This is a genomic window from Candidatus Thorarchaeota archaeon, from assembly GCA_021498125.1.
In the GTDB taxonomy this organism is placed as follows: Archaea; Asgardarchaeota; Thorarchaeia; order Thorarchaeales; family Thorarchaeaceae; genus B65-G9.
The window spans coordinates 1-57,671 of record JAIZWL010000008.1 but is presented as its reverse complement, the minus strand read 5'-3'; the positions used below and the strand labels follow the sequence as shown (position 1 = coordinate 57,671).

Annotated in this window: 58 protein-coding genes (1 of these 58 running past the window's edge); 28 read left to right on the top strand and 30 right to left on the bottom strand. The window is 47.1% G+C overall.

The features are described from left to right. Nucleotides 1-505: the final stretch of a metallophosphoesterase family protein gene (locus K9W43_13025; GenBank protein ID MCF2138147.1), read on the top strand. It extends 1,112 nt beyond the left edge of the window; the window shows 505 of its 1,617 coding nt (coding positions 1,113-1,617); its start codon lies beyond the left edge, outside the window; the stop codon is at nucleotides 503-505. A gap of 67 nt (nucleotides 506-572) precedes the next feature. Here K9W43_13025 and K9W43_13020 read toward each other — a convergent pair whose 3' ends face one another. Together K9W43_13020 and K9W43_13015 are read right to left on the bottom strand one after the other, a co-directional pair. Next, nucleotides 573-2,153: a hypothetical protein gene (locus K9W43_13020; protein MCF2138146.1), complete on the bottom strand. Its 1,581-nt coding sequence runs from the start codon at nucleotides 2,151-2,153 to the stop codon at nucleotides 573-575. Nucleotides 2,154-2,339: 186 nt separating this feature from the next. Beyond that, nucleotides 2,340-2,687 carry a hypothetical protein gene (locus K9W43_13015; protein ID MCF2138145.1) on the bottom strand — a complete coding sequence of 116 codons (348 nt, stop codon included), beginning with the start codon at nucleotides 2,685-2,687 and terminating at the stop codon, nucleotides 2,340-2,342. A 380-nt stretch (nucleotides 2,688-3,067) separates the two neighbouring features. Between K9W43_13015 and K9W43_13010 the strand changes: the two genes are divergently transcribed. Beyond that, nucleotides 3,068-5,434, top strand: a complete 2,367-nt coding sequence (locus K9W43_13010) for a hypothetical protein (GenBank protein MCF2138144.1) — start codon at nucleotides 3,068-3,070, stop codon at nucleotides 5,432-5,434. Between the two features lie 312 nt (nucleotides 5,435-5,746). Continuing rightward, complete coding sequence (locus K9W43_13005) at nucleotides 5,747-8,071, top strand: hypothetical protein (GenBank protein MCF2138143.1); 2,325 nt, start codon at nucleotides 5,747-5,749, stop codon at nucleotides 8,069-8,071. Between the two features lie 88 nt (nucleotides 8,072-8,159). Here K9W43_13005 and K9W43_13000 read toward each other — a convergent pair whose 3' ends face one another. After that, nucleotides 8,160-9,149: a hypothetical protein gene (locus K9W43_13000; protein MCF2138142.1), complete on the bottom strand. Its 990-nt coding sequence runs from the start codon at nucleotides 9,147-9,149 to the stop codon at nucleotides 8,160-8,162. A 224-nt stretch (nucleotides 9,150-9,373) separates the two neighbouring features. Here K9W43_13000 and K9W43_12995 point away from each other — a divergent pair, with 224 nt between their 5' ends. From K9W43_12995 to K9W43_12985, 3 genes are read left to right on the top strand one after another with little or no spacing between them, the layout of a single operon-like run. Then, nucleotides 9,374-10,198, top strand: coding sequence for a CPBP family intramembrane metalloprotease (locus K9W43_12995; GenBank protein ID MCF2138141.1), 825 nt, complete (start codon nucleotides 9,374-9,376; stop codon nucleotides 10,196-10,198). Nucleotides 10,199-10,220: 22 nt separating this feature from the next. Continuing rightward, nucleotides 10,221-13,991, top strand: coding sequence for a WD40 repeat domain-containing protein (locus tag K9W43_12990; GenBank protein ID MCF2138140.1), 3,771 nt, complete (start codon nucleotides 10,221-10,223; stop codon nucleotides 13,989-13,991). After that, the gene (locus K9W43_12985; protein ID MCF2138139.1) at nucleotides 13,982-14,209 is read left to right on the top strand and encodes a hypothetical protein; all 228 of its coding nucleotides are present in this window, start codon (nucleotides 13,982-13,984) and stop codon (nucleotides 14,207-14,209) included. The genes K9W43_12990 and K9W43_12985 overlap by 10 nt, the downstream gene beginning before the upstream one ends. Before the next feature lie 13 nt (nucleotides 14,210-14,222). Here K9W43_12985 and K9W43_12980 read toward each other — a convergent pair whose 3' ends face one another. The 8 genes from K9W43_12980 to K9W43_12945 form a co-directional block, all read right to left on the bottom strand. Next, nucleotides 14,223-14,702: a hypothetical protein gene (locus K9W43_12980; protein ID MCF2138138.1), complete on the bottom strand. Its 480-nt coding sequence runs from the start codon at nucleotides 14,700-14,702 to the stop codon at nucleotides 14,223-14,225. A 74-nt stretch (nucleotides 14,703-14,776) separates the two neighbouring features. Further along, a complete protein-coding gene (locus K9W43_12975; GenBank protein MCF2138137.1) occupies nucleotides 14,777-15,073 on the bottom strand; it encodes a hypothetical protein in 297 nt (98 codons plus the stop codon). Between the two features lies 1 nt (nucleotide 15,074). After that, nucleotides 15,075-15,866 (bottom strand): lipoate--protein ligase family protein, encoded by a 792-nt coding sequence (locus tag K9W43_12970; protein ID MCF2138136.1) that lies wholly within the window; start codon nucleotides 15,864-15,866, stop codon nucleotides 15,075-15,077. After that, nucleotides 15,844-16,827 carry a radical SAM protein gene (locus K9W43_12965; GenBank protein ID MCF2138135.1) on the bottom strand — a complete coding sequence of 328 codons (984 nt, stop codon included), beginning with the start codon at nucleotides 16,825-16,827 and terminating at the stop codon, nucleotides 15,844-15,846. The genes K9W43_12970 and K9W43_12965 overlap by 23 nt, the downstream gene beginning before the upstream one ends. Nucleotides 16,828-16,901: 74 nt before the next feature. Further along, nucleotides 16,902-18,275 carry an NAD(P)/FAD-dependent oxidoreductase gene (locus K9W43_12960; GenBank protein MCF2138134.1) on the bottom strand — a complete coding sequence of 458 codons (1,374 nt, stop codon included), beginning with the start codon at nucleotides 18,273-18,275 and terminating at the stop codon, nucleotides 16,902-16,904. Between the two features lie 80 nt (nucleotides 18,276-18,355). After that, nucleotides 18,356-19,291: an arginase family protein gene (locus tag K9W43_12955; GenBank protein MCF2138133.1), complete on the bottom strand. Its 936-nt coding sequence runs from the start codon at nucleotides 19,289-19,291 to the stop codon at nucleotides 18,356-18,358. A gap of 95 nt (nucleotides 19,292-19,386) precedes the next feature. Next, nucleotides 19,387-21,030, bottom strand: a complete 1,644-nt coding sequence (locus K9W43_12950; GenBank protein MCF2138132.1) for a hypothetical protein — start codon at nucleotides 21,028-21,030, stop codon at nucleotides 19,387-19,389. Nucleotide 21,031: 1 nt separating this feature from the next. Further along, a complete protein-coding gene (locus K9W43_12945) occupies nucleotides 21,032-21,502 on the bottom strand; it encodes a hypothetical protein (protein MCF2138131.1) in 471 nt (156 codons plus the stop codon). A gap of 409 nt (nucleotides 21,503-21,911) precedes the next feature. On the opposite strand from K9W43_12945, the gene K9W43_12940 reads away from it, so the two are divergent. The 3 genes from K9W43_12940 (at nucleotide 21,912) to K9W43_12930 (ending at nucleotide 23,315) form a co-directional block, all read left to right on the top strand. Beyond that, nucleotides 21,912-22,262, top strand: a complete 351-nt coding sequence (locus K9W43_12940; protein ID MCF2138130.1) for a hypothetical protein — start codon at nucleotides 21,912-21,914, stop codon at nucleotides 22,260-22,262. Nucleotides 22,263-22,265: 3 nt separating this feature from the next. Next, on the top strand, nucleotides 22,266-22,859 hold the full coding sequence (locus K9W43_12935) for a hypothetical protein (GenBank protein MCF2138129.1): 594 nt from the start codon (nucleotides 22,266-22,268) through the stop codon (nucleotides 22,857-22,859). Nucleotides 22,860-22,922: 63 nt separating this feature from the next. After that, the gene (locus K9W43_12930; protein MCF2138128.1) at nucleotides 22,923-23,315 is read left to right on the top strand and encodes a hypothetical protein; all 393 of its coding nucleotides are present in this window, start codon (nucleotides 22,923-22,925) and stop codon (nucleotides 23,313-23,315) included. On the opposite strand, the gene K9W43_12925 is transcribed toward K9W43_12930, so the two are convergent. Continuing rightward, nucleotides 23,316-23,519, bottom strand: a complete 204-nt coding sequence (locus K9W43_12925) for a hypothetical protein (protein MCF2138127.1) — start codon at nucleotides 23,517-23,519, stop codon at nucleotides 23,316-23,318. A 19-nt stretch (nucleotides 23,520-23,538) separates the two neighbouring features. After that, a complete protein-coding gene (locus K9W43_12920; protein MCF2138126.1) occupies nucleotides 23,539-23,979 on the bottom strand; it encodes a hypothetical protein in 441 nt (146 codons plus the stop codon). Nucleotides 23,980-24,166: 187 nt separating this feature from the next. Between K9W43_12920 and K9W43_12915 the strand changes: the two genes are divergently transcribed. Then, nucleotides 24,167-24,910, top strand: coding sequence for an alpha/beta hydrolase (locus K9W43_12915; protein ID MCF2138125.1), 744 nt, complete (start codon nucleotides 24,167-24,169; stop codon nucleotides 24,908-24,910). Here the strand turns inward: K9W43_12915 and K9W43_12910 are convergent. Then, a complete protein-coding gene (locus K9W43_12910) occupies nucleotides 24,904-25,419 on the bottom strand; it encodes a nuclear transport factor 2 family protein (protein ID MCF2138124.1) in 516 nt (171 codons plus the stop codon). The genes K9W43_12915 and K9W43_12910 overlap by 7 nt on opposite strands. 37 nt (nucleotides 25,420-25,456) lie before the next feature. Between K9W43_12910 and K9W43_12905 the strand changes: the two genes are divergently transcribed. Continuing rightward, nucleotides 25,457-25,879: a hypothetical protein gene (locus K9W43_12905; protein ID MCF2138123.1), complete on the top strand. Its 423-nt coding sequence runs from the start codon at nucleotides 25,457-25,459 to the stop codon at nucleotides 25,877-25,879. A gap of 37 nt (nucleotides 25,880-25,916) precedes the next feature. Here K9W43_12905 and K9W43_12900 read toward each other — a convergent pair whose 3' ends face one another. From K9W43_12900 to K9W43_12885, 4 genes are read right to left on the bottom strand one after another with little or no spacing between them, the layout of a single operon-like run. Next, on the bottom strand, nucleotides 25,917-26,438 hold the full coding sequence (locus K9W43_12900) for a GTP-binding protein (protein MCF2138122.1): 522 nt from the start codon (nucleotides 26,436-26,438) through the stop codon (nucleotides 25,917-25,919). A 3-nt stretch (nucleotides 26,439-26,441) separates the two neighbouring features. Continuing rightward, the gene (locus K9W43_12895) at nucleotides 26,442-27,830 is read right to left on the bottom strand and encodes a hypothetical protein (GenBank protein MCF2138121.1); all 1,389 of its coding nucleotides are present in this window, start codon (nucleotides 27,828-27,830) and stop codon (nucleotides 26,442-26,444) included. Nucleotides 27,831-27,840: 10 nt separating this feature from the next. Then, on the bottom strand, nucleotides 27,841-28,266 hold the full coding sequence (locus tag K9W43_12890; protein ID MCF2138120.1) for a hypothetical protein: 426 nt from the start codon (nucleotides 28,264-28,266) through the stop codon (nucleotides 27,841-27,843). Further along, entirely contained in the window at nucleotides 28,248-28,514 is a 267-nt protein-coding gene (locus tag K9W43_12885; protein MCF2138119.1) for a hypothetical protein, read from the bottom strand. Before K9W43_12885 ends, K9W43_12890 begins: the two co-directional genes overlap by 19 nt. A 181-nt stretch (nucleotides 28,515-28,695) precedes the next feature. Here K9W43_12885 and K9W43_12880 point away from each other — a divergent pair, with 181 nt between their 5' ends. The 3 genes from K9W43_12880 to K9W43_12870 all read left to right on the top strand — a co-directional run bounded on the left by K9W43_12880 (nucleotide 28,696) and on the right by K9W43_12870 (nucleotide 31,115). Next, complete coding sequence (locus K9W43_12880; GenBank protein ID MCF2138118.1) at nucleotides 28,696-30,150, top strand: CoA-acylating methylmalonate-semialdehyde dehydrogenase; 1,455 nt, start codon at nucleotides 28,696-28,698, stop codon at nucleotides 30,148-30,150. Between the two features lie 12 nt (nucleotides 30,151-30,162). Then, a complete protein-coding gene (locus K9W43_12875; GenBank protein ID MCF2138117.1) occupies nucleotides 30,163-30,588 on the top strand; it encodes a hypothetical protein in 426 nt (141 codons plus the stop codon). A 98-nt stretch (nucleotides 30,589-30,686) separates the two neighbouring features. Next, nucleotides 30,687-31,115 (top strand): SCP2 sterol-binding domain-containing protein, encoded by a 429-nt coding sequence (locus K9W43_12870; GenBank protein ID MCF2138116.1) that lies wholly within the window; start codon nucleotides 30,687-30,689, stop codon nucleotides 31,113-31,115. Here the strand turns inward: K9W43_12870 and K9W43_12865 are convergent. The 6 genes from K9W43_12865 to K9W43_12840 form a co-directional block, all read right to left on the bottom strand. After that, nucleotides 31,102-31,710, bottom strand: a complete 609-nt coding sequence (locus tag K9W43_12865; protein MCF2138115.1) for an MFS transporter — start codon at nucleotides 31,708-31,710, stop codon at nucleotides 31,102-31,104. The genes K9W43_12870 and K9W43_12865 overlap by 14 nt on opposite strands. A 15-nt stretch (nucleotides 31,711-31,725) precedes the next feature. Then, nucleotides 31,726-32,313 carry a hypothetical protein gene (locus K9W43_12860; protein MCF2138114.1) on the bottom strand — a complete coding sequence of 196 codons (588 nt, stop codon included), beginning with the start codon at nucleotides 32,311-32,313 and terminating at the stop codon, nucleotides 31,726-31,728. A gap of 19 nt (nucleotides 32,314-32,332) precedes the next feature. Then, nucleotides 32,333-33,583 (bottom strand): (Fe-S)-binding protein, encoded by a 1,251-nt coding sequence (locus K9W43_12855; GenBank protein MCF2138113.1) that lies wholly within the window; start codon nucleotides 33,581-33,583, stop codon nucleotides 32,333-32,335. Next, nucleotides 33,584-35,257 (bottom strand): FAD-binding oxidoreductase, encoded by a 1,674-nt coding sequence (locus K9W43_12850; GenBank protein MCF2138112.1) that lies wholly within the window; start codon nucleotides 35,255-35,257, stop codon nucleotides 33,584-33,586. It abuts the gene before it with no gap. Nucleotides 35,258-35,270: 13 nt separating this feature from the next. Beyond that, nucleotides 35,271-35,789 (bottom strand): hypothetical protein, encoded by a 519-nt coding sequence (locus K9W43_12845; GenBank protein MCF2138111.1) that lies wholly within the window; start codon nucleotides 35,787-35,789, stop codon nucleotides 35,271-35,273. 107 nt (nucleotides 35,790-35,896) lie between these two features. Further along, nucleotides 35,897-37,105 carry an arginase family protein gene (locus K9W43_12840; GenBank protein MCF2138110.1) on the bottom strand — a complete coding sequence of 403 codons (1,209 nt, stop codon included), beginning with the start codon at nucleotides 37,103-37,105 and terminating at the stop codon, nucleotides 35,897-35,899. Nucleotides 37,106-37,181: 76 nt separating this feature from the next. On the opposite strand from K9W43_12840, the gene K9W43_12835 reads away from it, so the two are divergent. Together K9W43_12835 and K9W43_12830 are read left to right on the top strand one after the other, a co-directional pair. Further along, a complete protein-coding gene (locus K9W43_12835; GenBank protein ID MCF2138109.1) occupies nucleotides 37,182-38,513 on the top strand; it encodes an MFS transporter in 1,332 nt (443 codons plus the stop codon). Between the two features lie 196 nt (nucleotides 38,514-38,709). Next, entirely contained in the window at nucleotides 38,710-39,948 is a 1,239-nt protein-coding gene (locus tag K9W43_12830) for a hypothetical protein (protein ID MCF2138108.1), read from the top strand. Between the two features lie 31 nt (nucleotides 39,949-39,979). Here the strand turns inward: K9W43_12830 and K9W43_12825 are convergent, their stop codons facing one another. From K9W43_12825 to K9W43_12815, 3 genes are all read right to left on the bottom strand, one after another. Then, on the bottom strand, nucleotides 39,980-40,681 hold the full coding sequence (locus K9W43_12825; GenBank protein MCF2138107.1) for a hypothetical protein: 702 nt from the start codon (nucleotides 40,679-40,681) through the stop codon (nucleotides 39,980-39,982). A gap of 193 nt (nucleotides 40,682-40,874) precedes the next feature. Next, a complete protein-coding gene (locus K9W43_12820) occupies nucleotides 40,875-41,645 on the bottom strand; it encodes a hypothetical protein (GenBank protein MCF2138106.1) in 771 nt (256 codons plus the stop codon). Nucleotides 41,646-41,831: 186 nt separating this feature from the next. Beyond that, nucleotides 41,832-43,616 (bottom strand): M3 family oligoendopeptidase, encoded by a 1,785-nt coding sequence (locus tag K9W43_12815; GenBank protein ID MCF2138105.1) that lies wholly within the window; start codon nucleotides 43,614-43,616, stop codon nucleotides 41,832-41,834. A 219-nt stretch (nucleotides 43,617-43,835) separates the two neighbouring features. Here K9W43_12815 and K9W43_12810 point away from each other — a divergent pair, with 219 nt between their 5' ends. From K9W43_12810 to K9W43_12765, 10 genes are all read left to right on the top strand, one after another. Next, nucleotides 43,836-44,279, top strand: coding sequence for a thioredoxin family protein (locus K9W43_12810; protein ID MCF2138104.1), 444 nt, complete (start codon nucleotides 43,836-43,838; stop codon nucleotides 44,277-44,279). Between the two features lie 255 nt (nucleotides 44,280-44,534). After that, nucleotides 44,535-44,777 (top strand): sulfurtransferase TusA family protein, encoded by a 243-nt coding sequence (locus K9W43_12805; protein ID MCF2138103.1) that lies wholly within the window; start codon nucleotides 44,535-44,537, stop codon nucleotides 44,775-44,777. Nucleotides 44,778-44,836: 59 nt separating this feature from the next. Continuing rightward, entirely contained in the window at nucleotides 44,837-45,265 is a 429-nt protein-coding gene (locus tag K9W43_12800) for a hydrogenase iron-sulfur subunit (GenBank protein ID MCF2138102.1), read from the top strand. Nucleotides 45,266-45,267: 2 nt separating this feature from the next. Beyond that, on the top strand, nucleotides 45,268-46,596 hold the full coding sequence (locus K9W43_12795) for a CoB--CoM heterodisulfide reductase iron-sulfur subunit A family protein (GenBank protein ID MCF2138101.1): 1,329 nt from the start codon (nucleotides 45,268-45,270) through the stop codon (nucleotides 46,594-46,596). Nucleotides 46,597-46,609: 13 nt separating this feature from the next. Continuing rightward, nucleotides 46,610-48,607: a CoB--CoM heterodisulfide reductase iron-sulfur subunit A family protein gene (locus K9W43_12790; protein MCF2138100.1), complete on the top strand. Its 1,998-nt coding sequence runs from the start codon at nucleotides 46,610-46,612 to the stop codon at nucleotides 48,605-48,607. Beyond that, nucleotides 48,607-48,897 (top strand): hypothetical protein, encoded by a 291-nt coding sequence (locus K9W43_12785; GenBank protein ID MCF2138099.1) that lies wholly within the window; start codon nucleotides 48,607-48,609, stop codon nucleotides 48,895-48,897. Before K9W43_12790 ends, K9W43_12785 begins: the two co-directional genes overlap by 1 nt. Before the next feature lie 11 nt (nucleotides 48,898-48,908). Further along, nucleotides 48,909-50,162: a 4Fe-4S dicluster domain-containing protein gene (locus K9W43_12780; GenBank protein MCF2138098.1), complete on the top strand. Its 1,254-nt coding sequence runs from the start codon at nucleotides 48,909-48,911 to the stop codon at nucleotides 50,160-50,162. A 34-nt stretch (nucleotides 50,163-50,196) separates the two neighbouring features. Continuing rightward, nucleotides 50,197-50,565 carry a DsrE family protein gene (locus tag K9W43_12775; GenBank protein MCF2138097.1) on the top strand — a complete coding sequence of 123 codons (369 nt, stop codon included), beginning with the start codon at nucleotides 50,197-50,199 and terminating at the stop codon, nucleotides 50,563-50,565. Between the two features lie 312 nt (nucleotides 50,566-50,877). After that, nucleotides 50,878-51,279 (top strand): DUF86 domain-containing protein, encoded by a 402-nt coding sequence (locus K9W43_12770; protein MCF2138096.1) that lies wholly within the window; start codon nucleotides 50,878-50,880, stop codon nucleotides 51,277-51,279. Further along, nucleotides 51,252-51,632, top strand: coding sequence for a nucleotidyltransferase domain-containing protein (locus tag K9W43_12765; protein ID MCF2138095.1), 381 nt, complete (start codon nucleotides 51,252-51,254; stop codon nucleotides 51,630-51,632). The genes K9W43_12770 and K9W43_12765 overlap by 28 nt, the downstream gene beginning before the upstream one ends. Before the next feature lie 58 nt (nucleotides 51,633-51,690). Here K9W43_12765 and K9W43_12760 read toward each other — a convergent pair whose 3' ends face one another. Further along, entirely contained in the window at nucleotides 51,691-52,689 is a 999-nt protein-coding gene (locus K9W43_12760; GenBank protein ID MCF2138094.1) for a pyridoxal-phosphate dependent enzyme, read from the bottom strand. A 132-nt stretch (nucleotides 52,690-52,821) separates the two neighbouring features. Here K9W43_12760 and K9W43_12755 point away from each other — a divergent pair, with 132 nt between their 5' ends. Then, the gene (locus tag K9W43_12755) at nucleotides 52,822-54,123 is read left to right on the top strand and encodes a HAMP domain-containing histidine kinase (GenBank protein ID MCF2138093.1); all 1,302 of its coding nucleotides are present in this window, start codon (nucleotides 52,822-52,824) and stop codon (nucleotides 54,121-54,123) included. A gap of 102 nt (nucleotides 54,124-54,225) precedes the next feature. On the opposite strand, the gene K9W43_12750 is transcribed toward K9W43_12755, so the two are convergent. Together K9W43_12750 and K9W43_12745 are read right to left on the bottom strand one after the other, a co-directional pair. Beyond that, nucleotides 54,226-54,576: a hypothetical protein gene (locus K9W43_12750; protein ID MCF2138092.1), complete on the bottom strand. Its 351-nt coding sequence runs from the start codon at nucleotides 54,574-54,576 to the stop codon at nucleotides 54,226-54,228. A gap of 108 nt (nucleotides 54,577-54,684) precedes the next feature. After that, entirely contained in the window at nucleotides 54,685-56,100 is a 1,416-nt protein-coding gene (locus tag K9W43_12745) for a cation-efflux pump (GenBank protein MCF2138091.1), read from the bottom strand. A 1,348-nt stretch (nucleotides 56,101-57,448) separates the two neighbouring features. Here K9W43_12745 and K9W43_12740 point away from each other — a divergent pair. Continuing rightward, nucleotides 57,449-57,671, top strand: a 223-nt coding sequence (locus tag K9W43_12740; GenBank protein MCF2138090.1) for a helix-turn-helix domain-containing protein, incomplete at its 3' end; no start/stop codon positions are given.

Here is a 57,671-nt window from a genome sequence, read left to right as displayed (position 1 = left end):
TGTTCAATCCAACGCCATCAATATGACCTCGGTCAAACCTGATGGAACAGAGGTGGAGAAGTACCAACTGCCATACTACGGACCAATCGAGATTGAGATTCGAGGGTATGCGAATACCTCCCACATGAGGGCGGGAACTATCCCTGAGATTCTCTTCAGCGAAGTACCAACAACCGTGCAATATTCGTGGGATCAGGGGGCCAATTCAACGGTATTAACAGAAATTCCAAATATTGAAGGCGAGCACACTCTTGATGTATATGCACAGAACTCAAAGGGAACGTGGAGTCATGCTCGTTTTGTCTTTACAGCAATCACTACAACAACCGTCACTACAACGACTACCAGCACAACGGGAACTGGTACTACCCCACACCCTGATGCAATCCCATATACTATTGATTCTACAACAATGATACTCATATCAGCAGGCGTGATCACGACCGTAGCCGTTATTGTTGCAGTCTGGGCCATAAAGAACCGAGCAACTGGTAGCCACACCTAATTTGCACCATCATAGTAGAAGAACCATATGACCACTGAAACAGGAGAGGCAGAGGCTTGAACGAGTCTTAGTCTACTTTGACCTCTCCTTCTTTAATATCGAGCTGCTTCAACGTAGAAATAGCCCGGTCATCCTCAACCTTCAACACACCCAGTTTTTCGAGTTCACGAGCATGTTTGGCTGCAAGGCCTGCGGGGATACCTAAGGCTTTTCCGAGATCCGAAAAGGTCATGGAACCAACTTCGTCAACGAGAAGCAAGACTTTCGTATTGTTCTCCATGCCTAGTACCTTAATGTAACGTTGAGCGCGTTCATTTGCAAGATCACGTGCCTCTAAGGCCATGTCGCGCTCCTTCTCCATGAGGCGGGTGGCCTTCTCATAAGCCTCACGTTGCATGGCAATGATATTCTTTTCTTCTTCAAGGGTCTTGATGTCCTGCTCGAGATTGTAGATCTTTTCCTCGAGGTCTTTGATGTGAGTGATCTTATCTTGAATAGATTCCAGTTCGCTCAGACGCTTTGCTGCAAGTTCCTCCGCTACGACCTTCTCCTTCTGCTCATCTTCCAGACGCTCTTCAAGATCACGAATCTTTGCAGTATACTCTTCGATCTCGTGCCGTTTCTCAGCCATTGATTGCTCCAGTAAGGTAAGCTTCTCGGCCATTGCCTCAAATTCTGCATCAGAATGCGCAGGGGCTGCAACAAGCGAGGCCTTCTCAGTCTTGTATGCCTCAATCTGCGAGTTCGCCTCGATCAGTTGCATGCGAATCTCTTCGGTCTCAGCACGGGCTGCCTGAGCCTCTTCGGTGCGCGCCTTGATGATTGCCTCTTTCCGTGCCAATTCATCTTGAAGCCGGGACACCTGATCCTCGAGATTGGAGATCTTACGACGCATCTCATCCATGTCCACGCCCGCAGCAGCACCCGCGTCCAGTTGCTGCTGGAGCTGCTTGACCTCAGTTTCCAATCTCTTAATCCGAAGATCTTTCTCTTTGAGCTGTTCCTGTACAGCAGCGGCCTCTTCTTCAAGCGACTGCATGAACGAACGAACGATATCTTGTTGCTCAACAATTGCAGTACGAAGATCAATCTCGGACTGCCTGACGCGCTCAGCAAATTCCTTGAATTTCTCCTGAGTCTGCGCCACAATCTTGTCAACGAGCTCCTTCTCAAGAGACGCGAACTCGTTATCGACAATATCTACAAAGGTGGTCTCAATGAAGCTCTTGAAGAACTGCATCTTGAGTTTGTCAACCATCTCTTCAGAGATCTTAGACTTCAGTTCAACGACCTTACCTCGAAATGTGAGCAGTTGGGCAGCAAATACTCCAACTACACCTCGTTGTAGAGAAGCGATCTCAGAACGCAATGCCTCAAGTCGCCTGAGTAGTCCATCAAAACCAGCCATAGCATCGTCACTTGAGGCCTCCTCTGCCTTTGAATCGCCCATGTCGAGACCTTCAACGAACTCGAGAGCCGAAGCAGCAGCAGTAATCAGATCCTCCCTACTATCCATCGTGGCAAGCGCACCACTTGAACTATCATCACCAGTAGCCAGCCGCTGGATATCTTCATCGCTCAATGAAGCATCGCGAAAAGCATCTAAAATAGTGGCCTTATCCTCTTCAGTCAATTTATCGTCAGGCATCTCGCACCCTCAAGACTTTAGCTATGTTATGAATGTCGAAGCTGAGTATAAAACTTGTCTGTCCTCTCTTCAGCCAGTTCTAATGCTATACAAAGCCATTCATAAGGCTTCGGCTTAGAAAAGTGTTTCTGGAAAACGGCTCCAAATGTAATCCGATGGCGGACTGGCAACAGGTGTGTCAGCTAATCAGAAGGCAATAGCTCGATCCCCAGCCTGAAACGAATCAACAATCTCGTTCCAGTATTGAGCGATCTTAGAGAGCGAATGGGAGAGGTCCTTGGTCAATCGGTATTGCCCCATGCGTTTCTCCACTATTCCCACATCGCGGAGCTTGCGCATCACTTTCACATAGAGACCTCTGCTAGAGAGAACAAAACGTTCCCATTCCGAGTCGGGTACTACTCCACCATTCCGCACGATTTCATTGAGAATCTTTGAGGCCTGCTCGACCTGCATCTCGGTGAAGAAGACATACCGCAGCAAATGACGAGGAGTGATGAGGGAAGGTCGGCGTACAAGATCAATCTTCGGCATATTTGATACCCGAATATAGGAACTGGCTCGAACACATATTAACTTAGGTATTACCCAAATCGCTGGTGTACTCGAACACTGCTAGTACACGTATCATAGCAAAATCGCTCCAAAAACTGCCTTGAAATGGCCTGTAGACACATTATATCAGGGGTCATTTTTTACACGTGTACTAGGACCATGCTAGTACACGTATGATCTTGACTAGTACACGTATGATCTTCGGATGACAGTTTCGAGGCCCATGATACACTATGCGAATACAAGACCGACACGGGCAAGTGATTTTATTCAAAAATATAGAAATTGAGAGATAGAACTAAAAGAGAATGAAGTGATTATAGACTAATCAATAATGATTCAATAATGAGTTGATTTTTATGCATAAGAGAGATCTTGGTTTTTTTTCGCTACTTGTCATTATCATCATGATTAGTTCAATACCGTTGGCAACATTTGGACATGATCGCCAAGCATCATCATCACCATCATCATCGAACAGAGAACAGGCCTCACCGCCTCTGAATTTTATTCCCGCCGAGACCAACCTCAGTAGAGAGGTATGGCGGAGCAATCATATCGCAAATGGCAATATGGAATCATGGGCGACCACCCATAGACCGACAGACTTCTCGACCTATAGAACCCGCGAAACAAAGGCATGGTATGCCACGACTCCTGAACCTGTCAACGAGGGATCACGTTCCTTAGGAATGCGGGCGAAGGCCATCGATTCTGACCACCCTGCGCAACTACGAATCTCAAAACAACAGTGGACCTATTGGGCCAATCCCGCAAACACGACCCTAAAGGTCGATTACTACATTGATCAAAATCCCAATCTTGGCACTAATGCAGATGCATTCTATCTCACCGTGACAATGGAATCAATAGGAGCCAGATATCTCAACTACTATCTATCAGGTGTACCAGACAGGACAAATTCTTCGTATTATGCCTACTTCATAATTAATTCCACTCTGGGCTCGTGGAAGACACTTGACCGAAACCTGACACGTGATTTCATCGATGCCTTTGGTCAGATCCCAACTCAATTCGATCAATTCAATTTTTACTTGAACAGCGTCACAAATGACTACCTTCAAGCATACATCGACGATGTGCATTTTCTCAATGGGACAGAAGTCAAAATTGGAGGGGACACTAATTTCGGTAACTTTGAGACCACTGGCACAGGTATTTCATGGTATTGGATAACCGAAGATCCTGCTGATATAGTTCAAAGCTCTATGGCTCACGAGGGATCGTGGAGCGCAAACCTCACGGCAATGTCATCAGGTTTTCGTAGTCGGGCAACCATGGACACTTATGTCAGAAGACGACTGAGCATTCTCAATCCCGATCGGTTTACCTTCTACTGGCAACTGAATGATCTGCAACATTCGAGCAATGATGTCTATTCCTATGTTCATGTTGAATGTTCAAACGGTACAGATGCCGAATTTGATGTCTACTATATGCTGTCCTATGGCGAGTCGTTGCCAACAATTGGTGGGCAAGGAGACCTCCTCATCAATGCGACAGGATTCAATGAGACCGGAGCATGGCACTATTTCAACAGAAGCGTCTTTGAAGATGTGCGCGCAGTCAACACGACAACCGATCTCATCGTGCAGAAAGTCACTCTCCTCGTGTATGCCTATGAGGCTCAAAGTCGTATCAGTGTTCTTTTTGATGAGATGGCATTTGTCGCAGCAAACCTGAACGACATGAGCTATGAGGACCAACGGGACATCGGATCAGAGGTTCTTGCATGGGGCGATTGTCATCAGGGGGACTATCCGGAATTTACCGTCACGGGAGATGCCAAAACGGGAAGCAAGGCCGCCAATCTGACCATCACGAATGGAGAAACAACAGATCTGTATCAAGAGCTCCAGAACATGGCATTCAATAATTCGACTGAACTGTATCTTGATCTTAATTGGAAGTTATTATCATTCTCGGGTCAGACTGATGAATATATCATGATTGGTGTGGAACAGGACTATGGTGGGTCCATAGGCTACATCCTTGCAAACAATAGTCCCGTTGAAAGCGTAGGATCATTTGACAGATATATCGTGGTCCCCGAGGCCAATACAACAGACGTATGGCTGAACTTCCAACGCGACCTCTATCACGACTTCAAGACTATATTCAATACAACAATCAATAGTTCTATCACAACGGTCTATATCTGTGCCAGTACCGAGACCGGCGGAAATCTCACGATCCTGTTTGATGACATTTACCTCTACACAGATACTGCACCCGGACTGAGTGGGGTTGAGTTCACTCCAACAGCACCTACTCAGAATGATGCTGTGACCGTCACGGTAGTGGCGGTAGACCCGAGCTTGGACAACGTGCTGCTCCACTATCGCGTCAATAATGGCACATGGACAGAGGTCACAATGACAGAGGCATCTAATGATCAATATACAGGGGCCATTCCGGTTCAATCCGTGGGGGCGGTAATTGATTTCTATGTCTCAGCAAATGACACCTATGGTAAGATCACAACAGCTCTCAACGGAACAGAGTACTATACATACACAGTTGTACAGGCACAGACAACATCTACCACGACAACTACCTCGACCACTTCAGGTACTACACCCACCACTTCACCAGCCACGCCTCCAGACTTCACTATGGTACTCATTGCACTTGGCATAATCGGAGCACTGGTTGCGTTGTTCATTGTGTACTTTGTGACTCAACGTCCAAAGCAACATGATTGATGTGGTGCAACAAAGGCAACATGGCTAGAGATCATTGGGATTCCGGATGCAACATGTGCCGCAGTTGTAAGGCAGAGGAGGCCCGGGATTCTCAATGATCCCTCCAGACGCCACAGTCCTATGCGGACACATCAAAGATGAAGGAAAGAGTCCGTATAAGAGCGCATTAAGAAATTCTACGTGATGAATAGGATTAAAAATGGTATACTTTTTGGAAAAAGTCCGCACCATGCGAATTAAGAAAGAGTTGATTCGATGAGCAAACGATATCAAAGACCACTTCCACTTATCCTGGTTCTTGTGATACTTTCTATGACCTCTGCAATGTTTGCAAATAATTGGCAAGAAACATCACAGCCCATGACGAACAGACCAACCTTGGACAACAAGATGATTCGTTCTGAGACCAATCTTAGCAGGGTCTCGTGGCAGTCCAACCATATTGCTAACGGAGATATGGAGATGTGGAACGATCCACATATGCCTTCTGATTATTATACCACCGCGACCAAAGGACGGTTTGCGTGGTATGCGACCTCGCCGGATCCCGTAAACGAGGGGTCAAGATCGTTGGGAATGCAGACAAGCACAAATGATCCAGAACGTTCATCGGACCTGGTAGTCACTCAAACTAGTTGGCCGTATTGGAACAACCCCATCAATACAACCCTGAAATTTGATTACTATGTTGCACAGAATCCCGCACCAGACGATGGTGATGTGTTTTACATCGAAGTGAGAATGGCATCGACATGGACAAAGACATTATGGTACTACCTGTCCGGTTCTCCAGTAGTTGTAAACTCCTCAATCAATACACGGTTTATAATTAATGATGGGACTGACTCATGGAAGACATTTGATCACAATCTAACACGGGACTTCATGGAAGCGTTTAATGAGACCCCAACACAGTTTCGTTTAATTAACATACATCTGGACTCTGAGACCGCTGACTATCTCCGAGTATTTATTGATGACATGAACCTGCTCAATGACACAGATGTCAAACTCGGTGGTTCTGTCAATCACGGTAATTTTGAGGCCACGGGTACTGGGAATCAATGGACATGGACCTCGTATAATGCCGCAGATATTGTTCAGAGCTCCACTGCCCACGAAGGGGACTGGAGCATAAATATGACTGCTGCTACAACGGGCTACGAGAGCTATGCCAACCTTCGGACTAATATTGACAAGCGACTGACAGATCTCAACCCTGGTCGTTTCACATTCTATTGGCAATTGGACGACGTGCAACACCTAAGCGATCACGTCTATGCCTATGTCAGAGCCGAGTGCCATAATGGAACAGATGAGGATTTCAATGTCTACTACATGCTCTCTTACGGAGAGGCAATGCCAGCCATTGGATTACCAGGAGACCTATTCATCAATGCAACAGGATTCAACACGACTGGAACATGGAATTTCTTTAACCGAAGCGTGTTCGAAGACATTCGAGCCGTCAATTCAACAAATGATGTCTATGTGAAACGGATCCAAATAGAAGTCTATGCACATGATAGTCAAGGTCGCATTAGTGTCCTATTTGATGAGATGGCTTTTGTTTCCGCATCATTGAACGATATGAGCTACGAAGATCAGGGAGAGGTAGGCTCCGAGGTCATCTCATGGGATGACTGTAAAGTTGGAACTACCCCCAATATCACTGTCACAGATGATGCAAAAACGGGGAGTAAGGCGGCCAACCTGACACTATCGAACGAGGAAGATGTCTCAATATATCAGACTATCAGAAATATCCCAATCAATAATCAGACCGAATTATATTTTGATCTGAACTGGAAACTAATATCGTTCTCCGGTCTGACCGATGAGTACATCATGATTGGCGTCTATACTGAGCATCTTGGCGGCATTGGCTATGTTCTTGCTAATGGAAGTCCCGTCGAGAGCTCCGGGAACTATGACAAGTATATTGTCGTTCCTGAAGTCAACACCACCGGAACATGGCTCAATCTCCAACGAGACCTCTATCACGACTTCAGCATGGCCTTCAATACGACTGTCAATGACACGATCACCGGAGTGTCACTTGTTGCTAATACTGAAACCAACGGGAACTTGACAATCCTCTTTGATGATGTCTATCTCTACACCGATCCCGCACCGGAATTGAGTGGGCTCGCCTATTCTCCACACGCACCGACTGAAGAGGACAATGTCTCCGTCGAGGTTTCAGCCGAGGATCCAAGCCTCTCGCTGGTGATGCTACATTACCGTGTGGATAATGGATCATGGACACTTGTTCAAATGTCCGTGACGGCAGACAATAGATACAATGCAACAATAGCAGCACAGGCAGAAGGAGCTACTGTTAAGTTCTATGTGACTGCAAATGACACCTATGGCAAGACATCCACCCTGCTCAACGGGTCAGAATACTACGAGTACACCGTCATAGCCGCACAGACGACCACTACAACCACCACGACCACATCGAATACAACCACAACAACTACTACAACACCCAGTACAAGTAACACGACTACATCTCAGCCGGCACCCCCAGATATCACACCTTTGCTGATCCTGCTGGGAATCATTCTCGTAGTCGTAGTCATTGGAGTAATGTATGTTGTATTCGTGAAGCCAAAACAACAGACAAGTTAGTACAATATTCAAAACAAATGCAGGACGAGGGCGGACCACTCCGACCCTCGAAACCTGCGACCTCTTCTTTTTTGTGCTCTTAACTCCCTCAGATAGTTCGCTGTCGTGATCCTTTGACAAGCATGAGAAGAACGATCATTGCTGCAAAGGCACCAATGGAGACCACTGTCTGAAATGCAGGAGTACCAATACCCCCGAACAAGAGAAGGACACCTGTGAGAAGGCAGACAATGAACGGCAGGATGTTATAGGGATACTGAATCCGTGACATTCCGGCAATAAGCAAAAACAGTCCAAAGCCAACGATTGCAAAACCGAGAGAGAGAGCCCACATCACAGCAATGAGTTCGAAGATACCGTACAGGGCCCAGCCCGCAACAGGGAATAGAAAGGCTATGATCAACCACACAAGATCAAAGATCAGGATGATCTTCAAGCCAGTGGCCGAGTTCTTGATATCCACATCGGAGGGGGCGTTGGAGAACATTATTGTCATTGCGAGAAACGCCACGATCCAGAAGAGTGGATTTACTACAGTGAGACCCGCAAAGGTGTAGATGAACTCGTACACGAAACCAAAGATCGCAACAAGGGGATATACAGGATCGTTCAGTAGGGTCGGATTTGCCTTGAGGGAGATCAGATTCTGCAAGAGTTGCAATGCCTCGCCTCCAATTCCAGGGGTTCCCGGAACTAGATACGTTGCACCTAAGGCAAAGAACACCAATAGTATTAGAGAGACCGCAACCGGAGCGAGTCCGATGATTGCGCCCTTAATAGGGCTGGAGGGTACCCTGTGTCGAACATAGCCAAGAATGACTCCGTCATCGGTGACCTCAATATTGATGGGCTTGAACTCCACGATCTCCGTGCCCGTGAAGACACAGCCGAGCGCATGGGACGACTCGTGAAGCGCGACACCCGGACCGACTAAGAGCCGCCACGCACGCGAACCGATGTCCCGAGTGGTCTGTAGAGCGCGATGTGATAGATTCTCAAGGAGCCAACCGAGGCCCCAGACGATAAAGAAGAGAGCAATAGCCAGTAGAACTATTGTAAAGTACGCATTCAGTGCCATAGATTCCGTCTCCATCACCCAGTCGGCAGGACAAGGTAAATCAATTGTTTCAAACCTCAAGTAATAAAGTTGTAATATTTCACTCTTCCTGAGAAGTAGTCAACGGCAGTATCTCCGCAAAAATGATGGGAATACAATGAATTTGGCACAGGTCGGGTGTGCAGGGGACAAATATCTTTACATGAGATTTATTAATCCCGTTAAAAATCACGTTGCTGAGTATTATGCGCGATGAGGATAAAAAGGCGGGAATTTTCTATGTTGTAACTTTGCTCATTGGTGGAGTATGCTTTCTGCCGTGGGTGTTATCATCATATGGGATAATCCCTGACAACCCGGTCTTGCTCTCGATCATGATGACCTTAGGTGGACTCTCTCCCACTATTGCAGCAATACTTGTTGTGAGACAGTACTATGGCGAGAGATCAAAATTCTTGTTTAGTGCGTTCTCTCGCAAGTGCGCTCCTGTGTGGTTAGTTCTATCTCTGATGATTCCTCTTTTGCTGTTCGTCGGCACCTTGGGAATTGTAATTGCATTTGGAGCGGTCTATGATCTCACATTGATAAACTGGGTAACGATCATTCCGCTTCTGATTTCGTCAGTCCTCATGAACGTATGGGAAGAGATAGGTTGGCGTGGATTCGCCTTGCCGGAACTTCAGGGAAGGCATAACGCACTCATCTCAAGTATCATTGTAGGTCTCATGTGGGCAGGTTGGCATTGGCCCCACTTTTTGGTCAAAGATAGTCAGATGCTCAAGGTGTTTGGATCGGTGAGCGTCTTTGTGATCGAAACTGTGTTTGTGACCATTATAATGACTTGGCTCTATAACTCGGCTCGTGGAAATCTGGTCGTTCCAACTCTGTACCACGCCATGGAAAATGCGGCGGGCATTGCGATCGTAATAGAAACAGGTTTTGTTTTTAATGAGATATTCCATATGGTGGTCATCACAATCTTGGCAATACTGGTCATTGTGATATTTGGGATTAAGAATCTGTCATCAAAGCAAAGGACAGCGATCGTCGATTTAATCGAAGACAATTAAATCATTGACGAGGGAGACCAGAATGAGAAATCCGCTTGAGAGGCTATTCAGACAGGCGACAGCCATTGCTAATTCCGTCAGGGGAGTGTTGGGAAGTATCAATATCGGTGGAGCCTTCAAGCAGACGCTCTGTTCTATTGCCGTAGGTGCACGTTATGTCCATGAGGCAGTGGTCGGTGTAACGGAGTTCGTCGAACCGTGGGTCGAGATGTCGGACTTCTTATTGCCACTTGTAGATATGATTAAGAAACGACTCAGTGTAAAAGCCGTATTTAATGCGGCCGCCAAACAGATCACAATCCCCGACTCAGAGGTAGAGAGATACAAGAAAGTGATCTCGCAGCTCATCAAATTGGATGAGGAAGTACTGAGGGATTTGATTACCTCAACAAGTAGTAATGCCATCACTGAATGGATCATAGGAAAGAATATCCCACAGAACCATGCAGAGATCATCGCAGAAATAGTATGGGAAGAGATGGTGGGGATCTACAGCGAGTCCCCTGAATTGGGACTGATCTTTACAAGAGCGATGTTCAATCAGACGATCGAGGAACTCCATGGCATCCGGGCAGAAGAAGACAGCATCAAGAAGGAGATCCACGACCTGCAAGATATTATCCAAAAGATACTTGCACAGATCGAACAGAAGTACGACCAAATACAATTGCATGAGTTCCACTCCATCTGGTCGTATATCACAGGTTTCGAGCGTGATCAAAATACCGAGTTAACAGAACAGCCCATGTTTTTCAGAACACCGTATCCAAGTCTTGTTGATTTTATGCATGGTTACATTGTTGAGAGACCGCCGATATTGAATAAACTTGCAGAAAATTTAGAGGCCAATACAGCACAATTGTTGATGGCACCATCAGGTGCGGGCAAGACGACGATCGCATTTTCATTTGGCCTTACTATGGCTGGAAATCTGTGGGAGGTATACTACCGTAACGTGTCATTTCTCGATGCAAATATACTGACATCACTCGCACAACGACTGGAGACATTTCTCAAAACTAAGAAATCATCACGAGTCCTGTTGATCGTCGATGATGTCCATTTAAAATTATCAATTGCGAACGAGCTGCTTAGAACTGTGAAGACTATCGCATCTCGATACAAGAATCGCATTCACATACTGCTCCTCAGTAGAAGCCGGCCACAGCAGGAGTTTGTCGATCTGCTTGGTCAGATACCTATGATCACCATTGATGAAAATGATACGCAGGTCATAATGAATGAGATTGTCGACAGGCTAATAGAGAAAGGATACGTCGATGGCAATGAGAGGGCAGTAAGAAGACTGGCCAAGCTCCAGAGAGATACACTGTGGGAGCTGTTTTTCCAGATAGAAACTATCAAACAGTCAGAGGGGAAGGTGGATGTTTGTGATGCATTGACGACCCACTTATTCCATGAACACGCGCAGGTCGTGGTTCGAAATGATCCTGTCAGAGATATCTTGAAAGACATGAGCCAAGTCAAAGTCACAAAGATACTTGGCACACTGGCACGATTCTCACAACTTGAGATTGCAGTATCCGAATCGTTCCTGTCAAATTTGGAGTTCTTGAGAGATTGCACGAACGTTGAGAGAGTACTGCATGCGTATGCAGACTCGGGAGATATCATAAAGCACACTCATAATTTAGATGCATATTACAGGTTTCCTCACGCCAGCATTGCAAATCTGATTATTGATTGCCTCAAGAAGAAAAAGACTATCTATGACACAGATTGGGAGGTCGGACTATACGAAGAGTTCCTCAGTCATCACGATTGCAATATGAGCGACATAATAAAAATTGTAGAATATGATCCATACCTTGCAAATCTGTTACACGACCGTATCCTTGACAGGATTACATCGCTAAAAACGGATAATGCAACACTGGCAAGAATCAGTGAGATAATGTACAGAATATCAAAGAACAGGGGCTTTGCGAAGATTGTCGCCGAGAGCACTGGGAAAGTACTGATCCGGGTCTCAGATGCTCAATCAGAGATCGTCGGAGCAGTGGCATGGCATCCCGATCTTCCAATAGTAGCAACTGGATCCATTGATACGACAATTAGACTACATGACGCCAAATCGGGGCATCATCTAAAAATCTTGCAGGGCCATAAGGGATACATCAATGATATTGCGTGGCGACCTGATGGCAAACGTGTTGCTTCGGCAGGAGATGATCGTTCTGTCATCATCTGGAACCATTGGCAGGGAACAGTTGAGCAAAGACTTGAGGGTCATAGCCGAGGAGTGATGTCAATCGCGTGGAGTTCAAACGGATTATATATTGCATCAGCCTCTGCGGATAGAACTGTACGGATATGGAACGTAAAGACTGGCGAGTGCCTAATAGAACTCAAGGACCATAAAGCAGCAGTGACAGGTGTAGCATGGAACCACATTCGAAACCTTATTGCCTCAGTATCGGCGGATGGCAAGATACTTATTTGGAGGATTCAGGACGAGAATAAAATAAAAATCACCGGGCAGATTCAAGGGCCAGTAGGAATACATGCACCCCCTGTCTGGAGCAAGTCGGGAAATAGACTTGTTGTTGGCAATGTAACGGGACAGATTTTCATCTGGAATATAGAATCAAATAATATTGAAACGACTCAGGATAAGGAAGGACCAGATACTAAAACGATTCAGTTAGATAAAGAACCGATCCTTCGTGTCTGGGCGGATGACAAGAACATAGTTGTTGCTCAGAGGAATAAGGGGATTTTGTGGATCGAGGAACCCCCAACCACGATTGCAGAGCCGAATATAGTAACATTGAATTATAGTACCGAGTTCGGAACAGCCTATTCCGTACAACCAGTCGGTCTCACTTTTCGGTTCCTGCCAATTAAAAAAGAAATTAAAATCAGACCAACAACATACTGGGTCGATCACGTGGAATGGTCACCTGATGGAAAACATTTTGCAACTGTGAGCGATGATGGTTGGTTTAGAATCTGGGATCTGCAAACCTATGAAGTGATTTTTGAAAATAAATTTGTTGACAACTGGTTGATCTCATGTAGCTGGAGAAAAGAGGGGAACCGGATCAGTATAAGCTCGTCACAGGGGGAGGTCATCCTATGCCAATTCTCCGAAGACCTGAGAACAATCATATCAACACATAGAAGGAAAATCCACGAGGGAATTGTCCGGACTGTGTGGTGGCACCCTTCAGAAGATGTTATCCTCACATCAGGACTGGACGGAAAAATTATTATTTATAATCCCGAAAAGGATCTTATCGAACAGGAAAAGACTGTGAAAATACCAATCATAGAAACGAGTTGGAGCCATAAAGGCGACAAGATAGTACACCCGGATGAACGCGGAGTAGTGACAATTGTAACTCGTCGAGATATCCACGAGATTGTCATGCAATCCGAGCCAATAGATGCAAAACTCAGGAGCATTGCGTGGAGCCCGGATGATACAAAGATTGTGGCGGGGACAACAGAAGGAGACCTAATCATCTGGGATGCAAAGACCGGAAAGCAACTGAGAAAACAGAGAGTTCATACAGGGTGGATTAGGCACTTGGTGTGGTCGGCACACGACAACAAAATCCTGACCGCCTCAGAAGACCACACGATGCAAATCATTGACGCCGAGAGCTTGGAGGTATTGTATCGGCTTCCCATCAACGGAAAAGGCGCATCAATAGCAGTAGATCCAGTAGACGGCAAGAGGTTCATCATCAGTGATAGTCTTGGAGAGATCATACTTCAGGAAATGGATCACAAAAAGCAAGAGGAGGAGACAACTCAATGGAGGTAAACCGGACCTTTGATGCAATTGGACTGGAAGAGGAAACTATCCTTCGGGTCATACCATATGAACTTGATCGAATAGAGATCGATAAGAAACTTGAGATTCTTGTGACTGACGAGGAACTGGCTAAGAAAATCAGCAAGGGCTGGAAGAGAGCCAAGTTTGTAGAAAAAGAGGAAAGAGAAGACCGCATTGCGGTACTTCTCGAACGATCACGAGAATGATTGGGATTAAACATCAATCGAGACCGAGTTCTCTGCGCTTCTCCTTCTCGACGCGGGCAACCTCTTCCTTTTTCCTGCGTTCCATCTCTTTCTCCTTTTTGCGTTTGGCCTTTTCGACTTCCTTCTCTTTCTCACGCTCTAACTCACGAATTCGCTTTTTGCGTGCGTCTTCAGCTGAGCGAATCCTCTTCTTGAGGCCATCTGCGCGCTTTTGCAAGTCTTTGATCTTAGAAGATTTTTGACCCTTGGCCTTGCTGTAGGCCTTGTCAGCGGAACGCCAATCCTTTTCGGCTTCTTTCATACGGCGGCGCATTGATTCATATGCTTCACGTCTGCTCTCAGCAGTCTTACGTAAGTCCTCGATCTCGCCATCGATGCGTGCACTAATCCCGGTCAGTTCGGCTTCAACAGAATTGAGATCCCGTTTGAACTTCGCTATATCGGTGTCGATCTTCCGGATCTTTTTATCTGATAGGTACCATTCTTCGGTCATTATTATCGAGCAGCCAAAAGGTACAATCCTATTTTAGCGTTTGCAGAGTACCTGAATAGTGAAAATATTCTCAATCAAGAGGAAGATGCAGTGGTAGAAAATGCCAAAGCAATGACATGCGCAAAATCTTGCGCCGAACAACCAATGACCTGAACGCCCTGCTCTCTGAAAAATGCATCAATACGCTCACTCAGTGAGGTCTCATCGACCTGCTCACCGATAAGAGCCTCTTCGAGGCCAACAAGAGCAGACTCTGGGTGAAGAAAAAAATCACCAGTAAACTGGATCTGCTGAATCGTGGCGTCCGAGAGAGTCACCTGAACCTTGATGAGTTTTCCACCGGGGACTTTGTACTGTGCGCGATACAACATATCACCTCGAAAAGTTCCAGTCTTTGCTGGAATACTTTGCGCGTGCAAGATCCTTAGCGGTCTGCTTCTCAGACTCTGAGAGGTGACCTGCGACCAGCTTCACTCCTAACGCCGAGGAAAAGCCTTCGACCAATGCATCTCTAAGTTCACGCATCTCAACATCTCGGCCAAGAACATCACGAATAGATATGACCCGTTGCTTGACATCCTTGATCATCTTGTCGGATATTTTCTCTTTTGGGACTTTGAGTATCGAGAACATCTTTTCCACATCAAGATCCATGAGTGTCGTACCATGCTGCAGAACAGTCCCGTATCGTCGGGTCTGGGCGTTACCTGAGATCTTCTTCCCACCAGTCACGATGTCGTTAATGGGGTGAAACTGAGCCTCAATACCAAGTCGCTCCAATGCCACGACTATCCCTTTGCAGAGAATCTCATAGGACTCGATGATGTCAGAAGGTACCAGCCTGTGGCCCTGCGGCAAGATGATACTGTAGGTGATCTCTCCATCATAATCGTGATAGACAGCCCCGCCACCAGTCACACGCCGGACCACATCGATGCCGTGCTCACGGCAGAATGCCACATCCACTTCTTCTTCCATACCCTGAAAGACTCCAATGGACACGGCTGATGGTTGCCAGCGATAGATACGCAGTGTGGGAGGAGCCTTGCCGTCCCTCATAGCAAGCATGATCGCCTCATCGATTGCCATGTTCATTGCAGCAGGATTCACTTCAAGGTCAATGAATCGTATCTCTTCCATGTCATACCAACTCTGTCTCTTCAAGAGCCTCCTCTACCTCGACTCCCTCAAGAGGGCGATGATAATTGTAGAGTGGACCACGTGGTCGTTCGTTATAGTACGGACGATTGCACCCGACGCACCCGGATGTCCTGAATGCAGCCCCTGAAGAGAGGGTCTCACGCAACCAGTCCGGACTTGCATCTACGGTGATACGGCCGCGATCATCAATTAGAATCTTCGATGCGGGTAATAGACCATTGAAGAGAAGATATCGGGCAACCTGTACTCGTCTATACGTCGATATCGGGGGCTGAGGGCGTTTTTCTAATGCAGTGCCTCGAATCGGGGTGAAGGCAAAGAGTCCAACGCTGACACCAAGATCGAGCATCGTCTTGAGAAAACCTAATGCCTCACCCTCGGACTCACCAAGCCCGATTATGAGATGTGTCGTCACGCTCCCAGAGCCAAAGATCTCAAGGGCCTCTTTGAGCGAAGCGATGTGTGAGTCCCAATGAAATGGAGCGCGCCGACCCTCACCCTTGATCTGAGAAAACAGTTCAGGCGAAGAGGCATCCAGCGCGATTCCAATATTGTCAACCCCTGCGTCCTTGAGGCGGTGCATCTCATCACGTGTCACAGGGCCCGTTGCGGCAGATAATGGAACCGAAGAGACCTCACGAATCCGGCGCACCATGAACTCTACATCGTCAACGAAATGTGGATAGTTCACGCACTGAATGCAAATACGGAGAAACCCCTCCGTCGTGCGCAATCGATCAAGTGCATCTGAGAATTGGTATACTGGCCAAGCGATACGGGCTAGAAGATCCGAATGGCTACTGCTCTCACGGGCCTGTGGACAAAAGGCACAATTTGCAACACAACGACCCTTGTAATAGGTCATAAAGAATGCTGTCGTGAAATCAGGATCCTTAGTCCCATCAACGAGCCCCATCTGAATTGCTGTACCAAGTGACAGGCGAACCTGTTCGACTGATGCCATAGAACATACCGCCAGAGATGAGAGAGAGAGAAAGAGGATGCTCGTGAGCAAGCATCCTTACACAAAGGATCAAACTAAGCTTTCTTAGCCGCCTCATAGATCGGAACAAGTCGCTTCTGCCAGTCAGCCAGACCTGCCGGAGAGTCCGGATACTCGGCATATACAGCCTTGATATCTTCCATGAGGTGGGCGACCCGATTGACACGCTTAAGCAGGGGAATGTTACCGATTCCCGAAACGAGCCGCTTGAACTTGTCACCAATCCCGATGTCCATCTTACCAGTGATACTGACATGTAATAGATCCGCACCCTTGATGATTCCCTTTCGGAATGCAAAGTCAATGTCCTCATTGGTGATATTCAGCAGGAACCATCTGAAAATGTCCAAAGATGCCTGCTTGATGCCATAGGCCTGCATATAGCGAGGATTGTATGACCACAGACTCTCGATTGATGTGTCACCTGCCTCAAGAGCATCAGAGGCTGTCAGACCTGCAAGGGCACCACCCAACATTGAGGAGCCAATACCACCGCCATGAACAGGATTCACTTGACAGGCTGCATCACCAACTAACATGAAGTTGTCATCGACCATGGTGTCAATGGGCCGACGAACTGGAGCAATACCACCACTGCTGTCGATCACGTTTAGTTTCGTCTTCATGAAGTCCCACGTGGTGCGAATGAAGCTGTCAAAGACCTCTTTCGGTGCACGGTGACCAGGAAGCATCATATATCCAAGACCGACATTGACGCGGTTTGGCCCCTGTGGAAAGACCCACGTATAACCACCAAGAGTCTGTTCCTGATTCCAATAGATCTCTAGGATCTCAGGGGTCTCGAAAGTATACTCAGGGGTCTCATAGACATCACGCCATGCGACCATCTGATCGACTTTTTCAATAGTCCGCTCGATCGGTGTGCTCTCAGGTAATTGACGACGGAGCATCCCGGTAGCACCAGTCGCGTCAATGACAATATGAGCTGAGAGATCTCGATCACTGTCACTGTCCGACGAGCGAATTCGGACACCGGAGACCTTTCCGTCCGTGAGAAGCAGTTTCTTTACATGAGTTGAGGCCATGACCTCAGCCCCCGCCTTCTCTGCAAGCCCAAGGAGCCATTGGCCAAACTTGTGCCTATTGAAGGAGTAGCCAGTTGTAGAGGGACCGGTCATCCTCAGACGATGTTCCATATCAGGAGCTATGAGATCGATTCCGGTCACATCGTGCTCGACCACATCACGTGGTACGCCAGGGAGCTGAATTAGTTCCGCGAGCTCTTTCATATGATGCGAGCCCAGTGCATCACCACAGGTCTTGAGCCCGATAATATCATGTTCCTTTCGATCAATCAGTAACACGGATCTCCCGCGTTTAGCAAGTGTATATGCCGTGACGCTGCCTGCGGAGCCTGCACCGGCAATGATTACATCATAATCAACCATTGTTGTTACCTCTATTGTAGAGCTTGGGCCTAAATTCAGGCGCACTTGTCAGTTGAAGAAATAAGCCAGTCTATCTTGACTTAACTCTTCTGATATGCAAATCCAGCAAGGATTTCCTTGACTACATCTCGTGCTGTGATAGTAGCAAGCCCAGTCTTATCAAGTAATGGGTTTAATTCCACTATATCAGCAGATCGGACCTTCCCTGTTGCAAAGGCCACTCGTAGAAACTCGAACAGTTCGTCAGGCGTGAGACCTCCCGATTCGGGATGCGCCACCCCGGGAACGACCTCAGGGCGAAGTACGTCAAGATCGATAGTAATGTGGATTGCGTCCACGCGCTGGGCGATGTCGATCACAGCACTCCGAAAGGAATTGAGGTCTGCAATCCAAGAAGACCCACTGCCGAGCAACTCTTCGATCTGAGAATAGATAGCACTTCGTAGATCATGGGCTGCTATGTTTTGAGGTGTGACAAGATTGTCGTGAACGATACGACGGAGAGTCGTGGCATGGGAGAGCTTGTAGCCTGCATAGTCAGGATAAAAGTCGGCATGCGCATCGAACCAGATGAGTCCGTATTCCCCAGGCGACCCACGCTTCAGTCCACGAACAATGGGATATGTGATGAAGTGATCGCCACCCAGAAAGAGGAGATAGGTCCCTTTCTGAGAGACCCTATAGACCGCATCAGAGATGTCGTACATGGCTGGCTCGGGTTGTCGAAGATCAACCTCAAGATCGCCAACGTCCTCAAGGGTGATAGCCTTGCTGAGAAATCCACGTGCTGTAGGAGTTGAAATGCCTGCTAAGGATGGTTGACTGTGAGACCATACACCAGTAGTGGCCCGACGAATGGCGTCTGGGCCAAAACGACAGCCGGGAGAATAACTTGATGTGAGATCATAGGGCACACCTATCACACCTACATCTGGAAGCCCCTCTGACGGAGGCGGAATCCCAAAGAAGAGATCGGGAACCTTCAGGAAGCCGTTTAGTTCATCCTTAAGCGACATCAGTATCCATACAGACATTGCAGGATTACAAGATAAAGATAATCAAAAAAGAGCAGGATTGCTGGCCCCGTAAAGAGCCAGCAATTCGAAAGAGCCTATTGTCTTCGCTTGAAGATACCAACAATCTGCCAGACACCAACAAGCGCGATGAGTGCAATGACCCCACCAGTGTATGGCCAGCCATCACCGATCATCTGGGTGAAGACCCCACCAGCACTCTGCATCACAGTGAATCCATCATCAGGAGTGACCTTGGAATACTGCTCGCCATTGTAGGTATAGGTGAGCTGTGCCCCATCGAATTTGTAGGTTCCCTCGTTCTGGAATGTGACCGTGTAGGTCATGCTCTGCGATTCTCCAGCACCAAGGGTTGTAAACATCTTGGTGGTGTCTCCAGAAACGGAAATCGTGGTATAGTATGATAGGAAACCCACATCGGAGATCGTCACGTTATTGATGGGCGAATCCCCTTTATTGGTCACTGTGACGGTGACAGTTGTTGAACCACCAGGCGTCGTAGAGGTCGGACTGAACTCCCGTTCGATTGTGACCAGTGGCGGAAAGTCATCACTGTCAAAGTGAATGACGTAATCGCTCTGAGTGCCGTAGTGAGTCGCATTCCAGATGACCATGCTTGAATTCTCATCAACCATAGTGAAACCATCTTCGTATGGCGTGACAGATGTGATATTCGAAGTGCTTGGGAGATGCACTAACACCATTGAGGTGACACCATTCATCGGAGTAAGATCGCTGGTGGCACCAATCAGTGACGCGACACCGATCTCAGTAGTGCTACTGGAAACAACTTGATCACCAATATATGCAACAGCCCCAACACCAAGTGGGCCCGTTATGTTAGTGGGCATTCCTTCGGGGAATAGGTTAGAGAACCCAGAATCGGAGGCCAGTGCCATTCCACCGCTGCCACCGTCACCACCATCGCCACCCATGAACTCGTCCATGAGGTTGATGAAGCTCTGCATATCCGGAATGACAAGCATCCCTGCTGCACCAGAAGCTGCATCAAGGAATGTGGATCTATCAATAGCGTCACCAAAGCCGCCACTGCCGAAGACACTAAGAACTGCGTCAAAGGTCGCTGCATAGTCAGCGTTTATGCCATAAATGAAAAGGTCCAATGAGTCAAACGGCAGGGTCATGTTTTCATCTTGGAACATGCTCTGGTCAACACGTATGCTGAAGATGTCATAGAATCCAAAACCGAAGGTTGAAGTCAATGTGGATAGAACGGATCCCATCCGCTGAGCTGCCACACCTTCTTGCAAGTTGAGATAAGCAGCACCAACAATTCGGAACTCTGTGCCTAACATGTCCAGAATATCGGACGGACCAGAGTCATCACCAAATTGCAGAGCGCTGAAACCGCTCGAAGAACTGCCGCCCATGTCCATGCCCATGAGATTCATGAGGTACGGGAGCATTTCCCCGTTCACACCGAGCATGGCAAGTGCAATACAATCATCGAACATGGGATCATCAAGATTCAGAGCACTTGTAGGAATCCCAAGCCGCCCATAAATGACAGCAGGAACTCCAGAAGAATCAATATTCACAGCAGCTAACTCGGCACCATTCTCTAGCAGATCGGTCAGGATATCATCCATGTCTGGACCATCGGCCGGAACAAATGAGGGGCCTGCCGCGACAAAGACTGGCGCAAAGGCTAATGCTATAATTAAGATAAATGCAAATGCGTGCGTGTATCGTTGTTTCATTTTAAAACTCCACCTTTTGTCTTATTGTTGCTCCTAGAATTGCAGATATAATGACTGTGGCTAGTGGTACGATCACAAACACTAGCAAGGGTGCAATTACCTCCATTGGATCGGAAATACTTGTACCACCAAAGGCCATGGGAAGAAGCTGCGAGATGAGATCTTTCACGATAGGAATCGATAAGATATCAAGCAGTGAAGACCCTGGGGGAATTGGTGGCATCGCGCCCATATCAATTCCAGTAGAGAACATCTGAAAGACTGAGAAGACAAGTACTGCCAGACAACCCAACCACGTCATCAATCCCACAACAAACCCGCCTTTCTTGGTCCCAGCAATAATCCCTCCAATCAGACCCCCAATGATCCAGACTGCGAACATTACAGGGTTTGTCAATGGATTAAGAAGCATGGCATTCACCATAATCATGGTGGGGCGAACATAGTTTCCCATTTGAGGCGCCAACCACATGATCAGGGTCTCATATCCTGCAGGCAGTAGTAACCAAGAACCTGCAAGAACTATGAGTAGAGCTGCAAGCCAACCAAAGTATTTACTTCTAAATTCGATTATCGTTATGAGCCTCCTCTATAACTGATTGTACTTGGGTGTTAAATGACACAGAAGGTTATTAATGATACGTGTTTTACCACTATTCGATATTTCGATATGACAGATGAACCTCATATCAGCAGTCTCTCGGATCATCCATGAGTTCGAGTCCAGGATATGTCAACATGCCCTGATCGGACCTGTGTGCTTGATACGATACAATGAAATATCTTGGAACATCTATGACACATACCTTACCTGATGATAGAGCGGAAATACGGATGTGCAGCTTTGCACACAAGAATCTAGATAGTCGGATTGATGTATTATGAATACGGACACTGACCGCACAATATACGAGCTAATCCAGTTGTTGTCATCATTGAATGACACAAGAAGGGCCATCATCATGGCGTTAGCTCATATATACCCAAAGAGTGTCAGCGGTGTCCAACTGAGTCGCCTCATCGGCTACAGCGGCAAATCGCGCAGTCTGTACCGGGGAGTCCTCTCGCATTTGCAGGAAGATAATATGATAATGATCGATCAACTGACGCCCAAACTCTACGCGATACGAATCAATGCGGATCATCCACTACTGGGAGTCCTCGTTGAGATGTGCAAGGAGCACGGGCGAGAAGCACGAGAGATTTACACAAAGGTGTTGGAGGCTAATTAATTAATGGACCCCCTCTTGAAACAGGCACAGGCACTGTATCACGATCGGCAGAAGATCGCCCTCGCAACCATACTGGTAGCCTTCACAGCGACTCTATATATATTATATAACGCACCCATTATTTGGATCGGGCCAGCACCGGATATACCCGTCCCAACGGGGTGGGTCGCAGGTTTTGAGACCGTGGCCTCATTCAATACAGTAGGTCTCTTTCTTGCAGTGTCCATCATGATATTCTTTTATGCGTTCTGGACATGGGCATATCTACCCAACCCTGCTACCGTCTACACTCAGGCGGTAATCCAAGGTATCCTTGGTGAAGATATCAACATCCGGCAGATGATAGGACGAAGATTTAGAATTAGTCTTGAAAACGGGACTGAGATTAGTATCCGCTGCAGAACACGTAATGGTTCTGGTGAGTGGTTTGTATACAACTTGGAGTCTTCACCAATCGAGGACAAACGGTTAGAGGAGATTGCTCTGCGACATGGGATGCACACCAATAACGGCAGATTTTCTACATGGGTGAGCAGTGATGAACTCCATAGCCGCCTGCTCCTCCTGACAAAAGCAATCAGAATCACCAAACATTGAGAGCTTATCCGTCCAACATATCTATTTCAGCGCATTAGTCTCAATAACATTAGGGATCACGTGATGATGCGCATCAAGAGGACTATAGACATAGCAATGAGCAATTATGAGAACATCATCGGAGCCTGTGTCTTCGACTATGAAGGGCGAGTTGTGTACACAACTGAAAACATGAATTTAGCACCCGGAGATACTGCTACGATCATGGAGGCATGGAAACGCCAAAATCAGACGTTTCAGGTCAAGGGCATAAACTTCATCTCAGCACTGACAGAGAAGAACGGATTTGTGGCCATCAACCCAGATGGAGCAGTCACGCTCATTGCCGGGACTGACAAAGGAGTGTGGTTCGTATCTGCCTTTGCGCCCATGGACGTGGACAAGACAGGGATATTGAGAGAATGTATCCAAGCCGCCAAAAATCTTGAACGCTCGGTCTCGATCTTTGACGTGTGATCACCGAGCGACCAGATCAAATGTCTGACGCTTCCATAACTCGTTACTTGCCAGAATCAAGACTATGCTCACAATCACTCCAATCGTCAGCAGAAGGACACCGCCGAGAAGCGTTCTACCGGTGAGCCAGTACAACACCCAGAGAATAATCCAGATAAGAAGCAGGAGGACACGGAGGGTGCTGTTGATTTGTTTAGGGTCCATAATAATAGCCTCGTTCTACCTAAGCTGATACTGCTCTCTGTTCGGCAATAATTCTCGCCTCAACAGCAAGAATCGCACCGACCCACCCCACAGATTGAGCGACCTGTACTGACCAAGACATATAGAGCTGACCGACCAGTACGGCCTGCACCAGACTGAGAAAGAGTCCTAGCACACCAGTCCCGACCGCCACAAGAACAATATTCCGTCCGAGTTCGACTCGGGTGGTCGTCATCACAATACCACCAATGATGATGCCTACACCACACATGATAGTAAGAGCCGCAAGGATGCCAACAATGATCTCAAAAGTGACAGCGGCATCGGGGCCGAAGATGAAATCTATGTTGTCAAGAATGTCGCCCACTATACCGATGGCACCACTGACGCCTGATGCAATGAGGAGAAGTCCTCCAAGTAGACTTAGCACAAGAGATGTGCGATTATGTATCGATTTCAAGGCGGGGTTGTTGCGGGGTAATATGGATTTAAGTTTAGCTTATATGCAACGGTAAGTGTCAAAATGGAAAACGGGGATTGTATTATTACAGCCAGATCGTACAAACCGATACAAAGCATAGACCACAACCGACTATGAACCGACTGGCACGATGCCTATTTATAGAACTGGAGAGTGTGAACACGAAATGACCGTTCACTATGAAGAATCCGGAAAGGGAAAGCATCCAACAATAGTCATGGTTCATGGTGCAGGTGGTTCCTCAGTAACGTGGTTTATGCAGCTCCGAGGTCTCGGAAGGGAAGTCCACGTAAAGGCATTGGACTTGAATGGCCATGGAGCGACTCCGGACAGAAATGAAAAAGATATCTTTCGATCATACCTCAACGACATCGATACCGTCGTAGAAGAGTCGGATCGCCCAGTACTCATGGGTCATTCGATGGGTGGGGCACTATCTCTTCTCTATGCTCTTGAAAATCCGGATAAGATGGCAGGTCTCATTCTTGTTGGCACGGGAGCTCGGTTGAGAGTCGCAGACTTCATCTTCGATCTGCTGGACAATGATTTTGAGGGGTATGTCAATGCAGTAGGGCAGTACATGTTTGCAGGATCCACATCCAAACAGCTTATAGAGGCGTCACAACAGGAGGTCCGTAAATGCCCTGTAGAGATCATCCACCGGGATTTTGACGCATGTAATAGATTTGATGTCATGAAACGATTGGCGGAGATCAAAGTACCAACACTCATTATTGTGGGAGAAGATGACATGATGACCCCCGTCAAGTACGCTGCCTACCTCCACGAACACATACCACATTCTGAGTTCGTTGTTATCAAAGATGCAGGACACAGTGTCATGCTTGAGCGCCCCGCTGAGATGAATCGCGCAATCATTGATTGGATAAGGAAGAACGTCGTTCAGTGAAGGATGTGCAGATGCCCACGATACTCGTTGAGCGCCTCGACCAGTCGTGTACGATCGAAGTAGACCTCATTACGTGAAATCTTACCATCCTTAAGCTCGATGAGGTCCATTCCAGTCTCGTCGATGATCCTTGTACCGATTGGGATTGTGCACGCCCATTTTATGACCATGCCACGCTCAGTAGGAAAGACTTCGATCGGTCGCCAGACCCAATCACGATACACATCAAGAAGCTTGACAAAATATTCACGAATCGCATCTTTGCCCTTGAGACCGTCCCTATTCGCAGGGTCGATATATACTGCATCGTCGGTGTAAAAATTGAGCAGGGTCTCAGGTTGATTTCCAGTCCATGCGTCCAGCCATTCTCTACAGAACTCGAACAGTTCAGCCTTATCCAAGTCATGTATGCCTCCACTATACGTGATGCAGACCTCGCCACGAACAACATACAACATAAATCTAATGGAAAAACTTGGAATAACAAGTGAGGACAGACTAAAATTCATTAAAAGGTGTTACAATAGTAGTCAAATAGTGACACCAATGGAAATCGAACAGATACATTCATGGCTAAAACTCATGCAGCTCCCCTTCACCTACGATGAGAACACACTCACGTTCAAGACAGAGTACAATATCGAGGGCAAGAATGTGCCAATCTCGATCATCCCCCACAAGCCGGATTGGATCAAGGTCAAGGTACAGGTCATGGCACTCGACAAGGTACCTGAAGAAAAGAAGCTCGATATACTCAAGGCATTGCTGATCCAGAATTATATGTTGGACGATGTGACATTCAGCATGGACGAGAGTTGCATCATCTATTCCGAGAACGATATTCCGCGTAGCTCCAATCTTGAGAATTTCCATTCAGAGTTGACCGCGGTTGTACTTGGTACATTGACCTTTGTCAAAAACATAGCCCCCAAGTTTGGAATAGATGAAGCGGATATGCTTCTCACATAGATCAAAATCGAACACAGCAGAAGCGAGCGTTGCTGAATCATTTGAGATATTTTTCGCTGAGCCTTTGGGCAACATGATTGAACATCTCATGTATGCCCGCACCAGTCTTCGCAGAAACCTCCATACAAGAAGTTCCATACCGATCAGCGAAGGCCTGCCCTTCGTCAAGAGATACTCCTGAACCGGGCTCGCGCTCATCTATTTTATTCCCAACAATCAATAGTTCACTCTCAGGCGCTACGCTCTTGACGCGATCGATCCAGTCCACCAGTCGTTCCAGAGTATAGTTGCGGGTGGCATCATATACCGCAATGGCAAACTTTGATCCCTTGAAATAGTCGGTCACGACTTCACGGAAACGGGGTTGCCCGCCCAAGTCCCATAACATGAGCGTGACCCCGCGACCCTCAAGGTCAATCTGTTTTGTGGCAAAGTTGACACCAATGGTCATCTTCATGCTCTCATCAAACCGATCCTCCGTGTACTTGATCACGATGCTAGTCTTGCCGACACCACCTTCCCCGATCAATACGACCTTGAAGACTTTAGATCGCATCATCTATCATTGCACTCCCCCTTTTGATAGCCATCTATCAAGGCGACCTGTGAGACCTACCCATGCCAGCAACATTCCTATCAGTTCGATATAGCAGAATGGCAGCTGGCTCACCCGACCACCAGTATTTGCTATGGTTATGAGTATGAGAGCGATCGATAATGACAATGGGCGCAATCGGTTAGGCCGATTTGCTCGTTTCATACGTAACCAAAGGTAGAAGTACAGAACAATCGGCACCATCAGGTTAATAGAATTGACGACCATCAACATGGGGCGATACATAGCGATAGTGTGGACATCCTGCGGATACCAGCTGATGAGAAAGATGACTGCCGGAATGGCAATAAGTGCAGGTAGAAGCATTGTTCGTTTCCAATCAAGTGCAATAAAGACACTCAAGCTCATGAACATGGTGCCAATGACTCCAAGGGTGACAGGAGCATAAAGGTAAAAGGGATCTGTCATCACGTTCAGGTCCCGCATTGCAATCATAATGAACCCGAGAGCCGAGATATTGAAGAAGAGAGAGAGAGTCAGAGTTGCAGATGCTTTACTCTCTCGCCAACGAGCATAAGTATAAGCACCCGTTCCAAAGCTGACAAAGCCAACAAGGCCAATTGCAACTACTCGAAGAACCTGGTCAATCCCAGTGATACCCATTGTGATCATGAAGGTCATCCAGAGACCAGTAAAGGCGTATGATGCAGCATAGAGAATTAATTCTCCAGTCACTTTTCGCTGAGAGCTATAGAATGCAATGCTCGCAAATGGAGGCCCGAACAGACGTAAGAAGATCACAATCATGATGGGGAGGCCTTCAGGCACATAGAAGAACATCGTGAAGGTTGGAACCATTAATGAGAGATATGCGATTGAGATGCTAGTAGCAGTCTTTGTCTGTTTGGCGATATACATCCACATCACTAAAGGTATGATGAATAGAATACGTGCGGGATAGCTGGCAACAAATTCTGTCACCGCGAAACTCAAACCTATGGATGGACCGATAATCAACACAACAAGTTCAATCAACAATAATGGGATCAAGATGTAAATAGACTTCATTTTTTCGAGGATCATAGATGATGCATATGACATAGTGAATGCGCCAAGCGATAGAAAGACGTAGAACAAGACCGTGAAAATCCAGAGCTGCAGAGGATCGGCCACACCATAGACTTCTCGTGCATATGCGCCACCAAATGTCATCAATGAGGCAATACCCAGAAGAAATATTCCGCCTCCAGTAAGAAAGAGCGGCTTTCCAGTACTCTGCTCTTCCGGTGGAAGATCCTTAATTTTCTGTTTTGTGTAGACGTACATAATAACAGCAGCAATAAGTTCCATTATACCCATCCAGAATTCGGATGCTTCACCTGATGTGTAACTCATAATTATCCCCTCATAAACTCAGAATTTTCTTGGCCCATTTTTCAGCTTTTTTCATCCCCGGTCCCATAGACTCAGCTGAGTCTTTAAGCTTCTGAATCAGAGTATCAGTTACTCCAGATCCAATCATATCAGCAAATAACTTCGAAAGCTGTTCTGCATTTTTGAGTGCGGATCCGTCATCGCTTGAATGAACAGTGACCAAGTAGTATGTGTCATGTCGATGAACAACGACCTTGTAGGTGTCCATCTGAATCGTCTTGATTTTTTGCCCACTCACACTTGAGGAGAACATATCAAGTGCGGGAACTATCCCACCAAAGAGCGCATCATTGACATCAAACTTTTCAAGCTTGATTGTTGCTATTGTTTCTCCAGCATCTGAAACAATGTATATTCCAAGTACCACAAGTTCCACCTCTAGAATGAGTCCATCCAATCAATTGCTTTGTCGACGGAACTCTCTTCACTGTCGCTATCAGAGTCGGCACTGACTGCAGCTTCTGTATCACGAATTGTGAAATTACGATCAACAAAGAGGACCACGGCATGACCATTCTCACACTTTCCGAGAACCATAACCGGAACACGTGTAGCGTTGAGAATGGTCTCTTCTTCCACTGTTATCCCTTCGACTTTTCCCTTGCACACAGGACAGGGTACTGTGTTCAATGTTCGTGTGGTCATACGCTTGTGTCCCCTTCATTAACGTGCTGATTTATCGCCATGAGCCTGTGTAAGCAATTCACAGGAGCGGTATAAAAACGTAATCCACCCGAATTGCCAGTCATGTTCAAGCCCCATAACGAGCCAAGAACAGTCCGTAAAGATAAATGAATGTGTGATTGCTATCAATGATGTGTTTGAAATGAGTCGGGAGAGAGTCAAGAACTACATTAATGGCCAGTGGATGGATTCCAAGGCCACAGAAACACAGAAAGTCATCAATCCAGCAACTGGAGAGATCATCGCTGAGACCCCCATGTCAACAGTGGAGGAAACCACTGCTGCCATTGAGACTGCCAAAAAGGCATTCCCTAGATGGAGAGCAACTCCACCGCTCACCAGAGTGAGGTATCTCTATCGATTCCGAGACTTGCTTGAAGATCACTTTGATGAGCTGTCCGAGATCATAGTCAAAGAACAGGGCAAATGCATTGATGAGGCTAGAGGAGAATATCGCAGGACAATAGAGAACGTCGAATGTGCAGCGGGAATCATGACACTACAGATGGGCTATAATTCAGAGGATATCGCACGGGGCATTGATGAGATGGTGATCAGGCAGCCACTAGGTGTGTTCTTCTGCGTGGCTCCATTCAATTTTCCTGCAATGGTACCAGCATGGTTTTGGCCCTATGCAATTGCGACAGGCAACACCTACATCGTCAAACCATCACCACAGGTACCTCTGAGCCAAGTACGACAGTTCGAGTTGCTCCATGAGGTCGGGCTCCCAAAAGGAGTCATCAATATGATTCACGGAGGGGCTGATGTCGTAAACACACTAATCGAGAGCCCAGACACTGTTGGCATCTCATTTGTTGGATCATCCCGAGTTGGCAAATTACTCTACAAAAAAGCAGGAGAGTGTGGAAAACGGGCTCAGATTCAAGGCGGCGCAAAGAACTACATCACAGTCATGCCCGACGCAGACCTTGATAGAACAGTACCCGCACTTATGACTTCATTCTTTGGTTGTACTGGGCAACGGTGCCTGAGTGGAGCAGTGTTAGTTGCCGTCGGTGATGTGTATGAACCACTTGTCGAGAGAATAGTAGAGGCTGCAAAGGAGATGGTAATCGGGTATGGTCTCACGGAAGGGGTTCAGATGGGACCCATGGCCTCGAAGTCAGGCCTCGAACGAGTACTACACTACATTGATCTTGGAATCAAGGAAGGGGCAAACTTGCTCCTTGACGGACGAGGACTGAAGATCAACGAATATCCAGAAGGCTACTTCATAGGACCAACAATATTTACCGAGGTCACACCAGAGATGACAATAGCACGCGAGGAGATCTTTGGTCCGGTCATGTCGATCATCCATGTCGATAATCTTGATGAGGCCATCGATATCGTGAACTCGAGCAGATACGGCAATGCTTCATCGATCTTCACATCAAGTGGAAAAGCAGCTCGAGACTACCAGTACCGTGTCTTTGCGGGAAATATTGGGATTAATGTGGGGATCGCAGCACCAATAGCCGCATTTCCCTTCTCGGGAATGAAGGACTCATTTATAGGAGATCTTCACGGACAAGGCAAGGATGGGGTCATGTTCTTCACTGAGAACAAGGTAGTCATCACCAGATGGTTTTAGGAGTGTTAACCTATGAAACTCGGAACCATTGGCTCTGTCTTGAAATTCGCAATTCGGTTCGAGAGCACACTTCAGAAGATAGTAGAGCAAATTCATTATCAAGTGACGACGGAAAAGGAGAAGACCATATTCAAAGAACTAAGAACCTTTCACGTACGAAGAGTAGATCGACTCAAACGTCTGCAACGAGAGAATACTACCGAGATGATTCTCGAACCGATTGTTGGACTCTCCAGCGATCAGTATGAGATCAGCGAAACCATAGAAGAGAAGGGCACCACTCATCTAATCTCATTGCTACAAGAGGCTGAGAAAAGTGCCCACTCATTCTATAAAGAGGCAACAATGAAGGTCGAGTTCCTACCAGAAATAGCAGATGTCTTTGAGGAGTTCAAACAGGAGTTTGACGAGTTTGTTGTGCCGCATCTATCCAAGTGACCAGTGTATTTTTATCAGTAAGTCGTGTATGATGTAACAGACGCAATCTGCGCCAAAAAAAAAAAACCCATGCAAGTAATGCAAGAGAGCGGAACCCTATGGCGGATACAAGTCCAGAAACTTTCTTTGAGAAGGCCCTTCCAAAACTATTCAGACCTAAGAAGGCCAAGAAATGGAACAGGACCATCCAATATCACATCACCGATGCAGGAGATTGGTATATCATCGTTGAAGACCAGCAGATCGCTGTTCACAAGGGGAACATTGAAAATCCTCAGATGGTTGTTGAAGGGCCCTGGGAAGTAATCAAGGGCGTCTACACTGGGGAATACTTTGCTCCGAAGGAACTCTCAAAAGGAACCTTCAAAATCGAAGGACCAATGATGGATCATATCAAGTGGTCAAAGATTGTCAGCAAATGGGTCATCCTTGATGATATATCAGACGATGAAAAAGAAGAAGAAGCAGCTGAGACCACAGAGGCCCCAGCCGCAGAAGAGTCTGAGAAACAGGTTAAGACCCGCTAGTGGTCTCAGGTACGAAGATCGAACATATGCCCATAAAGAGCAACATGAACGATGCTCCGAGCCAACCCCAGTAAAACAACGAGGGGTCAATGAAAAACAGGATCCCTTGTATTATTGGGGTGATCACACCGTATACAGCAGATACGAGCAATGTTGCATGCATCTGTGATGCGATACGATGAGGCGGAGCCAACTCGCCAAGGATGAAGGTCCATGGACAGAGGCAGAGACAGACAAAGAATATCGTCGAGATCATAAGCAGACCCGAAACCATCTTATTCGCTTGCAGGACTGGTAAGAAGCCCAACAGGCTGGTCAATGCCGCTAAGAAGCCACCAGCGATCATCAGAGGACGACGCTTTTTCAATCGTCGCGCCAGATAGTATCCAATGACAAAGCCCAAGGACACTGATACAAGGTCGATTGCTCCGATCATATACATGATCGTGGGAGGTGACACGGGGTCGATTCCGGCCTCGATCGCCTTGTACGTTGGCAACCAGCTCACAGTTGTGATGTATGCAAAGAACACTCCAAGGATCGTTCCCATCAGGTAGGTCTCTCGGAGCCTAAAGACGCTTATTTCTTCACTCATCTTTAGAACCTCCAATTAGTCTAACGGGGACTCCTTCCCCAGAACTACCCACAGTATGGCAGCAACGATACCGATGACTCCCCAGAATGCACGTGCCAAACGCCAGCGCGCACCAACCGCGAAGTACAAGAGCCCGGAATAGTAGCTTGCGGAGAATGCGCCCCAGACAAGCCCCGTCATCACAGATAACGTTCCGGCCACATTGCTGTTATTCGACATTCCAAAGAAACTCATGACTATCAGGTTATTGAAGAGGAAGATAATTCCGAAACCAGTAGCCACGAGAAATCGGGCAATCAGCATGGTCCAATAGTCGGGGCAGAAAGCCTGAAGGGTGCCAAAGACACCGATTAGACCAATACCCACACTCAGACCAAACTTTGCACCTCGCTCCTTCAGCGGCTCCTTGATCAATCGAGTGAAGCCTGCCAGTGGAAGAAGCATGACCGAGATCAGTCCTCCAAACATGATATAGTTGAAAGACATCTCGGACATCATGCGAGTGGCAAAGACCGCACAACTCGACCAGATACCGCCGACGCTGACCGATGCAAGTACGATAATACTGACCACCACGTAGCCGTATCGGTTTTTCTCGCTCAAGAGATATCAACTCCGGGGCTCACTCAAGGGCTTGATCCACCAGCTGGACAATGTCAAATACATCCATATCGTGGTCGGTCTTGTCCATGGTATCATCGAAGTTGTGAGCACAGAATGGACATGCCGAAACAATTGCACTTGCACCAGTGCCCTCTGCCTCGATGATCCGTTCTTCCGCGCTCCACTGTGCAAAGTCTGGGAATGCGGCCTTCACGCCACCACCAGCGCCACAACACCATGCGGACGCACGATTACGTTCCATCTCAATGACTTCAACACCAGGAATTGCAGCCAAGACCTCACGAGGCGGCTCGTAGACCTTTGCATGTCGGCCAAGATGACAGGGATCGTGATACGTGACTTTCAGATCCACTTTCTTCTTCATCTTCAACGACTTGTCTTTGACCTTCTCGGCTAAGAACTCGGTGATGTGTATGACTTCAAAGGGCAGTTCCCCGAAGAACTCGGGATAGTCCTTTTTCAGAGTCCGGAAGCACCCCGCGCAGGAAGTCACAACTCTCTTGATCCCGGCGTCCTTTATCGCTTGGATATTATGCTCGGCAACGTGACGGAATTCTTCACGCTTCCCAACACGCAGGGCGGGAGAACCGCAACACCACTCATTTTCACCCAATATCTGAAACTCTGTCCCAGTCTTGGTGAGAATTCTAGCCGTTGCCTCTGCAATCTCCGGTTGGCGATAGGCAGCCGTGCAGCCCACAAAGTAGGCGGTCTCAGCAGTATCAGAGACCTTAGCATCAGAGGGCAACCACGCGAACCGTTTCGAATGGTCCTCGCCATACGGATTGTGGACCTTCTCAATTCGATTCACAAAGTCAACCAATGGCTTAGGAATAAATCCGCGCTCGGCCAACTCGGCACGCATCAGTTCGATGAGGCGGACCGTATTGAACTTCTCACCACTCCAGACAAGACTGTTACAGATCTCTGCACAGTTACCACAGGTGGTGCATCGGTACACTACGTCAGCCAAGTCCTGCGTCCAATCAATTACCTGTTCATGGAGCAGACGCAAGAGAGTCATCTTACCACCACCCGCGTATGCAGTGTATCGGTAATGCCAGTAAGATGGACACGCTTGGAGAATCGGACTGTCATAGGTGTAATGAGTCGCACAGGTGCCACAATGCATACACCCGTATGTAAAGGCATACGCGAGTTTCATTGTCTTTGCCAATTCCGGAACCTTGTACCTATCAGCATAGGGCAGATCTTCAAGGTACTCGTCATCATGATTCGTGGTCGTCATCTAATTAACTCCTCCTCCAATCTCAAGCTCTTCAGGAGTCAGTCCTCCCTTCTTGAGCAGATATTCACGAACACCATACGTGATGTACGGGTTCAACACATCATTAGGATCAAGCGCCTTCTTGAGCTTCAACCAAGTGATCGCACTGGAAGGTTCCAAAGCAGCAGCCACAACTGCAAGTTCCATGGAGATAGGCCAGCCAGTTCCTTGGTAGCCGTATTCCGCGATCATGTGAGGCATATGCACTGCACTGATCTCCTGACTTGCCTCGCGCCGGATCTCAAGCATCTCTTCAGGATCATCGCTGTAGTCCTCGAACCATGAGAGGCAACGAATGAACCAGCGACGCCCGTTATCATAGGGCCACGAGAGATAACCGCTCGCTCCAGCCCATTGCGGATGTTCGTCCTCGACACCCTGAAGAGCATCGACAAGATATTTCTCCAGACGCTTCGCTCTGGTCGGTCCCTGTATGATCGAATAGAAGGGAATCGTGGTCCCCTGCACATTCACATACGGTTCGAGGAAGACCGGCATGTCCTTGATCCACCACACTTGGATGTGCTCCCAGAACCAAGGCCATTTCTCTTGGATCTCCTCATCGGGAATTCGCCAGCCACCGTGGTCCTTTGCCATCTTATCAAGGACGGCCTCACGATTTGCAACATCCTCTTCAATACCTTCCAGCAGGACACAACAGAAATTGTACGGGGTCCCCTCAGGAGGTGACTTCAAAGGATTGGTCTTTGACCCGACCTCTGCGATCCGGCCCGTGTATTTCGCCTTGTGTTTCTTGACCAGAGGCCAACTCCAGAGGAAGGCGATAATATCCTGGACAAGCCAATTCCGCACCGCCATCATGGCGAAGTCAACATAATCATCGTACTTGTTGAAGCCGTAGGTCACGACCTTCTTGGCATCGAGCTCGGGAAAGATCCTGACTGATGCACGAGTGAGAATTCCCATTGTGCCCGCACTGCGCCTAAAGAGGCCCAGATAGCTAGGTCCGGCAGGGGATCCAAGAATGTTCTGGGTCCAGTCCGGAATCGTATCCGACCCCATCACAAGGAGCCGTCCATCCCCAAGCACAACCTGAGCACTGAGCATGAGGAATGGATAGAGGTGCGGCCGATGAAGACCATGGATCCCAAGCAGATTAGCGATCACACATGTCTGTGGGGGAAATGTCCCATGCGGAAAGCTGTATCCGTGTTTCTTTAGCTCGCTACAGAACTGGAGATAGGTGACTCCAGGTTCCACCACCGCATAATCAGCATCCTTGTTGATCTCAATGATTCGGTTCATCCGGGTCGTGTCCAGTAGGATCCCACCCAGATTAGCGATCGTAATACTGAAGCCGGTTCCGCCACCCTGCACCGTGACAGGTACCCCGTATTTGTTTGCGATACGGATCACAGCCTGTACATCTTCCGTACAAGTGGGTTGCACAACCAGATCCGGTAGCGAGTGATATGTTGTTGCCATGATGTTCTTCGAATGTACTGCGCGTACTGCTTCGTTCGTGCTGACCAGTTCATCGCCTATCTCGCGTCGTATCTCCTCTACAACCTTGTCAAGAGGGAATTTTCGACGCTGGCGATCATGATGGACCGCCAATGCAAAGAGCATTGCATCTGAAATCTTCTGTTCAATAGCTTGTTTGTCAAAAGTCAAATCTTCAACCTCCCTAAAACATCCCCAGTTTTCGATAGAAATGAAGCAACCCGGTCTCATAGACCTCTATTGCATCCACTATCGTTTCCCAGACGAGACTCTTGTCATCGGTCGGATATCTCCGACATTCGAGAAGATTTGCGCCTGCCTCAATGTAGTCATCCGCCTCGGCAATGTATTCAACAGAACCAAGTGTCATCGAGCATTGAGCCAATGGCGTTCCATCTTCACTGATGACGAACTGTCTTCCAGTCTTTTTCAGTAGCACTGTCTTATCTGCACCCAACTCTGGCTCCCGCAGGGTCACTCTAATGCAAGCGTCCGGCTCGAGAAATCGAAAAGCAGGATAAGCAGGTCCATCCTCCTCAAAGATCTTCTGTAACCATGAAATATATCGGTCAAGAAGAACTCCTGCCAGTTTTGATTTTTCTTTGCCATGGCCTTTTATTGCACTAACAAGTTCACCACGCCGTTCAGCCAATTCTTCAAAGTTGAGACTTTCAATGGTTTCGGCTATCTCTTTTACCTCCATATCTGAGCCTCCTGAATTAATAAGTTGCAGTTGCAAAAAGAGATAATAAGTCTGTCCGAAAATTATTATTAGTGCTAAATATAACTATATATTTATTAGACTGATTTTTATCGAAAACCCGATAACAATTCGGACAAGAACTCGACAAGGACGTTAGAAGTCTGATCCTCAAGTTGTGGAGAGAGGGTTCGATCTATAAGCATGACATCCATCTCCATGGCGTCAATGCCTGCAAGTTTAATATTATTTTTCGACACCCAGTCACACAGTTCACGTGCAATCTCTATCAGCTCGCTGAGACCGAGACCCTTCATAGGAATCTCTGGCCTACCGAAATGAATGAGCCGTGTTGCATTGATCGCGTTGAGAACACCCACATCCGAATCAAGAGAGAGATAAAGATGCGAGCCGTTCACGTCACCAAGCACCTTTGCCAAGTCCTTCCTCCAAGACGGACCATTAAACTTTGAGCGATGAATTATCTTCAGGCCTCGTTCCACTAATGAGTCGTATAATTCCACGTACTCCTGAACTCGCGGGTCCTCGACCAGTCTAAGTCGTTTGGTGGGGTATGCTACTGGTCCGATGAGGATCGTGTTCTCAGGTAGTACAATATTGCGTTCAAAGAGATAGTAGAGAAAACTTCCAGCCTCATAGCGATCAGGCCGAGGGCCCTCTAACCAGATCATACCTCGTCGTTCAACATCCCATTGGGACAGACCTACACTCACATGCGTAGGACGAATATCTGCATGATAATCAAGAACGACAAGCACCAGGTCTTCAGAACCGTATCTCTCAGACAGTGCTTGAATAGGTGCCCCCGAGACCGAGTGATCCACACCCAGCATGAGAGGAATGGCATGTTCGGGAAGCTCTGTGATGGATCCAAGACTGGTCTCAGTCACTGCTTCTAATCGCTCAGGTCGAAGAAGAGTATCGTATGTCTGCTTGGTATAGTCTTCAGGTCCACCTGAATCATTGTAGGCCTGATAGCTCGTCATGGAGACCATCATGAGATTCATGGGATCCGCTTTGGGAACGGGCCGCAACCAGTCATCAATTGAAACCTTACCAGCAGGTGCCACATCCACAGACTTCAACCCGCTCTGCAAGGCTGAGAGAAGAGCATCAAATGGATCTGCATGTTCTGACAGAGGGGGCCTACCAGCAAGGCGTGATACAAGATCGTCACGTTTCCGATCGACATACGGTTCGCATTCCAGCGAGTCTAACAAGGACCCATAGACAACAAGTGACGGTCTCATTCCTGCACCACCAAGTGCTTCATTAGAGGGGGGCATAAGGATTTCCATTTTTGACAACCAACAACTGTTATAAATATGCAAGCAATAGGAAAGAGCTTGTTCCCGACAATGAGGTCGAGTAAATATGTCAACGGAACAGGTTGAAAACATTCCGACCGACCGAAAAGAACGGTTTGCATGGTATTTGTTTGACTTTGCGAATACGAGTTTCACGGTCTTAATAGTCACGGCATTGTTCCCGCGTTTCTTCTCAGCTCTTGTGACAACTGCCACAGGTAATCCTAATCTGGGAGATGCGTATTGGGGGTTCGCCGGATCGATAACGATGATCATCATTGCAATCACGGCTCCAGTCCTCGGAGCTATTGCAGATTTTTCCGGCTCGAAGAAGAAGTTCCTATCGTTCTATACGGGGCTCTGCATCACATTCAATGCGCTTCTCTTCTTTTTGAACGATAGCATTCCACAATTCTTAGGAATCGACATGTGGGTCTGGGCATTCATTCTCTTTGTCGTAGCCAACATCGGATTCCAAGGAGCACTGCCGTTCTACAATGCATGGCTTCCCGAGATAAGCACAGAGGAGAACATCGGAAAGATTGGTGGAAATGGCTATGCTGCTGGTTATGTTGGCGCAATGCTGACGATCATCATCGCAATCGCTAGCATTATCATATTCCCAACGCAACCTACACTTCCATTTCTGTTCAGTGCACTGTTCTTCCTGCTCTTTGCAATTCCCAGCATCATGTGGTTAAAGAATCGACCACCAAAAGTTCATCCTGAAGAAGAGGGGATCAGCATCTACAAGATCGGTTTTGTTCGGGTCAAACGCACACTCAAGGAGATCAACAAATATCAGGGTCTTCCACTATTCCTTGTAGCATTCTTCCTGTTGAGCGACGCTATCACAACGGTGATCTACTACGCCTCGCTCTTCGCAGAGAAGGCCTATGGCTTTAGCAATACTGACATACTCATCTTTTTTGCAGTGACCCAGCTTGCTGCTATTCCAGGTGCATTCATCTTTGGTGTAATTGCAGACAAGATAGGTACGAAGAAGACATTGATGAGCACACTGTTCATCTGGATTGCGGCCCTGCTGATGGCATATCTTGGAACTGAGATATGGGTATGGTGGACCGTGGGAATGATGGCTGGTGTAGGCATGGGATCCAGCCAGAGCACCGCACGGAGTATGTACGGGCAGTTCATACCCGAAGAAAAGAAGAGTGAGATGTTTGGCTTCTATGCGCTCACGGGCAAGTTTGCCGCCATTCTTGGCCCCTTTGTCTATGGCTCGGTCCTGCTGATCATGGGCGGCTCTGACAGCGTTATTGCCCACAAGACAGCCATGCTCACGATCCTCGTCTTCTTTGTGATAGCACTTCTCATCCTGACCAAGGTGCGCCAGCCAAAGATGGGAGAGAGTAAGGTCTCAACTGAAGAGCAATAAGGACACACATAGAAGCACACTCCCATGTGAATCCTCACATGGGTTCCTATCTTTTTTTAAAAAAAATCGGAGAATATAGTTTATAAATTATTCTTGATAATAATTTGTTTTCTTTGTGATCACTAAAGCCATACCATAAAATAGAGCAAGTACCAATCATGTCCAAGAATAATTGTAAAACTACGTGCGTGTTACTATGCAATATACACCGATCATGGCAAAGACACTGTTGTCATCAATCTCGTATGCGGATAGTTGGTTCCATACCAATTGCTCATTGAACGCATACCGTGGTTGTGAGTTTGCCTGTGTGTATTGCGATGGTATGAGCGAACACTATCATGTTGATGATTTCCAGACACATGTACGAGTCAAGGCCAACGCACCTGAAATTCTCAGGAGAGAGCTCAAGAAGATGGGTTTTTCCTCACGAAGCAGTCTTGAAACAGAGAGCCTGCTACCTTTTCTAGACGATGAGGATACAGACACCACGTTGAGTTCAAGAAGAGGAATAGTCATTGGCATTAGTGGCGGGGTCTCAGATGCGTATCAACCAGCAGAAGAAAAGTACAGGATCACTCGCCGCATTTTAGAGGTGCTTCTTGATTTCGAGCTGCCTGTGTTCATCCTGACAAAATCAACTCTTGTGCTTCGTGATCTTGATCTTCTCAAGGAGATCCACAAGATGTCCTTTGCTAATGTGTGCTTCACCATCACACTTCACGACGAGGAGATAAAGAGGGTATTTGAGCCAAAGTCCCCTGCAACATGGGAACGGTTTGTGGCACTCAAAAAGCTTCGCCGAGCAGGGATCTTTGGAGGTGTCATGGCGCTGCCGATCATTCCCGGTATTGGGACAAGTGAAGAGAACATTAGAGGTCTTGTGAGGGAGACCAAGAAGGCGGGTGGAGAGTTTATTCAGTTCTCAGGCCTGACCCTGAAACCGGGCCGACAGAAGGACTATTTCATGAGAGTGGTCAAACATCGTTTCCCTCAATATCACGAGATGCTCCAACGAATTTACAAAAACAACGATACTTATGGCAATCCCATCCACCAGCATTTACCAAACAACCTACTTGTAGAAGCTCACAGAATCTGCAAGCAAGAAGGAGTGAGCGATCGCTCAATACGGCACAGACCACCATGGATGAACGAGGTCAATCACCGTGTATTGTCGGATCTTCTCGATATCATCTTCATCCGGAGATACGCCATAGGTCGTCGAGACCCGCAGGTGAAACAGATGCACTCGTTAGCAGAGTGGATCGAAAAAGGCACCGTCGATCTTAGCACCCTGCAAGACCAAGGTACTATTCCCGAGAGCCTTGGTATCAGTAAGGCGATGAGGAATTTAGTGAGCGATCTGCTGCGTGGAGAAGGGAAACGAATGAAAGACGAACTATGGAGCCACGCATTAGAAAGGAAGGAGTAGGCTCTGAGAGACACCAGAGCCTTTGGATGAATCACTTGAACTTTCGTATTCCAAGTACCACTACGACAATTAAGATGACAGCACCAGTACCTGCAACGAGCAGAAGAGTTCCATCCGAAGAAGGATGATTTGTTATGGGAAAGCGCTCCAAGTAATAAGAGAAGGAAGGACCATCCTCAAGATAAGAAGTATAGTTTAAATAATTTAAAACACCTGTTGACTTGTCAAAGATGTATGATTCTATTGTGTATAGTGTGTCCGATCTATTACCAGTGACCTTACACGACCATGTTGCAACCGACTCGTCATACTTGTCGTCTACGAATACATATTCGTTACTCAGATAATCATGGACGAGATTTGACCACAGAGGCCAATTCCCAACAGGCCAGATCATGTTTGGTAAGTGAGCTGAGATCATTCCGAGGTCAGTCCCGTTTTCAAAATACATGGAAACATTGGCGTGAATAGGAAAATAGTAGAGTGAGTTGACAGAGGCAATACCTTCAGGAATATCAGGAAGCCCGGTGACATTCACGATAATGTCAAATGACTTGTTATAGATCGGATACTTGTAATCCCGATACTTGAAGTGGTATGTGAACTGATCTCCCACAGAGACTCCCCACGAGAGATTCTGAGTACTTGCAGCATGTGTGGTGGGAAGTTGTAATAATAACAAAATAATCCCCACAATAAATACCGTCATAATTGAGCGTGCCTTTGCATTCATAATGCCGACCCATAGAATATTCTACAAATTCTGATATAATTCTTTGCTCAAAAAATAAATTCGCTCCTAACTAGACCGGATATTAAAATAAGTAATATTCCAAGTAATGTCAAGAGATAAATGATAGCAGATCAAACGGGGCAGAATTATATCAAATTAATACAGTCCCGCTGAGATCCCTATCGGGAATAATCTATTCCTTATCGTATTCGGCCGTCTCAGAAGCCAAACTCATTTCGTGCTCGGCCGTCTCATAGTATGACCTCCGAGTCCCAATCCATCTGTATCCTTGTATGATCAAAGCTACTGCAAGAATGCCGACAAAGACCGAACCACCAACTATCAAGACAGACATAGCAGCAGGATTTGATGTGATACGCTCGGTCTCCTGTAAAGCAAGAGGAGTATTTTTCCAATAAAACGAAAGGATCCCACGATTGAGAACACCAGTCGCCTTGTCAAAAGTCAAAGTGGACTTTTCGGTCAAGTCGGAGAGCTTCGCTGTGTACGTATATGACCAGGTAGTTTTCGATTCAGTGGCAGTGCTATTGTACACAAGTGAATACGACGCATTGATACAATCATGGCTGAGATTCGACCAGAGAGACCAATTTCCCACAGGCCATACCAGTTGGGGCAGATTTGCTATGAATGATCCAACTGGGGAGCGATTCAAAAATAACACATCAGTTTTGGGATGAATGGGAAAGTAATAGAGCGAATTTATAGCAGTGATATTCTCCGGGATCTCGGGTAGATCAGTAATTTTTACTATAATATTATATGCCCGCGAATTTTTCTCATCGGAATAATCCACGTGTTTGTAGAGGAACATGTACTCGTCCCCCACAGAAACACCCCATGACAATCCTTGATCACTGGCAGCCAGCGTGGGAGAAACCGTTCCCAGTAAAAAGATGGTCGAGATAAATAAAACAAGAAAAATACGTGCTCTTTTTATCATGCGAGCCAGCCCCTTCAAGGTCAGTTGGCAAAGTACGATATATTATTTGCCGTGAATCTGGATGTGGTGACTAAATTAATATATAATAAAAAATCACACTATCAGTTATTATAAATAAATACTGACACGAGTATATAATAAAAAGAAAATTTGCTGGCGAGCCGAGGCTGCCAGCGAGTGATGAAATTACTCCATTGTTTCCTTGAGCATCTCTACAAAGTCACGAGCCTGATCCATACCCTTCTGCCAGAACTCCTCGGTGGCAATGTCAAAGCCAAGCTCCTTTCCAAGTTCGCGTGGAGCCTTGCTTGAGCCAGCACTGAGAAGCGCCTTGAGTTTAGGAACAAAGTCCTTGCCCTGCTCTTTGTAAAGCCGATAGAGTGAGAACACAAAGAGTTGAGCGAAGACGTACGGATAGTTATAGAATCTAAACCGAGGAATGTAGTAATGAACCTTCATGGTCCACTCCCATTTCATCTCAGGTAGCCATTCGACGGCATCACCATAGATCTTATCGCGACCTGCGACCCAGAGTTTTGCAACTGTTTCACCATCAAGGAAGCCACCCTCTTTGATAGTATCGTACATGCTCTGTTCAAAGAACACTCTTGCTGAGACCTGAAATGCTGCCATGCCGAACTCATCCAGCACTGTAGCAAGTACTGCCTGTTTCTCTTCCTTGGTCTTTGCTTTTGCAAGTAGCCGATCGGTCATCAGCAGTTCACCAAAGATCGAGCCGCACTCGGCAATACAAGCACCCACCTCTGCATTCGAGGGCTTTTGGTTTCTGCTCATCAAGTAGTCGTGAACAGCGTGACCGTTCTCATGGGCTAGTGTGTAGATATCTCCAAGCTTACCATTGAAGCTGAGAAGTATGTATGCGCTCTTACCATCCAGCCATGAAGCGCAGAAGGCTCCAGAACGTTTGCCATTTCGTACTTCCCCATCAATATGCCGCTTTTCAAACATCTCATTGACCCAGTCACCAATCTGCTCATCAAAGCTTCTATAGGAACTGATGACCTCATTGCGAGCATCATCCCAAGAATACTTGATCTCAGGTGCATTGGGCAAGGGCGCGACAATGTCCCAGTTTCCAAGCTTGTTCAATCCCATGAGCTTGGCCTTCAGCCTGAGGTAGTCGCGGTAAAGGTCTACATTGTTCTCGATAGTACGCATAAGACTATCAATGGTCGCCTGGTCCACATCATTGGCTATGAGACTCGGCTCCATAGGACTCTCGTACTTGCGCCACTCACACATCTGCAGATGGTCAGAACAGATAGAACGAACGGCACTCGCCCAGATCAGTTCATCCTTTCCGAGACCTGCATAGACGACCTGATTCGCCTTACGTCGAATCTCACGATCAGGATGCTGATATAGGCCAATAATCTCACCGTAGGGCATGACCTTTTTCTCACCGTCAATCTCAATCTCAAAGGTGCGTGTCGATAGCCAATCGCCTTGAAGTCGTGACCATGCATCGATTCCGTTCCTGTCCTTTGTAATAATCAGTTGTTCTTCTTTCTCAGAGAGCATATGAGGAATCCGTCGAACGATCCGTTCAAGGTAGTGTTTGTACTCTGCCAGCGTGGGATCATTCACCAACTCTGGTTTTTTCGCAAGCAGTTTCCCAAGTTCGAGTTCCATAAATGCCAAGATCTGCCTGAACCGCATCCCTGCCATCTGTGAACTATCAAATAATTGCTTGGCTACGTTATCTGTTGAGTCAGCAGCATACATCAGTCCGCAGTACATGAAGGGCCCTTCATACTTGAGCTGGAATTTGTCATTCTCTTCGAGAAGTTCAATCAGCTCCTTGGGTCCAAACCCCTCGATCTTGCCGTAGTACTTGTCACGGAACTTCTGCGCGTCTTCAACAGCGGCCTCGAGTTCTTTTTTGATCGCATCAGGGCTTGTGTCCTTTACCAGATGCGATAGATCCCATCTCATCTCTTCAATGGTCATGGTTTTTTCGCCAAACCATTTTCATTCAAGCACCCTTAAGTTATTTTAGGACTGGGCGTTGTGGTACAAAACATAGGTGTATTCGACCCTTTGGCGATGCAGATGAACCAAAATGCATCATTGAAACATGCTTTAAGCAAAATTCCCATGGCCTCACCGAAGAGTTCAAATACAGAACGCGCCTGTGCGCGTCTAACGCACAACCGAAGAGGGTTAAGAATGTCAGAAGACGATGAACTAGCAGAGATCCGAAGACGAAAAATGGAGATGCTCATGCGACAGGCCAGCCAGCCAGCAAAACCAAAAGTGGCTGAACCGCTTGCCAATGGCCAAGTGAACATACTCACCGACGCCACATTCTGGCCCACGATCCAACAGACCAAGATAGCGTTGATTGATTTCTTCGGGGAATGGTGTCGCCCCTGCCAAGCACTTGCTCCAATAATGATCGAGCTTGCAAGGGTATATTCGGGAAAGGCATTCTTTGGAAAGATCGACATTGACAAAAATCCGCGGACCACACAACAGTTTAACGTGCAGTCGGTCCCAATAATTCATGTCTTCGAGAATGGAAGACCCCTCACCAGCATTTTGGGCCTCCGACAATACGCGGATTACGATTCGATCATCAGACAATTGCTGGCACGTCATGGTGTCGAATAAGTGCAAGAGGGGGCACTTCAAGTGCTCCCGATTCGACACGGTTCTGCGAATACAAGTCACGAATTCTGGGGGAATACGATCTTCAGTCAGATAACTAAAATTATATTTTCAGTTGCAACTTGGTAACTTAAAACGAGTTGAACATTCATATTGTAATTTTGCGACTTGGCTATACAAGTGTATAGCAAAACAAGTATAAGTTAGAAATTTGGGTGCTCGATACATCACTTGAGTGAATAAACTAGGGTGAAAAATATGACTGACGAAATAAAAGCTGATTATGTGGCAGATGCCAGAGGCTCGGCATGTCCAGGTCCTCTGCTCGAGGCAAAGAAGTCCATGTCCAAGATAAAGGTTGGACAGATCGTTGAGGTCCGTTCCAATGATCCAGGAACCAAGAGAGACCTGCCCATCTGGGTAAAGAAAGCAGGCCACGAAATCATCGGGATAAAAGAGGGTACTGGCTTCTTCAGCATCTTCATCCGACGAAAGAAGTAAGCGAGGGCAGTACGCCTTCGCCCCATTTTTACTAGATCTACTATTCCTGGTGGACTCCTATGGTCACGCAATTGAATCTGCTCAAAGATGAACCAAAAATTCTGATCATTGCCACGCTGGCTTGTTCGTACCCCGGCATTGACAATGCAGGACAAGGACACAAAGAATACCCGGCCAGTACGTTCGTAATTCGAATACCCGATCCGGTCATCTTTCCTGAAGAGTTCTATATCCAAGCCTTCAAGGAAGGCTACGATGGTATTCTCATCGCGTCATGTGGTGATGAGAGCCCGTTCAAGGACTCCTACAAGAAACTGGCTGCGCGAATTGATCGCACGTATCAACTCATGCAGAAAGAGGGTATTGAGATCGAACGACTACGACTGACTGCAATATGTACAGTTTGCGCTGATGCTTTTGTTAAGCAAGTGAAGCAAATGTATGAGACATTACTTGAACTGAAAAAGAAAAAGGCCTCGACAAGCTAGGGGTGGAGAATTTGAAAAAATACGACGCGATAGTAATAGGTGCAGGCATTGCAGGAATGCAATGTGCAGTAGATCTAGCAAATCAGGATTATCAGGTACTGCTTATTGAAAAGAAGAGCAGCATCGGAGGAACAATGATACAATTGTCCAAGGTATTCCCGACCTTGGATTGTGCGAGCTGTATCACGACACCGAAGATGTCAGAAACGTACAAGCATCCGAACATCACGACCATGACCCTTGCAGAGGTCACTAAGATCGAACGACGGGACGATGACCGGTTCACGGTGAAGATCCATGAACGGCCACGGTACGTCCACTTGGACCCGTGCACAGGATGTAACGAATGTGCGGAAGTCTGCCCGGTATACGTCATTGATGATTATGATATGAACCTCGGAATCAGAAAAGCAGTAGGTGTGCCTTTTGCAAATGCTCTGCCACCAAAAGCGGTCTTGCATGAGGACGAATGCATCTTTTGTGGAAGATGCGCCACGGTCTGCCCGACTGATGCGATCGACTACTCAATGCTTCCACAAGACCATGAGTTCGATGCAGGCACAGTCATTCTGGCAACTGGACTACTTGAGACCCCCATTATCAAAGAAGAATATGGTGGTGGCCAATTCAAGAATGTCATCACTGGAAAGCAGATGGAGCGAATACTTGCGCCTCATGGTCCGTACGGTGGGATCATGAGACCCAGTGACGGTAAACTGCCTCTATCAATTGCATATATCCAATGTGCTGGGTCTCGTGACTTGTCAATTGGCATTCCATACTGTTCACGAGTCTGCTGCATGTACGCAGCAAAGCAAGCAATGCTCCTGTCCGCTGCCGCACCTCTTGCAGACATCACGATCTACTACATGGACATCCGAGCCTTTGGTAAGGGCTACGAAGAATTTGTTGAAGATGCAAAGGCGATGGGTGTAAGCTTCATTCGTGGAAAGGTCGCCAAGATCACAGAGAAAGAGAACGGGGACCTGACCGTTCGGATCGAAGTATTTGATGAGGATGGTGGCATCCGAGAGTTCGATCACGAGCTGGTTGTTCTCTCCATCGGGCTGGTGCCCAAGTGGAATCCTAAGGGAATTGTGGATGTTGCCATGGATCAATACGGCTTCATCAGAAGTGCAAATCCCAATGAGAATCCCTCGGCCACAAACATTCCCGGCGTCTATGTTGCAGGAGTGGCAAATGGACCAATGGACATTGTTGACTCGATCAAGAGCGGTAGTGCTGCTGCAATGAAGGCTTCAATCTATCTGAATGGCGGAGCACGGGAACCGGCAAAGGTCGTCAAGCTAGTAGAGATCGAGACCAAGTAGGAAGGGGATAGCAATGACTGAAGAGAAAAAGAAATCAAAAGAGCCCCTGAAAATTGGAGTGTACGTCTGCCACTGTGGTGGTAACATCTCTGACGTTGTGGATGTCAAGCGAGTAGCTGAAGAGATCTCTCATGAGAAAGATGTTGTGGTCTCCAAGGACTACATCTTCATGTGTTCGGATCCGGGACAAGAACTGATTGCAAAAGACATCAAGGAACAGGGCCTCAATCGAGTCATCGTAGCATCATGTTCACCAGATCTTCACGAGGCCACGTTCATGAAGGTCTTGGACAAGACCGGTCTCAACAAGTATCTGTACATGCATGTGAACATTCGAGAGCAGGACAGCTGGGTGCATTCACATGAACATGAGAAGGCGACCGAGAAAGCAATTCGCCTGATTCGCGGAGCAATCGCAGGAGTTCGTCATGAGAAACCACTTGAACCGATCATGAAGGATGCTACAAAGCATGCCCTCGTCATTGGTGGTGGAATCAGTGGGATCACTGCGGCACTCGACCTTGCAGAGCGAGGAATTGCAGTAGACCTGATCGAGAAACAGCCGTTCTTGGGAGGACGCATCACACAGTTGACAAAGCTCTTTCCCACTGACATCTCAGCGAAAGAGGTCATTCACGATCTGATTGACAGAGTCAAAAACAACTCACGGATCAAAGTTCGTTTGAACACTGAAGTCATCAGTGGGTCGGGATCCATTGGTTCATTCCACGTGACCCTGCGGACCATCCCACGTGGCGTTCAGCAAATTGACAATCCTGAAGAGGTCTTTGAGGCCTGTCCTGTAGAAGTTCCTAACGAACAAGACTACGGACTGACGACAAGAAAGGCGATTTATATTAAATATCCCGGCGCATATCCCGACCAGCCAGCCATAGACTGGAAGAGTTGCACCAAGTGCGGCAAATGTGTCGAGATCGCAAAGGGGGCAGGGATCTCTCTTGATGACACCCCACTGGAGGAGGAACTCACAGTTGGTGCGATCATCATGGCAACCGGGTTCAAACCGTACGAACCTGCAAAGGGCGAGTTCGCCTATGGAGAGACGCCATTTGTTGTCACCCTGCCGGAGATAATTAGCATTCTTGAAAAGATTCCCGAGGACCAGAAAGAGTTCGTGTACAAGGGAAAGGCCATCAAGAATGTCACAGTGATCCATTGTGTCGGAAGCCGACAGATCGAGGGAGTTCACGAGCCCAAAGATGGACGACTGAACACGTACTGCTCAAGATATTGTTGCACTGCGAACCTTCGTGTCGCAAATGAGCTCAAGGACAGATTCCCGAAAATCCATGTCTATGATCTCTTCAGAGACATTCGGACACATGGCATTGGCCATGAGGCATATTATATTAATGCGAGCAAGAAAGACGTGATCTTCCTCAAGTATCCTAATGAGGAGCCTCCAATCATCACCATTGAGAACGAGAAGATCACGATACAGACAAAGGACTTGCTCTTCAAGGGCCGCGAGGTCAGAGCCTCGGCGGACCTCGTGGTATTGGTCGTGGGGATGGAACCCGAACCCATTCAAGACCTCATCAAGATCTTCTCACTCCCCACCGGAAAAGATGGATTCTTACAAGAGGTGCATCCCAAGCTCAAACCTGTCGAGTCCTCAGTGGATGGAATCTTCATTGCCGGCACCGCACAGGCACCCATGGACTCCACCGAGTCTATTGCGTCAGCGTCTGCTGCTGCCAGCAAGGCCGCAAACATCCTCACCAAGGACCAGATTGCACTCAACCCATTCATTGCAGAAGTCGATTATGACAGATGTGAAGGACACGCGCTCTGTGTTCCGGAATGCCCATACGGAGCCATCTCATTGACCGAGAGCGGTGGCAAGAAGAAGGCCAAGGTCGAGCCATCCCTATGTGTGGGATGCGGAGCCTGTGTACCAGTCTGTCCGACCCGAGCAATAACCCTGAAGGGATGGGATCTTGAGAAGTACGAAGACATGGTAGCCGCGATGATAAAGGAGGTTGAATAATGACTAAGGACCCCATTCATCGAGAGAAACTGAAAGCGTTCAAGGAGCGCATGAAAGAGAAAGGGTATCCAACTGAAGAACTGATGACTCGCCACAAATACTTCTCCAAGATCGTCCGAGAAGTGAAGAAGGCAATACAAGCCGGCAATGACACGGTTCCCAAGATCGTGGAGGCCCTCGATAACAAATACCCGAGCTACGAAGTGTTCAGAGCGGTGACCGCTCTGCATCACTGGGCGCAATTGAAGATCATAGACAAGACTGGTGAATATCCAGTGTACACGTTCTGAGGCGAACTATTGTGAGCGTCATTGAATTAGACCCCGATCTACTCCAAGACATTAAGAAATATGGAGCATTTGATGTCAGTGCCTGCTTTAATTGTGGCACCTGCACTGCCATCTGTCCCCTGTCCGAAGAAGACGGGGAATTCCCAAGAGCCATTATTCGTCTAGCACAACTTGGTGCCAAAGAGGAACTTATTGATTCCAAAGAGCTCTGGCTCTGCTACTACTGTGGACAGTGTTCGACCACTTGCCCAAGAGAGGCTGAGCCTGGCGAGTTTATGGCCGCTGCCAGAAGATACGCGATTGCCCAAAATGATGTGACCCACATCTCACGGGTACTATACAAATCAAAGGCTGCATACACAGGATTCATCGCACTCTTGTCAATAGTAGCTCTATGGATCATGTGGCCATATGCTGACTTTAATGCGTCACTACAGGCGGGTATCAATCCTACGTGGATCTATTTTGATCCGGAGTTCGTGCATCTTGGCGGACTTGTTGCCGGAGGAATTTTTGCAGTATGGATGGGTCTATACTTCTTAGGACTCTTCAGGCATCTGATGCGCCAGTACAAATTATACGGACCCGATTCGACAGGCGTATCATTTCTAAGGAAACTGTGGATATGGATCTTAAGCCTTATCAAAGTCGGTTTCACAGAGATCCTCTATCAACGCAGGTATGCCACGGATCAAGATACTAGTGTACCATTCAGAAGGCGACGTTGGGTTCTCCATATGTGCATGGTCTGGGGATTCATTCTCCTGTTCGCATCAACTGTCATCAACTGGCTGACAAAGCCAATTGAACTCATGGTCCCGATCACGTATCCCACCCACCTTCTAGGAATTACTGGCGGGATTCTACTTGTATATGGTGCGACAAGAACAATGATCTTCCATAAACGTAGACACGATGATAACTACTACGGACATACTACATTCTCTGACTGGGTATTTCTCGGATTGACCAATATGCTAGGAATCTCGGGATTTCTCCTCACCATAGACATCTACATTCCCCTATGGCAACAATGGGCGGCCTATGTCAACATCACCATTCCTGAATGGCAGACATTGGCGGGATACTTCATCATATTCCATCTGCTGATCGTGGGACTGTACATAGTACTTGCTCCACTGAACAAAGGAGCCCACGCCTTCTATCGTCCATTGACCCTTTGGGTCTATGAATATGCGAAGGGCATCAAAGCCCAGACCACCCCAGAAGAGGAGTCTTATGACGAGATTCCAATTCTGACCTAAATCAACTATTGAAAAACCAAAAGAGATGAAACAAATGAGCGACACGGAAAAATTACTCATAACCTCAACTCACGGAATAGACGATCCGGAGAGGTGCCTCTTGCCCTTTATTGTGGGGAACGGAGCCCTTGCCCTAGATGTTGATGTCACAGTGTTCCTGCTTGGGAGCGCCGTTGATCTCGCAGTGAAGGGTAAGGCCGCAGAGATCGAGCACCTCTCGGGAATGCCCGAGCCCAAGAAACTCATTGAAGATTTCTTTGCGCTTGGTGGAAAGTGTCTCCTCTGCGGACCCTGCAGCAATCATAGAGGTATCAAGGATGAAGACCTCGTTGAGGGTGCCAAGATCGGTGGTGCCGCAGCGCTGGTAAGTCTTGCTACCGAAGGAGCCACTCTCGGTCTCTAATTCCAAGAGAGCAGAGTACGATCTTTCGTTCGTATCTATTCATTACAGACAGTGGTCCTTAGTAAGAATCCGGGAGCAATCTCCGGACGCACACGAGGGCCACTCTTTTTGGTTTTCTCAAATTATTATGAGGGCGATTTGTAGTTCTACGAGGATCACCAACACCACATCCGGAAGCACCTTCCAATCAGGTCACTAAAACGCATCTTGGTTCAACGGTGGCAAAGTTAATAGCAAATTCAGTCCATTGATTCATTGAATCTAGTCAAAAGGATGTGACAGATAATAGAGTCCAATAGAGCGGCAAGATACTTGACGAAGATAGCACACGCAAGGGATCGATTGAATCTTACTCGTAGATGGCTTGAAGATGAATATACACTTGACGATCAAAAGACAGTTCTAGCAATTGAAAAAGCTGTCCAAGAAACCATAGAAGCGACAACGGATTTACTATCAATGGTGCTAAAAGATACATCACAACCACCACTCGATGACCACACAAATATAGATAGAGCAGTCAGATTAGGTGTAATGAGCCACGAAATAGGACTAGCAATGCATGAAGCAAACGGGCTTCGGAACAGGCTTGTTCATACATACAACGGGATTGATCTCTCACGGGTGTTTGAGAGCATAGAACGATTAATTCCAAAGATTAAGGAATGTTTGGAGATGATAGAAGCATGGCTACACCAGAAATCGATGATCTAAAACAGAGACTTGAATGGATCATCGAGATTCCCGGCGTGGATGCGGTCTTACTATTTGGCTCCCATGCCGATGGAACTGATAGCTCTCAGAGTGACATCGATATTTGTGTTGTCGCACCTAAGATCACCGAACCAAAAAAACAATCGGAACTTCTAGGAAGACTTTGGCAACGCCTCAATCCTGATATTTACGATGTCTGGCTGTTTGAGGAACTTCCACTCTACATGAAGATGAGCGTCATTACCTCACATGTTGTGATCGCATGCAAGGATGTTCCAGCACTCTTCGAATATTTTTATTTATTTAGAAAAATATGGGCAGATCAGGCGCACAGACAAGCAATAAAATTCTGAGACCAAAGATACATGAAAGCGACCACAGACTCCAACTACCTTCGAGAGAAGAACAATGCTAAATTGTGCGTATCTTCGCCCGCAATAGATCGAAGAAATCGGTAAGGTCAATGTTTCCGCCGCTGAGAAGTATTCCGATCCTTTTCCCAGAAAACACTTCTTTTCTTGCAAGAAGCCCAGCCAGAGGCACTGCACCCGATGGTTCCACAACCAGCTTCATTCGCTCCCAGAGAAGTCGCATCGCATCTACGATCTCCTCCTCCGAGACCGTGATGATGTCATTCACCATCTTCCGGATGATTGGAAAATTGATTCGGCCCAGCGAGGTTCTAAGTCCGTCGGCAATCGTGATGGGATTTACGCTCGGCACCCACTCGCCACTCTTGAGACCACGATATGCATCATTTGCATTTTCGGGTTCAGCTGCAATAACAGCGGTGTCAGGAAGAAGGCCTTTAGTGGCAATGGCAGTTCCACTGAGGAGACCGCCACCCCCGACAGGACACATGATCACATCAAGTTCATGGACTTCATGGATCAGTTCAACGGCAGCAGTCCCAGCGCCAGCTATGATGCGTTCGTTATCATAGGGATGGATCAACAAGTAGCCATGACGCTCGATGAATTCGTTGGTTGTGCGCTCCCGAGCCTCAAGTGTGGGTTCACACAGAACGACCTCGGCCCCATACCCTCTTGTAGCTTCGATCTTGACACGTGCGGAGTTTTCAGGCATGATCACAGTGGCCTTGATTCCCAAGATCGAAGAGGCCAAGGCCAGAGCTTGGGCATGGTTGCCAGAGGAGTGAGTGATGACCCCTCTCTTCTGTTCTTCAGCACTCATCTGACTTAGAGTGTTGTATGCGCCTCGGAATTTGAAGGCACCAGCTCTTTGAAAGTTCTCGCACTTGAAATAGACCTGCGCCCCGGTCAATTGATCAATTGTTCGCGAGGTCAAGATAGGAGTGTTGTGAGCAACGCCTTTCACTCGTCCGTAGGCGTCTAAGACATCATCAAGAGTGATTATAGCGTCTACTAGCAGGGACGATACATTAAGCATATTGGTAGTCATCAAATGAATTGAAAATTCGTCACACCATAAGACGGCAATGCACTCAAATATGATTACTACAACTGTAAAAATAGAGTCTCCTAATCCACGATGAAAACGAAGATCAAGTGATGACACGATATGCAACAGGTCGCCTTTGTCAGTCCCTCATTTGTAGTGGCAATAATTGTTGTTATATTGTTCTTGCTGATCGTGTCTGCAACATTTCTCACATATCAATATGACAAGAGGATGAAGCTCTGGGGAATCGGCTGGCTGATCATGGTTCTCCTCACTGCCCCGAGCATCGTCTATCCTTCCTCAACGATAGATATCCTTGATATATTAGCAATCATAGGAATCATAGTAGGCTCCACATTAATGCTCAATGGAAGCATTCAGGCCTCGAAGCTGTTCGCATGGTGGGTATATGGCCTTGCGATAATTAGCTCGTTAGTATATGACATTCTGATCTTGGTCCTTGTCGTTCCCACACAGGTAGCATACATCGCACCCGAATTCTATGCGGGAATCACAGGACTTGTGTTCATCCGTGTCTTCAGAGAACACTATCAAGACAAGGGCTTTTTCAGAGTATTTCTCTCAATTGGCGCATTAGGCTGGGCAGTGACCTCATTGGGGGTTTCAGTGGTCGTCATACTTCCACACAATATGCTCCTGATCTATCTTAGTGTCCAATCAGTAGCCCTCACAATGATCGGATTGGGAATCTATGGTCTGGCAATACAGCTCTCACATAGTATTTTAGAACGCCAAAACAACTTCGCACTTCTCTTGGCAAGCGTCGTCCATCATGATATCCGCAATTACATCCAGCTCATCTTGCAGGCTTTGGAGCTGGCACAAGAGGGAGGCCCGAAAAAACAAGAATGGTTGACGGTAGCCACTCAGGTCACAACAAAGGTCACAGACTTCCTCACTGAGGTCCGAAAGGTCACAAGTGAGATCGCAAGATACGAGAGAATCGAAAAAGTGGTCAACCTCACAGATATTATCCACTCGGTCACCGAACTGATAGAAACTGTATACGAGTCCAAGAACATCGAGATAGTCGAGGATCTCGAACAGTCATTAATGGTCTACTCAAATGATCTGGTCCACCAGATAATATACAACATAATCGACAACGCGATCAAGCATGGTTCATCATTCTTGGGGATCAAGAGCAAGAGTGAAAGTAAACATATCGTGCTAACTATAGAAGACAGGGCGGGAGGCCTGCCACAGTCGCTCATTGATTATATAAACAGACCCGGCAAACTCTCGAAGGCTCCCGGTGGAGGTCTCGGGCTGATCCTGATCAAAGGACTGGCATCACTGTGCCTAGTCACGGTTCATACAGAGAATGTTATCGAGAATGAACAACCTGTGGGTTGTAAATATGAATTAGTATTTAATAAAGCGTACTCTAATAATACGTGATTGCAAAAACGCCCTACTAGAGAGGCCCGGTCGCCTGCAATAAAGCAGCCCTTGGAGATCCCATAGCAGAACGATCAACAGTCAATAATTCAGACAAGTGACCTATTTCTCACGTGGCAGATAGATGAACTGCCCGACAATGACAGCCGCCCACCAGAGCTCGATAAAGAGATACTTGATAGTTGCTGCATCAAATGGCAGAACAAGCGAGAACAGCATCATCACAACCCAGAGTGTTGCAAAAGCATACGCCACTAGCGTGAAGACAAGATGAACTTTCACAGCCTGCTGATTAACAGGAATCCCCGCATCATCAGGTACAACCATCCAGCGCGTGGGCAACGGCAACCAGTCAAAGATCGCACCTATCACGACCAACCATGGAAGATCGTATAGAACCGCAGTAAAGAACAACAAGCCTGCAATTGCCACACACAGTAGTGTCTTAGCCAATTGGTGCATAATAATCACAACTTATGCTTTTACCAAAAGGTCGATTTATTACTTGCTACTAATTATGCCAAATGTAGCACTAAAAATGAAATGACGCGGGCCACTTTTTTAATAAGAATCGGGTTCGAGATGAACTACTACACTGCGGATCTGAGGGAGCCGTTCCATAACACACTGTTCGATAAGGTCTGCGATAGCATGGCTCTCTAAGAGCGTCATATCACGAGTTAGACAACACGTTAGTAACACTGTGATCCCTTTGTCATCTCGATTGACCATGACCTCTCGACAATGGTCTACCTGCTCCATGGAATTAAGGGTCTCATGGATTGCCTGAACAATATCAGGCACCTGCTCTGTGATATCCGTTCCGACCTCTTCCTCTGTTGCAGACTCGAGATGGAGTGTGACTGATTGAAGGCCTTCTATCTTCTCTCGGATTTGGCGTTCAAAAGACTCGGATACTGCATGGGCCTCTGAAAGAGTCAGAGAGTCATCCATCTCAAGATGCGCAGCAACATGGATTCCGTCATCGGTAGTGTGAACAAGAACGTTGTGCAAATTCTCAATCTCGGGAATTGTACGAGCGATTCGCTGCATAATCGAGTAGATGTCCTTGTCATCGACCTGTGCGTCAGCAGGTTCTATGTGCACAACCACATCCACCTTTTGTGCGAGCGTAGCAACCTCATTCTCGATCTGTGATGCAATCTCGTGAGCATGTGCAACGATCTCGGAATCATCAACCTTCACCACTACATCCACAAACATGGTGGTGACAGAACCGCGGATCCGAATCCGCCCAACCTCGATGACTCCCGGGGTCTTAAGACAGATCTGCTTGACCTGTTCACTCATGCCCTCTGGCGCAGTATCCACGAGCTCATCATAAGCCCGCTTGCCCAGGTTCAGAGAGACGTAGATGATGACTATAGACACGCCCAACGCGGCAAGGGGATCACCGATGGGAAAGCCAAGCCACACGAAACCCAAGCCAAGAAGAACAACCGCGGAGCTGATCATGTCCGTGCTGAAATGAAGAGCATCGGCCTCAAGTGCCTGACTGCCGTGTTTTTCGGCGGTCCTGTAGAGCATTCGGCTACGCTCATAGTCTATAACAATACTTAGAGACATGACCACAACCCCCCAAATGGTCGGTTCAGGTAACTCTGCAAAAAGTATTCGACGGATTGCCTCGTAGATGATCCAGATGGATGTGACCCATAACATGATGGTCTCCGCCAGAGCAGCAAAACTCTCCACCTTTCCATGACCGTACAGGTGGTCTTCGTCAGGGGCCTTTGCCGCTGCCTTTACAGCAACGAAGGTGACACCAGCAGCAATGAGATCGAGTCCACTGTGGAGAGCTTCAGACAACACTCCCAGTGAACCACTAAAGACACCAACTACTAACTTCATCAACGTGAGACCCAAGGCTGCAACTACTGAGAGCGCTGCCGCCCTAACCACATCAGATCTATCTAACGACCCCGTCATTGCGTCCACCCGATGTGGACGAGTCATACCCACTCATAATAGTTGCGAAGTGTAACTTTTGCAAGAATTACGGCTCTGTGAAAAGCCACTTCCCGTCACACTCCAATATGTTGAGTCGCTTGATGTTGTAGAGGAGCACGTTCAACAGGAAATCAGGTCGCTATTCTCGCGATACTCGTGAAACCAGACCTCCTCCGAACCGCACCTTCATCAGACATATTAAAATGGGATAGACTAAACGTTTTTGCCCATAGGCAGGTTGTTGTCTCATACATAAGTTATCTGCAATACTCGCTAATCATATCATATGAGGCGATATATGTGATGGGGGAGGCAGAGGTCCAGTCATTTGAATGCCTCTGCAGGATGAAATATATAGGGAGTCGTACAAGACCAAGGTGTTCAATGATATGAAGGATGAAACGTATCTGGGCGACAAAGGGTCTGTAGCTGAGGTCAGAGCCAAACGAACTTGATCCCAAGAAGAACAAAGAGGACCGGGAGTGGAAAATTTGATGGGCGCCCGAAAGAGGATATCCGTTGCGGGAGTGTAGTACTAAGGTGGATAAGTGCATCAAGAACTGAGAATGACGGGCCTTGGCCGCATCGTATGATGAGTAGTAAGGCATGAGTCATGTGAGGTGGTCGGACCCGTCACAATCCTTTGTATTACCTCACCGACTTTTCACACAGAGCCGTCAGTATGAATCTATTTAACAATACAAGAGCATAGACCATGGTGTCGAATTAATTGCACACATACCACATGACTTATGGATGATAATGTATTGTTGAATGTAACAAAAACACGTTATTATTTTGATAAACTTGTCATTTTAGTATATTGATTTATATTACCATACTATCAGTTTTTTGAGGGGGGGGGGCAAGTTTTCCTTTCCTACTCTTCTCTTTTTTACATATTCAATACGCGTTTTAATTAATGGAAATTTCTTCCCATTAAATTTACTATGTTTCGAGGCTTGAATTTAATAAATGGGCTTATTTGGTGTATAATTTATTTATGACATCGGGGCAACCCTATATAGATCTGACCGTGAATGGGCTCTACATGCGTGTTCTTTGATAATTCATGAGTACCTCTCTATTTGATTAAGAAACAGCGCTAAAGAGGACGGTACTGTGAAAAAAGTTCCAATTGCGAATTTTAGTTATATATATGAATGTTTATGAATATGGTGTATGACAACTAAAATTGTTTCTTAAATTAATGACCCACACTATTTATTATACTGTTTTCTGTGTTTTGCAGGGATTTACCTTGTTGAGTAGAATCATTGTAGTTGTATGGTAACAAAACATTTGGGACGGTGAGAGTCACAGAAGATGATCACTTTGAGTGAAGTGATTAGAAATGATATCTTCGGTGACTCTCAGGGAAAAGATTGTGCAGCTTGCACTTAAGAGGTCTGTCTCTGAGGCGGCGGTGATCCACTCGATTGCTCGTTCCACCATCTATCGCTGGCTCCAGGTCTACTCTGCTCATGGTCGTGTTGGCCTCGTACCTCGCTCCACCTCCCCTCTCAGACCCCGGACTGTGCTTCATCAACACCTCATTCGCAAGATTCTCGCGCTTC

Excerpts from the sequence above, each read along its gene's own strand:
- K9W43_13020 (MCF2138146.1), bottom strand. The coding sequence starts at position 2,153 with ATGCCTGACGATAAATTGACTGAAGAGGATAAGGCCACTATTTTAGAT.
- K9W43_13015 (MCF2138145.1), bottom strand. The coding sequence starts at position 2,687 with ATGCCGAAGATTGATCTTGTACGCCGACCTTCCCTCATCACTCCTCGT.
- K9W43_13010 (MCF2138144.1), top strand. The coding sequence starts at position 3,068 with ATGCATAAGAGAGATCTTGGTTTTTTTTCGCTACTTGTCATTATCATC.
- K9W43_13005 (MCF2138143.1), top strand. The coding sequence starts at position 5,747 with ATGACCTCTGCAATGTTTGCAAATAATTGGCAAGAAACATCACAGCCC.
- K9W43_13000 (MCF2138142.1), bottom strand. The coding sequence starts at position 9,149 with ATGGCACTGAATGCGTACTTTACAATAGTTCTACTGGCTATTGCTCTC.
- K9W43_12995 (MCF2138141.1), top strand. The coding sequence starts at position 9,374 with ATGCGCGATGAGGATAAAAAGGCGGGAATTTTCTATGTTGTAACTTTG.
- K9W43_12990 (MCF2138140.1), top strand. The coding sequence starts at position 10,221 with ATGAGAAATCCGCTTGAGAGGCTATTCAGACAGGCGACAGCCATTGCT.
- K9W43_12985 (MCF2138139.1), top strand. The coding sequence starts at position 13,982 with ATGGAGGTAAACCGGACCTTTGATGCAATTGGACTGGAAGAGGAAACT.
- K9W43_12980 (MCF2138138.1), bottom strand. The coding sequence starts at position 14,702 with ATGACCGAAGAATGGTACCTATCAGATAAAAAGATCCGGAAGATCGAC.
- K9W43_12975 (MCF2138137.1), bottom strand. The coding sequence starts at position 15,073 with ATGTTGTATCGCGCACAGTACAAAGTCCCCGGTGGAAAACTCATCAAG.
- K9W43_12965 (MCF2138135.1), bottom strand. The coding sequence starts at position 16,827 with ATGGCATCAGTCGAACAGGTTCGCCTGTCACTTGGTACAGCAATTCAG.
- K9W43_12960 (MCF2138134.1), bottom strand. The coding sequence starts at position 18,275 with ATGGTTGATTATGATGTAATCATTGCCGGTGCAGGCTCCGCAGGCAGC.
- K9W43_12955 (MCF2138133.1), bottom strand. The coding sequence starts at position 19,291 with ATGTCGCTTAAGGATGAACTAAACGGCTTCCTGAAGGTTCCCGATCTC.
- K9W43_12950 (MCF2138132.1), bottom strand. The coding sequence starts at position 21,030 with ATGAAACAACGATACACGCACGCATTTGCATTTATCTTAATTATAGCA.
- K9W43_12945 (MCF2138131.1), bottom strand. The coding sequence starts at position 21,502 with ATGTGGTTGGCGCCTCAAATGGGAAACTATGTTCGCCCCACCATGATT.
- K9W43_12940 (MCF2138130.1), top strand. The coding sequence starts at position 21,912 with ATGAATACGGACACTGACCGCACAATATACGAGCTAATCCAGTTGTTG.
- K9W43_12935 (MCF2138129.1), top strand. The coding sequence starts at position 22,266 with ATGGACCCCCTCTTGAAACAGGCACAGGCACTGTATCACGATCGGCAG.
- K9W43_12930 (MCF2138128.1), top strand. The coding sequence starts at position 22,923 with ATGATGCGCATCAAGAGGACTATAGACATAGCAATGAGCAATTATGAG.
- K9W43_12925 (MCF2138127.1), bottom strand. The coding sequence starts at position 23,519 with ATGGACCCTAAACAAATCAACAGCACCCTCCGTGTCCTCCTGCTTCTT.
- K9W43_12915 (MCF2138125.1), top strand. The coding sequence starts at position 24,167 with ATGACCGTTCACTATGAAGAATCCGGAAAGGGAAAGCATCCAACAATA.
- K9W43_12910 (MCF2138124.1), bottom strand. The coding sequence starts at position 25,419 with ATGAATTTTAGTCTGTCCTCACTTGTTATTCCAAGTTTTTCCATTAGA.
- K9W43_12905 (MCF2138123.1), top strand. The coding sequence starts at position 25,457 with ATGGAAATCGAACAGATACATTCATGGCTAAAACTCATGCAGCTCCCC.
- K9W43_12900 (MCF2138122.1), bottom strand. The coding sequence starts at position 26,438 with ATGATGCGATCTAAAGTCTTCAAGGTCGTATTGATCGGGGAAGGTGGT.
- K9W43_12895 (MCF2138121.1), bottom strand. The coding sequence starts at position 27,830 with ATGAGTTACACATCAGGTGAAGCATCCGAATTCTGGATGGGTATAATG.
- K9W43_12885 (MCF2138119.1), bottom strand. The coding sequence starts at position 28,514 with ATGACCACACGAACATTGAACACAGTACCCTGTCCTGTGTGCAAGGGA.
- K9W43_12880 (MCF2138118.1), top strand. The coding sequence starts at position 28,696 with ATGAGTCGGGAGAGAGTCAAGAACTACATTAATGGCCAGTGGATGGAT.
- K9W43_12875 (MCF2138117.1), top strand. The coding sequence starts at position 30,163 with ATGAAACTCGGAACCATTGGCTCTGTCTTGAAATTCGCAATTCGGTTC.
- K9W43_12870 (MCF2138116.1), top strand. The coding sequence starts at position 30,687 with ATGGCGGATACAAGTCCAGAAACTTTCTTTGAGAAGGCCCTTCCAAAA.
- K9W43_12865 (MCF2138115.1), bottom strand. The coding sequence starts at position 31,710 with ATGAGTGAAGAAATAAGCGTCTTTAGGCTCCGAGAGACCTACCTGATG.
- K9W43_12855 (MCF2138113.1), bottom strand. The coding sequence starts at position 33,583 with ATGACGACCACGAATCATGATGACGAGTACCTTGAAGATCTGCCCTAT.
- K9W43_12845 (MCF2138111.1), bottom strand. The coding sequence starts at position 35,789 with ATGGAGGTAAAAGAGATAGCCGAAACCATTGAAAGTCTCAACTTTGAA.
- K9W43_12840 (MCF2138110.1), bottom strand. The coding sequence starts at position 37,105 with ATGGAAATCCTTATGCCCCCCTCTAATGAAGCACTTGGTGGTGCAGGA.
- K9W43_12835 (MCF2138109.1), top strand. The coding sequence starts at position 37,182 with ATGTCAACGGAACAGGTTGAAAACATTCCGACCGACCGAAAAGAACGG.
- K9W43_12830 (MCF2138108.1), top strand. The coding sequence starts at position 38,710 with ATGCAATATACACCGATCATGGCAAAGACACTGTTGTCATCAATCTCG.
- K9W43_12825 (MCF2138107.1), bottom strand. The coding sequence starts at position 40,681 with ATGAATGCAAAGGCACGCTCAATTATGACGGTATTTATTGTGGGGATT.
- K9W43_12820 (MCF2138106.1), bottom strand. The coding sequence starts at position 41,645 with ATGATAAAAAGAGCACGTATTTTTCTTGTTTTATTTATCTCGACCATC.
- K9W43_12815 (MCF2138105.1), bottom strand. The coding sequence starts at position 43,616 with ATGACCATTGAAGAGATGAGATGGGATCTATCGCATCTGGTAAAGGAC.
- K9W43_12810 (MCF2138104.1), top strand. The coding sequence starts at position 43,836 with ATGTCAGAAGACGATGAACTAGCAGAGATCCGAAGACGAAAAATGGAG.
- K9W43_12805 (MCF2138103.1), top strand. The coding sequence starts at position 44,535 with ATGACTGACGAAATAAAAGCTGATTATGTGGCAGATGCCAGAGGCTCG.
- K9W43_12800 (MCF2138102.1), top strand. The coding sequence starts at position 44,837 with ATGGTCACGCAATTGAATCTGCTCAAAGATGAACCAAAAATTCTGATC.
- K9W43_12790 (MCF2138100.1), top strand. The coding sequence starts at position 46,610 with ATGACTGAAGAGAAAAAGAAATCAAAAGAGCCCCTGAAAATTGGAGTG.
- K9W43_12785 (MCF2138099.1), top strand. The coding sequence starts at position 48,607 with ATGACTAAGGACCCCATTCATCGAGAGAAACTGAAAGCGTTCAAGGAG.
- K9W43_12775 (MCF2138097.1), top strand. The coding sequence starts at position 50,197 with ATGAGCGACACGGAAAAATTACTCATAACCTCAACTCACGGAATAGAC.
- K9W43_12765 (MCF2138095.1), top strand. The coding sequence starts at position 51,252 with ATGGCTACACCAGAAATCGATGATCTAAAACAGAGACTTGAATGGATC.
- K9W43_12760 (MCF2138094.1), bottom strand. The coding sequence starts at position 52,689 with ATGCTTAATGTATCGTCCCTGCTAGTAGACGCTATAATCACTCTTGAT.
- K9W43_12755 (MCF2138093.1), top strand. The coding sequence starts at position 52,822 with ATGCAACAGGTCGCCTTTGTCAGTCCCTCATTTGTAGTGGCAATAATT.
- K9W43_12745 (MCF2138091.1), bottom strand. The coding sequence starts at position 56,100 with ATGACTCGTCCACATCGGGTGGACGCAATGACGGGGTCGTTAGATAGA.